The following is a 57,671-nucleotide window of genomic DNA, read 5'->3' as shown; positions in this document are numbered from 1 at the left end:
GGATGGAGCAACACTGCAAATGGGTATCGGCAGCATACCCAATGCGGTCCTTAACTCGCTTAACCACCATAAGGATCTTGGCATACATACTGAAATGTTCTCGGACGGTGTCATTCCGCTCGTTGAACAAGGCGTTGTAAATGGCCGCAAGAAACTGAAGCATCCCGGCAAGATAGTCGCAGGCTTTGTGATGGGAACAAGACGTCTATATGACTTTATCGACGACAATCCGCAGGTTCTTATGCTTGACATCGAATACGTGAATGACACGTCAGTCATACGCCGCAACCCAAAGGTCACGGCGATCAACAGCGCGATCGAGGTCGACCTGACGGGGCAGATCTGTGCGGATTCGATCGGAACATTTCAGTATTCAGGAGTGGGCGGACAAATGGACTTTATTCGCGGTGCATCGCTGTCGCCGGGCGGAAAACCGATCATCGCTCTTCAGTCTGCAACGTCGAGAGGCGAGAGCAAGATCGTTCCTCAGCTCCGTTCGGGTGCAGGGGTTGTAACGACACGGGCGAACGTTCATTACGTCGTTACAGAGTTTGGCGTTGCCAATCTGTACGGCAAGAATCTCCGACAGAGGGCACACGAGTTGATACGGATCGCACATCCCGACAATCGCGAGATGCTTGAACGCGAGGCTTTCGAAAGATTCAAAAGCCGTTGAATAGCGACCCGAAGTTCGCTGTGATATTCTGACCCTTTGGATATATTTCTTTTATATTGGAGATAACGATCAGACCATGAGTGATAACAGAAAGGCAGTAATTATAAGTGCCGTACGAACGCCAACCGGAAAGTTTCAGGGACTTTTGAAACCCTTTTCCGCTCCTGACCTTGCAGCTATTGCGATCAAAGAAGCAGTTTCCAGAGCCGGTATAAAAGCCGCCGAAGTCGACGAGGTGATTATGGGCTGCGTTGTGCAGGCAGGTATCGGCCAGGCGCCTGCAAGGCAAGCTGCGTTGAAGGCAGGCTTGCCGCCCGAGGTCTCGGCTTTGACGGTGAATATGGTTTGCGGCTCCGGTCTCAGATCGGTCGCCCTCGCATCTCAGGCGATCCAGTTGGGCGATTCTGAGGTCGTGGTTGCGGGCGGTATGGAATCAATGTCGAACATCCCGTATGCAATGCCCGGAGCTCGCGACGGCTATCGCATGGGGAATCAGACAGTTACCGACCTTATGATCCATGATGGGCTTTGGTGCCCGTTCGAGAACTGGCATATGGGAAACACCGGCGAGGTCGTTGCGGAGAAATGCGAGGTCACTCGGGAACAGCAAGACGACTTTGCATTCAACTCGCACCGAAAAGCGGCCGAGGCACAGGCAGCGGGCCGTTTCTCCGAAGAGATAGTTCCTATCGAGATACCGCAAAAGAAGGGTGACCCCATCGTGCTTGACTATGACGAACCGGTCCGCCCGGATACTACCGTCGAAGCTCTCGCGAAACTGAAGCCTGCATTCAAACGCGACGGTGGCACCGTAACTGCGGGTAATGCGCCGGGCGTCAATGATGGAGCTTCAGCAGTGGTCGTGACCTCTGCGGAAAAAGCCGCCGAACTCGGCGTCGAGCCGCTCGCCCGCATAGTTGCATCCGCAACTTCGGGGATCGAACCAAAAATGATCATGCTCGCTCCGGTCCAAGGCGTACTGAATGTTCTTAAAAAGGCCGGCTGGGAGATGGCCGATGTCGATCTGTTCGAACTTAACGAGGCGTTTTCAGTTCAGGCTCTCGGCGTGATGAAAGAGCTTGGGCTCGACATGGAAAAGGTCAACGTCAACGGCGGTGCCGTCGCAATGGGCCATGCCATTGGCAATTCGGGCTCGCGCATCCTTACGACACTTCTACACGAAATGAAACGTCGGGGAGCCAAGAAGGGAGTTGCTGCGCTTTGTCTCGGCGGCGGAAATTCGGTCGCACTGGCTGTCGAGCGTGACTAAGAAAATCAATCTAAACTTATGAGTGAGATCATCGGAGTAATAGGTGCCGGAACCATGGGAAACGGCATTGCACAAACAGCCGCAGCATCAGGTTTTGATGTCGTAATGTGTGACATCAAACCCGAACTTGTAGAACGCGGTGTCGCAAACATCAGCAAGAGTCTCGATCGTTTTGTAAAAAAAGAAACGATGACTGAAGATCAAAAAGCTGAGATCCTTGGGCGTATCAGGACAACGACGGAACTTGGCGATCTTAAGGATTGCACTCTCGTCGTAGAGGCCGCAACAGAGAGTTTTGACATCAAGAAGCAGATCTTTGAACAACTCGATCAGATCTGCGGCACTGATGCTATCCTTTCTTCGAATACCTCGTCAATATCGATCACCAAGATCGCCGCGGTCACCGGTCGTCCCGATAAGGTGATCGGAATGCACTTCTTCAATCCGGTTCCTCTGATGAAGCTGGTCGAAGTGATCCGCGGGATCGCGACCTCGGACGAAACCTACTCAAAGGTGAAATCTCTTTCCGAACAGTTCGGAAAGACGCCGGTCGAATGCAATGACTATCCCGGCTTTGTATCCAATCGCGTTCTGATGCCGATGATCAACGAAGCCGTCTTTGCATTGCATGAAGGCGTCGCAACCAAAGAATCGATCGACGAGATCATGAAGCTCGGCATGAATCATCCGATGGGTCCGCTAACGCTAGCCGACTTCATCGGCCTTGATGTATGCTTGGCGATCTTGAACGTGCTCCACGAAGGCCTGGGAGACCCCAAATACCGGCCATGTCCTCTGCTCAAGAAATATGTTGATGCCGGCTGGCTCGGCAGAAAGAGCGGCAAGGGCTTTTACGATTACGCATAAATGCACAAGGATCTGCGGTCTTTCATCGACCTCCTCCGACGCGAGAACGAGATCGTCGAGGTCTCGGCTGAGGTCGATCCGTATCTTGAGATAGCTGAGATACACCGACGCGTGATCGATGAACAAGGCAAGGCGTTGCTGTTCACGAACGTAAAAGGCTCGTCCTTTCCCGTGGTGACGAATCTGTTCGGCACCAAAAGACGGATCGATCTCGCTTTTGGGCCGAAGCCGCTGGAATTTGTAAAGCGTGCGGTTCACGCGGCTGAGGAGTTATTGCCGCCAAAGCTTGACAAGCTTTGGGGCTTTCGCGACCTCGCGTTCACTGCGGCGAAGCTTGGAACAAAGAAGATTCGCAGTGCTCCCGTACTAGAATCGCGACAGTCGACGGTCGATCTCGAAAAGCTGCCGCTCCTGCAGCTATGGCACGAGGACGGCGGGCATTTTGTTACGCTGCCGCTCGTTTACACGGAAAGCCCCGTTGACGGCAAACACAACCTCGGGATGTATCGCATCCAGCGGTACGACAAAACGACGACCGGCATTCATTGGCAGATCGGCAAAGGCGGCGGATTTCATTATTACGAGGCAGAACAGCAGAACAAGCCGCTAAACACCACGCTTTTCCTCGGTGGGCCGCCCGCGATGATCTTGTCGGCGATCGCTCCGCTGCCTGAGGGAATTCCCGAGCTTATGCTTGCTTCGCTTCTGGCAGGTTCAAAGATCGGAATGGCAGATAATCCGCTAGACGGCCATCATCGCTTGATCGCAGAGGCAGAATTCGCGATCTGCGGGCACGTCCCGCCGCACGATCGGCGGCCCGAAGGGCCGTTTGGTGATCATTACGGTTATTATTCGCTGGTTCATGATTATCCGGTGTTTCACGCGGACGCGGTCTTTCACCGCAAAGACGCGATCTATCCCGCGACCGTCGTCGGTAAACCGCGTCAAGAAGATTTCTTCATCGGTGATTATCTCCAAGAGCTTCTCTCGCCGCTTTTTCCGCTTGTAATGCCTGCGGTTCGTGACCTGTGGAGTTACGGCGAGACGGGATTTCATTCGCTGTCGGCGGCGGTCGTTCGCGAACGTTATGGACGCGAAGGGCTGTCGGCCGGATTTCGCATCCTCGGCGAGGGCCAGCTTGCGTTGACCAAGTTTTTGCTTTTGACCGATACGCCGCAGGACCTTCGTGATTTCAGATCGCTGTTCGAGCACATCCTCGCACGCGTGGATTGGTACCGCGATCTGCATATTTTCACGCAGACGGCGTTCGACACGCTCGATTATGCCAGCGGCAAGATCAATTACGGCAGCAAGGCGATCTTGATGGGCATGGGCGAGGCGAAAAGGGAACTCGCTCGTGAGTTTCGCGGCGAATTGCCTGGCGGGGTCCGTGCTGCGGAACCCTTTTGCGGCGGGTGTCTGGTAGTCGAAGCGGACAGTTACGAAACTGACAAAGATCTTGCGGAACGCATCGCTCGTTCGGGCAACTTCGACGAATGGCAAATGATCGTCGTACACGACAGCATCGAATATGCGCGTTCGACAGAGAAGTTTTTGTGGGCGACGTGGACACGTTTTGACCCGGCATCTGACATATACGCAAAAGATGTCCAAATGAAGAATAACCACATCGGCTACTCGGCTCCCGTCGTCATCGATGCACGAATGAAGCCGTGGTATCCCAAAGAGGTCGAGGCGCGCGATGATATCGTAAAATTGGTCGATAACCGTTGGAACGAGTACTTCGCTTGAGTCCGAAACTGAAAATTGCAGCCAAGAACGAAGAAGCTTTCTTTAATTGCTCTACTGCTGGCCATTGCAGCATTCGCCGGCCTATTGTACGCGTACCTCATCGAACCTCACCGGCTCGTCATTAACCCCGCTAACTTGCATATCAAACATCTAGATCCGGCATTTGACGATCTGAAGATCGTTGCAATAGGTGACGTTCATGGCGGCTCGAATGGCGTCGACGAGGACATGCTTGATCGCGTAGTTTCGGCTGCCAATGCACAGAGTGCAGATCTCATAGTTATGCTCGGCGATTATGTTTGCTATGGATATGTCTATTCGGTGCCCAAGCCGAGCCGTCCGCTTATGGACGTCAGTCTTATTGCGCGGAAACTTGGCGGACTGCGAGCGAAATACGGCGTATTTGCGGTTATGGGAAATCATGACGGTTGGCACGGCGACAAGCATATTGCAGGCGAGCTGACGGCCGCGGGGATCCGTGTTCTGCAGAACGAAGTTGCTGTAATTGAGCACAACGGAAAGCCGTTGCGGCTGTTTGGCACGCTCGATCATCTTCAGATGCAAAAATCGTGGAAGGAAACTTCAGCTGAACTGCGCTCTATTGCAGAAGCTTCAGGCGCCGGAGACCTTATTGTGCTCCAACACAGTCCGGACGTGTTTCCGGTCATCACCGGCGAGCTTTCTATCTCTGACGAACTGCGGCTAATGATCGCGGCACATACGCACGGTGGGCAGATCTGGCTGCCGATCCTCGGACGTCCGGGAATCCCGTCGTCGTACGGGCAAAAATACGCTTATGGACACGTTCGTGAGAATAATGTCGATCTTTTCGTCACATCCGGCATCGGCACGAGCGTGTTGCCGTTTCGGTTCATGGTCCCGCCGGAGATCGCGGTGTTGACGATTCGATCGGGGAATTAACCGCAGAGACGCTGAGACGCAGAGAAGAAATGATTTTTGGGCTAAGACGGATTGAGCCTTGGAAGCGCTTCAGGACACACATAGGATAATTACTGTGCCTTATCTCAGCGTCTCTGCGTCTCCGCGGTTCAAATTCCCTTACCTCAACATCGACTTTACTCGTCGCAGGTCGCCGTCGTTCGGGGCGGGTTTGATGCCTAAAATCTTGCACATCACGTTATAGACCTCGACGTTGGCGAACGGCTCGACGGTCTTGTTCTTTTTGAACGCGCGGCCATGGGCGATGAAAGTCGCCTGCATTTCCTGGTACTGATTGTCGAATCCGTGAGCTCCGCGGACGCGGGCATCGTTAGTCGTCGGCGGCCTTGCGGGCGGACGTTTGTTTGCGGACATCGACCAGCCTAGCTTCGCCGAACAGATGACAGGAGCAACGCGGGCACCTTGTTTGTAGTGAAAACGGTCGGGAATGTCTGCCTTTCGCCAACACGTTGTGTTCTCAAGCCGTGCGAGAGCCGTCATCATCTCGTCGGTTCGCTCTGGCTTGGGCCAAATTTGCCAGATCTCGCCGGTCGTGATCGGATCGCGTTCCAACCACTCCTCACGCAAAGCACGATATATATAAACGACGTTGCCCGCCGGCACCGCCGCCATGCCGTGATCGGAAGTGATGATAATGTTCGCCTTTCCGTCGATCTTGCGCTTCTTTAGCCCTTCGACAAGCCTCGCGATATCGCCATCGACCTTTTTGACCGCGTTCTTTACCGCTTCCGAATCGGGGCCGGCAGCGTGGCCGGCATCGTCCGTATCGCTGAAATAGAGCGTGATGATCGTAGGCCGCTTTTCACGCGGCAGATCGAGCCAACTTAACACGGTATCGACGCGCTCTTCGTTCGGCACTTTTCCGTCGTAGCGTTTCCAATACGTGGGCTGTCTATCCTTTACCTTTGCCTCGCTGCCGACCCAAAAGAACGACGCCGCGATCTGGCCTTGCGACTCTGCGGTCACCCAGATCGGCTCGCCGCCCCACCAACGCGGGTTCTCGACCTCTTCGCGTTTGGACATCGTAAAAACGGTGCCGAAATCGAAAACATTGTTCTCAACCAGCCCGTGATTTGCGGGATAAAGCCCCGTCACGACCGTGTAATGATTCGGGAACGTCTTCGTCGGGAACGACGGGATCATCCATTTCGCCCGCACGCCCTCAGTCGCGAGCCGCCTGATCGTCGGAGCCTCGTATTTATCGACGTAATCGTAGCGAAACCCGTCGAGCGAGATCAGAATGACCGTCGGCTTGAGGTCCTCGATCGGCTGCTGAGCAAACGCCGGCAAGGCAGCGAACGCGAAGACCATCACGATCGCGACGATGAGATCATTTCTAAGTTTGTGTGTCATTTTACCGCTATTATAGCAGTCAAAACGTTACGGCAATATCACAACCGTCTGCTCGTCGGAGTATTTTCCGACCGCCTGATCGGCCTTTACCATTCGAATGCGGACATGCAGGAGTTCAGGTTCGCCAAATTTTGTCGGTTTTACGCGGATCTGAGCCGGAGAACGTGTAAAAGTCGGCGTCGATTCCCATTCGTTCGTCATATTTCGGCGATATTCGACGCGAAAGCCGTCATAGCCGCGTTTGGCGGCCTTAACAGCGAACGAATATTTATCGCCCGAGGTCGACATCCTGAAGGAGGGAACGACCTGCGAGACATCGATGGCCCGAGAACGCGTGGGCACGATGCCCAATTGAACGCCGACATCTTCGTTGTAGCCGTTCGCGAGCCGAATTCGCCTGACGAGGCGTTCGAGACGCTCGAAAACGCCATTCTTTACCATCGGCGGCATCGCAAATTCCGGTGTTGCAGGGAACGAAAGCGTTGCTCCGGTCGATCTGCCGCTGAGAGCATTCCGTTCAAAGGCGATCACGGCTCGATCGAACGCTCTCACGCTCGCGATCGCGTTGGCTGAGGCTTTTACGATGGCGTTGTCAGCATTGACGGAGTCGATCTCGGCCTGAGAAAACCCAAGACCAATGCCGATATCTGTAAAAACGGTCGCAAAATTATGAAACCACGCCACACGTTCGGCTCTACTCGTCGGAAACCATCGCTGATCGGGCCGCATATATTCGTCCTGCCTTTAAAGTGAGGTGAAATGCAATGTATCATCTTTCAGATACAATGTATCATACATACGATACATTTTCTAACATTCGGACGCAATGGTTTTCTTGCAATACGCATTTTTATCACAACGCTAATACATTCTCAGATCGCAGTTTATTCGCTCGTGTTGCTCAGCTTATTTTGTATCATCACGCTGATACATTTTCAGTTGTTGAAACGACAACGCAATGTCTGCTGATCGCGATGTATCATAATATTGATACATTTTGTGAAAGCAGTTCTACGGCGACTTTGCATTAACTACAAATGTATCATCACCGCGATACATTTTATTTTGACGTAAACACTTCGACAGTTGAGCTAACCAAAACCGAAAAATGCCGCAAATAAACGCGATCTTGCTAAAATGTTTTATATGAAGCGCTTTCTTGACCGCTGCTGACGCGTCAATTAACGATTCCGAGATCAATAGTTATCGACAGAGGCGTTCTGCCGAGCTTGATCTACGGCCCGCCCTATCTTGCCTCAGGCACGGCCGCGAATCCGCCGTCAAAGAACCTACGCACGACCGACATCGACGGAGCGATCGCGGTTATGTGATTGAGCTCGGCGTCGCGAAAGGTAAATCGTTTTAAGGTGCTCGTACTGACGCCTCGACGACGCATTGCGTTGTAAGCGTTCTCAGTGTTCTGGTATGTGACGACGGTGTCGCCCTCGAGAGCGACGAGCAGCATCGGCCGCGTCGGTGCCCAGTCGTAAACGTCGTTCTCTTTGAGCATCCGCACGAACAGATTGCGGCTGTCATTGCGACGCATTGCGTTCAGGAACGCCGGCTGCATCGCATTTGAGAGCCGATTTTTCGAACGCATGAGCGTCGTTGTTATGCCGATGGTCTTGATCAGACCATCGTCGGTGTGATCGCCACGGTAATTGAGAGCGAGGGCGTTAGCGAGGGCAGGTTTGAAGAAATCCCGCCATTTCATGCCCTTTTCTTTGACCAGATAATTGACACCATACGACGTAAGATAAAGCCGCGTGACAAAGCCGACCTGCTCGCCGGTCTCAGCGAGGATCGCTTCGCGTGTCGCACCCGACAGATCGTACGGCCCGGCAGCAGGCGCGGACGCCGTGACGCTGTATTCCGGCCCGACCATCGCTTGCAGAGCCTGAGTCAATGCCATCGCGACGCCGCCGCCCTCGCTATAACCGGTGATGTAAAGCTGCGGACCGGCGTTGTAGTTGCGCTGACGAATAAGTTCGCGAGCCGCCGGAATGATATCGACGCCGGAACGTGCATTTACTTTACTAAGCGGATACGGATGAGCCGCCTGATGATCGCCGAGCCCAATGTAATCGGGCAAAACGACCGCATAACCGCCAGAAGCAAGCCCCGTGATCGCCTCGATCGTCTCCGGAGCCTCGCCTTTGCCTTTGAAACGCGACGGCGAACGATCACGATCGACAGTCGTGCCGTGGCAATAAACGACGAGCCCTTTTGGGGCACCGCCGACCGGCAAGGCGACGAGGCCTGTGAGATTCGCACGCCTGTTTTTGGCGTCGAGCGATGTGTAAGTGACCTTGATGAGCTCGACGCTGGTTTCGAACGGAGCCGGAGCGTAACTGCCGAACGCTTTCGCCATCCGCTCGTTCAATTCAGCAGCCGTCATCGTTGCGTTCGTTGACGATGAGACCAATTGCTGGCCAAACGCCGAAAACGCTAACGCCGCGACAAGAACTAAACTACTACCCAACCTGAACGACCGCTTCTTCATACTTTCTTCCTCTGCGTCCTTTGTCTATTTTGCCCCTTTGCGGGAAATTTTCACTTCTTTACGACGACCTCAGACCTGATCGAATTCGCGATATAACACTCCTCGTGTGCACGATGATGCAGGTCAACGATCTCGTCGGCGGTCGGCAGTTTGTCACCCGCCCATTCGATCTGCGGGTCAAGCGTGATCTTCGCTAGCCACTGTTTGCCGTTGTCGTTTGCTGCCATTTCGCCTGCCGCATTATCTGAATAAGCATCGATCCGAAAGCCGGCCCTCGCCGCCAGATAGAGAAATGTCAACATATGACACGCCGAGACTGACGCGACCAACGCTTCCTCAGGATCGATCGCCGCCTCGACCGAGTATCTGTTAACCACTTGCGGTGAACTCGACGCGGGAACCGTCACTCCGCCGTCAAACGACCACTTGTGGCCGCGTGAATAGCGGTTTTTGGTGAAAGTATCTGGGGTGTCAGAGACCCAGGATACCTTTGCTCTGTAAATTCCCATTAGGCTATTTCGATCTCATCCGACCGGAGCAACACAACCTTTCCATTCTGAGACACAGCAATCGCATTGCCCGCGAGCTTGTGTTTCTTTAGGGCTTCGCGAACCGCAAGTTTACACGCCGCGTCTATTTCGTCTGCGTACTCTACAAGCAGATCGACTGAATCTTCTTTTACTGTTTTATGATCTTCCATTTTTCTTGGTCAATAATACTTTCGCCTTCTTTCTCATTATAACGCGCGATCTCAACAGATCCGGCGAGATTCGTATCGCGCACACTCCAAGCGCTTACCGCGGGCATGTAAAAAGTAAACAAGTTACTCAAGCCTCGTTCGTAACGCCGCCGGATCACTTCGGTCGGAATGTAATGTCCGCCGGTTCTCACGCGTTCCGCAACACGTTCGATCGCAAGTTCCGGGCTTTTAAGCCATAGGAAGATTAAATTAACCCGATAGCCACTTTCTATAAGATCTCTAATCCTCTTGATATATGACCGCGTCGCAAGGGTTGTTTCGAAAGCAAAATCTTGTCCGGATGAGCCTAGATCATCCAAACGCTTTAACATCACTCGCCCCGCATCAAATGCCGCTCGCTCCGGTGCAAATGCCGAAAGGCCTTCGGCAATCGTATCGGCGTTAACAAATTCAGTAATGTTTAGCGTATCACGTAGCAAATGCGGTGCAAGCGTTGATTTTCCCGCTCCGTTCGGACCCGCGATGATAACGACGTTCGGCATGATTAGTGCGAATTCTAGCTAACAAATTCCTCCCATTTGGCGACGGCACGCAATGTAGTTGGCCCCTCGCGACTATTCACGTCGTCCGGGCCGACGACAAATCGTAAGAATTTTGCGATTGCCCTACACTGTGCTGTAGAAAAACCAAAATTGATCGCAATTCGTGCAGGTTCTGATTCTCGCAATGACACCTCACTTTCTTTCAATAGATGGAATGTGCAGGAATGTAGTATTTCTTCAAATATTGGTTGGTGGGAATTCAGACCACACAACATAAAAGCTGGCAGGTAATATCTAAAACCAGCGGGGTCAAAAAAAGACAGCGCGGATTCGCATTCGATGATTTCCTCACATGGAATATCTTGCCAACATTTTTCAATATCACGTCGTCGTTCGGCAAGCTGATGTTCGGGAGACTTCCTTTCATCGATCGCTTTGGCTTGATGAAGCGAGATGCCCTCGCCACGAGAAACATCAGCAAACGCCGAACGAATTTCGTCAATAAGTTCCGTTAGCCGTTCCGACATAAGTTCTTTAAAAAGACTCACTAATAACCTTACGGCCTCAACCTATACAACATCCTCGGGAATGGTATTGTTTCCCGCACGTGTTCGATGCCGGCCATCCAGGCGACGGTGCGTTCGATGCCCATGCCGAAGCCGGCGTGGGGGACGGAGCCGTAGCGGCGGAGGTCGAGATACCATTCGAATATCTCCTGCGGCAGGTTGTGATGTTTTAGCTGCGACTCGAGATACTCAAGCGAAGTCGCGCGTTCGCCGCCGCCGATGATCTCGCCGTAGCCTTCGGGGGCGAGCAGGTCGATGCCGAGGGCGCATTCGGGGCGATCTTTGTCGACCTCGAAATAAAAACCTTTGATCGCGGTCGGGAAGTGATGCACAAAAACCGGCAGCCCGAACTGCTTCGACAGATAGGTCTCGTCGGGCGAACCGAAATCACCACCCCATTCAAATCGCCGGACCGCAGGCAGCTTGCCTGCATCTTCCGCACCTTGGCCGGGCAGGCTGGCAGCCTGCGCCCCGGCCAGTTCACCTTTATCGTAGCCCTCCTGCAGCATCTTCACTGCATCGTCGTAATGCAGCCGCGGGAACGGGCCTTTTATCGCTTCGAGAACAGCGGTATCGCGTTCGAGCGTGGCGAGTTCATGTTTGCGGTCGTTGAGGACACGATCGACGATGAACAGGATCAGGCCTTCGCCGAGGTCCATCATGTCTTCGTAGCCGGCGTAGGCGACCTCGGGCTCGACCATCCAGAATTCGGTGAGATGCCGCCGCGTCTTCGATTTCTCGGCACGAAACGTCGGCCCGAACGCATAGCTCTTGCCAAATGCGGCGGCGGTCGCTTCGTTATAAAGCTGTCCAGACTGCGTCAAATAGGCCTTGTCGTCGCCAAAATAATCCACCTCGAACAGCGTCGTCGTGCCTTCGCAAGCGGCCGGCGTGAATATCGGCGTATCGGCGAGCGTGAAACCTTGCCCGTCAAAATAATCGCGCACTGCCTTGATCACCGTATGGCGGATCTTGAGAACGGCGTGCTGTTTTTTCGAACGTATCCACAGATGGCGGTTGTCCATCAGAAAATCGGTGCCGTGTTCTTTCGGCGTGATCGGATAATCGTGGACGTTCTGCAGCACCTCGATCGCGGTCACGTCGAGCTCGACGCCGATCGGCGAACGCGCGTCCTCTTTCACGGTTCCGTTGACGATGATCGAAGATTCCTGCCCCAACGAATCCGCCAGGTCGTACAACGCCTCGTCGTTCGGCTTGAATACCACACACTGCACGATGCCCGTCCCATCACGCAGCTGCAAAAACACGAGCTTTCCGCTCGAACGCTTGTTATAAAGCCAGCCCTTCAACGTGACCGCTTCGCCGATGTGATCTTTCAGTTGATCGATATATGTCTGCTGCATAAAAATTTGATTCTAAACGATTCGCGGCTCCCGCAAAAGAATGCCGCCGCGTTCGTTGACACTTCGGCGAACAAGACGCACACTGTTCGCAACTTTCCCGACATGGAGCGGATGATGATGAGACGTGCCGCACAGATACTGACATTAGCCGCTGTGATGCTGTTATCGGCCGCACCGGCCGCATTCGCACAGACAAAGACGGCCGCCGCCGTGACGGATGAATTCTATTCGCGGCTCTACCACATGGGCGTCAGCGGCATGCCGAAAAAGGAGCAGATGGACGAGCTTTCGCCGTATCTTTCGCCCGGTTCGCTGAAAATGTTCGAACGCGCCGCCCGGGAACAGGCGGAATTCATCCGAAAAAACCCCGACCAAAGGCCGCCATGGATCGAGGGCGATCTTTTCTCGAGCCTTTTCGAAGGCTTTACCGCGTTCAGCACCGTTGAGTTCTTAACAGGTAAAGCGGATTATATTCCCGGCAAAGTGGAAAATGCAAGCGGAAATTTGGAGCCAATGCGCGCCGTCGAATATTGGTATCATTCCTGACCGTATTCGGACCCCGGAATCCTGCGGTCGTACTCGCGAATCGTACCGCCGGTCCGCCGAACGGATACGCGACGCAACTGAACACTTCAGTGACGCCACTGAACACTTCAGCGATGCAACTGAACGCTTCAGCGACGCTGCTGAACGCTTCAGCGACGCAACTGAACACTTCAGCGACGCTACTGAACGCTTCAGCGACGCAACTGAACACTTCAGCGACGCTGCTGAACGCTTCAGCGACGCTGCTGAACGCTTCAGCGACGCTGCTGAACGCTTCAGCGACGCTGCTGAACACTTCAGCGACGCCACTGAACGCTTCAGCGACGCTGCTGAACACCGAAATTGCCTAAATTCAACCGATCTCCGCGACCGCAAACACCAAGCTGCAGAAGCCCGCGCGTGAGCAAGGGCGATATCCGGAGCATGGTCAGGCGGAAAGAACGCGGGCAGAAGATGCGTGCGGCTTCTTCGTTTGTGCCGGTCGTTCGCTATCGCCCTTGCTCACTTGCGGGCTTGTGCAGGGGCGATATCCGGAGCATGGTCAGGCGGAAAGAACGCGGGCAGAAGATGCGTGCGGCTTCTTCGTTTGTGCCGGTCGTTCGCTATCGCCCTTGCTCACGCGCGGGCTTGTGCAAATAGGATGCAGGCCGGCGGGCGTGCGGTGCGACACGGTGCGGGCTTGACTTGTAGGTTTTGCGGGCGAACACTGTAACGAATGGCGGATGATGCGGGCGGCGGCTCGGAAAAGGGCAAAAAGAAGATCAGCTACACGGGTGCGTGGGCCGAGGCGAGGAAGATCGTCTGGGACGCACGCTGGCGGCTGGCGTTGGGGAGCGTTCTGCTGCTTGTTTCGAGGCTCGCGGGAATGGTGCTGCCCGCTTCGACGAAATACATCGGCGACGAGATATTCACGAACCGCAATTTCGAGCTGCTGAAATGGATCGCTCTGGCGGTCGGGCTGGCGACGCTGATACAGGGAGCGACCGGATTTGCGCTGTCGCAGATACTCGGCGTGGCGGCACAGCGTGCGATAACCGAGATGCGAAAACGCGTGCAGACGCACGTCGAACGCCTGCCGATATCGTATTTTGATTCGACGCAGACCGGCCAGCTCATTTCGCGGATCATGAACGACGCGGAAGGCATCCGCAACCTCGTCGGCACGGGACTTGGGCAAATTCTGGGCAGCCTCGTCACCGCGACCATCTCCATCGGCGTGCTGTTTTATCTGAACTGGCTGCTGACTATCGCCACCATCGCCGTGCTGCTGGTATTCGGCGGGTTTCTGCTGTACGCATTTAAGGTGCTGCGGCCCGTTTTCCGCGAACGCGGCGAGATAACGGCTCAGGTGACGGGGCGTTTGGGCGAATCTCTCGGCGGAATTCGCATAGTTAAGGCCTACACCGCCGAAAAACGCGAGGAACTCTCGTTCGCACGCGGCGCACATCGGCTGTTTCGCAACGTCGCCAAAACGGTGACGGGCGTTTCCGCGATAAATTCCTTCGCCGCCATCGTGATCGGCGCCGTCGCCGTAGTGATGATGCTCGTCGGCGGCAACGCCCTGCGTGCCGAAACGATGACGCTCGGCGATTTTCTGATGTACATCTCGTTCACGTTCCTCCTCGCACTGCCGATCATCGAACTCGCCGCCATCGGCACGCAGGTCACCGAGGCACTCGCGGGGCTCGACCGCATCCGCGAGGTGATGTCGATGACCACCGAGACCGAGGAGGACGCGAAGCGGGAACCGATACCGTCCGCCGAAGGAAAGATCGAATTTGACAATGTGTGGTTCGAATACGAGCCGGGCGTGCCGGTGCTCAAAGGTATATCATTCACCGCCGACGCCGGCACGACGACCGCTCTCGTCGGTTCTTCGGGCTCCGGCAAATCGACGATCCTATCGCTGGTTCTGAATTTTATCCAGCCGACCAAGTCAGAGCCACCTGCGGTAGCGGGTGGTTTAACTCAACCGCCCGCTACCGCAGGCGGTTCTGACAAGTTGCAGGCTGGCAGCCTGCGGTCCGACGCGGGCAGCATTCTGATAGACGGCCGCGATCTGCAAAGCGTCAGGCTCCGCGATTACAGACGGCTGCTCGGCGTGGTGCTGCAAGACAATTTTCTTTTCGACGGCACGATCCTCGAAAATATCCGCTTCGCCGACCCGGAAGCCGGCATCGACGCGATAAAGGAGGTCTGCCGCATCGCGAACGCGGACGAGTTCATCGAAAAGTTCCCGAACGGCTACGATACTATCGTCGGCGAACGCGGAGTAAAGCTCTCCGGCGGCCAGCGTCAGCGTATCGCCATCGCGAGGGCTTTGCTCGCAGATCCGAAGATACTGATACTCGACGAAGCGACGTCATCGCTCGACAGCGAATCGGAAGCTCTCATTCAGGAAGGGCTGAACAATCTGCGAAAGGGACGCACGACCTTTGTTATCGCACACCGGCTTTCAACCATCCGCTCCGCCGATCAGATACTTGTGATCGAGGCCGGCGAAATTCTGGAACGCGGCACGCACGACGAACTCATCGCGACGAACGGACGGTACAAGCAGCTTTACGACAAGCAGTATCGTTTTGAGCAGAATCTTTTCGTGAATCCGGGCGAGGATTTCACCGGCACGGCCGAGGACCTCGCCGCGACGAAACTTTAGGAGAAATCAATGGCTGAACAACAGAACTATCAAAACCACACTCGCTGGTTTCCGCTGGTGCATTACGTCATTTCGCCGCTGCTGCTGATCAATCTGGTCTGGGCGATAGTTTGCGTGGTGCAGGAATTTGATTGGTATCGCGTGCAGTATCTGCTGATGTCATTCACCCTTGTGCTGATGAGCGTGGCCGCAAGATTGCAGGCTCTGAAGGCACAGGACCGCGTAATTCGCCTGGAAGAGCGGCTGCGTTACAGGGAACTGCTGCCGCCGGAGCTCGCCGCAAAGGCATCGAATTTTAGAGTATCGCAGATCATCGCGTTGCGGTTTGCGTCGGATGAAGAGCTCGCCGATCTGGCAACCCGCATCGCGAATGGCGAGTTGACCACGCCGAAAGAGATCAAGTTGGCAGTGAAGAATTGGCGTGGCGACTATCTACGCGTTTGAGCTTTCCAGCTCGCGCGTCAAAATTCTGCGGATGTGAGGGAAGCGGCCGAGGTTTTCCGCACCGCGTCGCGTAATGCCGAACATCGGTTTGATGAACGGCAGAAAATGCGTCTTGCCGCGGACGGCCGATTGGTACGAGAACGTGCCGGCGGCCTTCAGACAGCGTTGGATCGTCTGCAGGCGAAATTCGTAGGCAAAATCGTCTTCGTCGAGCTTCGGCAATCCGAACTTTGTCCGCATCTCAATAAAGAACTTTCTGCGAGCGGCCAGCCATTGCGGCGACGGAAGCTCCGTTATTCGGTCCAGCAGCAGGGAAACGAGGTCATATGCCGCGGAACCGATCCGCGCATCTTGATGATCGATGATCCGCATCCGTCCGCGGCCGTCCCGCATGAGATTCGCCGCGTGAAAGTCGCGATGGCAAAGCACCGAAGCACGCTCGTCAAGCTCCTCGACAAGCTCAATAAATTCGGTATTTAGCGCTTCGGCGTCCTCTGAAGACAATGGAGTGTTCCGAAGCGTCGTGAAGTAGTGCTCCTTGAAATAATTCAGTTCCCAAAGCAGCTTTTCCTTGTCAAAACGCAGTTTCGATGCGATCGAGCCTGAGCTGAACGCAAGCTCCGTCGCCGCCTGTATTCGTACGATCAGCGATATCGCCTCGTCGCGAAGCCTGGCCGCTGCATCTTCGTCCGCGGCGAGCATTACGTCGCGAAGTATCGTGTCGCCGAGGTCTTCCTGAATGATGACGCCCAGGTCTTCGCTGAAAGCAATGACCTCCGCGACCGGCAGATCCGCGGATCGGAAAAGTCTTGTTGTAGCGAGAAAGGTCTGCTCAGCGGCAACGAACGGCTCGGGATAGACGCACGCGATCGCCGTCATTTCATTCCAAGTCACACGAAAATATTCCCGCGTCGATGCGTCGCCTGCGAGTTCCGTGATGGTATCAGGCTGCCCGTTCGAGGTAAGGAATGTTGTAAGTCTTACTTTCGCGTTCATCAGCAAGATCAATTCAGCGGAACAATATAGTTCTCGCCCTGCACATATCCTCGCATTGCCTTATCCGGTATCTCAGAGCAATTCCGCACCATTTCGGCACGAACGATCGCCGCGTTCTCAAACTGCGAGCCCGACGGTATCGTGACGCCGTCCGCAATTATCGTTCTGTACAGAACGCTGTCTTCGCCAATGGTCACATCATCCCAGATAACTGAATCTTTCAGCCGCACGGCTCCCTGCATCACGCAGTTGCGCCCAAAATGCACGTTGCCGCCATTCATCATCGCCAGCGAAATATCAAGGTAACGCGGGATCGTCGACAGCTCATACCATTCGGCATCTGTGATGTGAGCAGCGATGATCTCGCCATTTCTTAATGCCGGTTCATAGAACGAAGGCACGATGTCCGAATAAACGCTCCGCGGGATGTAATCGAAAACACGGGGCTCGACGATATGAATTCCCGTGAACATGAGCGGTGTCTCGATGTCGTGTTCGGTGTCCTTGAGTTCAGCCTCTGATACGGGGCGAGCAAAGTCTCCAAAACCGGTAACACGGCCGTCGCTGGTCTCGACGATCGTGAATTTTTCACGCTTTACGTTCGGTTTCAGTATCATCGTCGCCAGAGCCCCTGTCCGTACGTGCGCTTCCAACGCCTGACCGATGTCGATATCCGTGATTATCTTTCCGTTGACAATAACGAATCGGTCGTCTTCGAGGATCTCGCGGGCGTTATCCAATGCTCCGGCAGTGCCTAGGATCTTTGGTTCTTCAACGGTATAGGTGATATTCACCCCGAAATCGCTGCCGTCACCTAATGCTCTTCGAACGGAGTCCGGCTGATGATGCAGATTCACGACGACGTCACTAATGCCGAACCGCGCCAGATACTCGGCAACATACCCGACCAGCGGCTTGCCCAAGAAGGGGATCGCCGGTTTTGTTCGGTCGATCGTGAGCGGGAATAGCCGGGTGCCAAATCCGGCAGCGAGTATCATTGCTTTCATAAGCGGCCCAATGCTTCGCGGGAAACAAAATTCGATGATAGATGAACGGGCGTTTAAAGAAAACCGCATTTACGGAAAAGTTAACGAACTTTGCCTTAGTTAGACAAAAACGTGCGATTTGACGTATCGTTAAGGTCAAATTCCGCATAGCTGCAAATGCAAAACTCCGAGATCACGAAAAACGACCGACGCGAGATCACCGGCTGGCTGGCCTACGATTGGGCAAACTCCGCGTTTTACACGACGGTCGTTTCGGTATTGGCCGGGCCGTATTTGACCGCTCTGGCTCAGGAAGATGTCGGTAAAGGCGGTGTGGTTATCTCGCTTGGCCCGATCGGGTCAGTGACCGCAGACAACCTGTTCACCTCGACGTTGGGCATCTCTGTCTTTCTGCAGGTCTTTATGCTGCCGATACTGGGCTCGATAGCGGATTTTACGCCTTGGAAAAAGCGTATGATGGCGCTTTTTTGCTACACCGGCGTGATAGCAGGTTCGCTGCTTTTCCTGGTTCAAGGAACGAATTATCTTTGGGGCTGTCTTTTCCTGCTTATCGGTAATATTTGTTTTGCCGCAACGAACGTTTTTTACAATTCGTTTCTCATCGATATCACCTCCGAGGATATGCGCGACCGCATCAGCAGCTACGGCTACGCGGCCGGCTATCTCGGTGGATTGGTGATGCTTTTCGCCAATCTGGCACTCATCAATTTCGGCGAGTCATTCGGCATCGACAAGGGCTTCGCTGTTAGGCTTTCTATGCTGATGGCCTCGCTTTGGTGGGGCTTGTTCGGAATCGTGGCTTTTTATCTGATCCGATCGCGAAAACCTGAACGGGAGCGCAACGGCAGAAATCTTGTCAAGATCGGTTTCGTGGAGGTTTGGCGGACATTAAAGGAGCTTGCCGGGCTGAAATATACGCTGATGTTTCTGATCGCGTATCTTTTCTACAACGACGGTATCCAGACGGTCATACTTAATTCGTCAGTATTCCTTTCTCAGGAGTTGTTCGTATCAAAGGGACTCGAAAGTGATCCAAGTTTTCTATTAGGCATATTTGTTGTCGCCCAGATCGCTGCCCTGATCGGAGCATTGGTCTTTGAGAGAATTTCGCGTTTCATTGGCACCAAGCCGACCATTATTGTCTGCTTAGCGATCTGGTCGGGAATTGTGGTCTTTGCATACGGTTTTCTGGAAACACATTTCCAGGCGTGGATAATGGCTACTTTTATTGGACTGGTGCTCGGCAGCACGCAGGCCCTGTCGCGGTCACTTTTCTCACAGATGATCCCCAAGAGCCGCGAGTCCGCATTCTTCGGGATCTATGAGATATCTGAAAAAGGAACCTCGTGGATCGGCAATCTGACCTTCGCCGTCGTCGTTGGCATCACCGGCTCATATCGAAGTGCCATTTTGGCGTTGATCATATTCTTCGTGGGCGGGATGATAATTTTGATCTTTACTAACACCAAGAAAGCGATTCACGAAGCAGGCAACTTGACGCCCGAGGAAGCCGCAAAACTGGAATGACCCCTCTTTTAACATTTAGGGGCTGAAAGTATAATAGGGAAAACGGTCGAAAGAGATGAGCGACGAGAACAATAACACTGAACGCATCGTAACGATCTTTGGCGGATCAAAATGTGCAGAGTCATCGGACGAATATCGCGAAGCACGAGATCTTGGGTCGAGGTTGGCTGAAGCCGGCTTTACGATCTGCACAGGCGGCTACTTGGGCGTAATGGAGGCCGCATCCCGAGGAGCGAGAGAGAGCGGAGGACGCGTTTACGGCATCGTAATGAATCAGTTCAAAGGCGAGCCGAACCGCTACCTCACAGACAAGGTCGCTACTAACCATTTTTACGAACGCCTTCAGAATTTGATCACACGATCGGTCGGTTTTGTCGCTCTTCGCGGCGGAATGGGCACGGTGACTGAGGTTTCACTGGTTTGGAATAAGCTGCAGACAGGAGTGATCGAGGACCGCCCTTTGGTCCTCGTAGGCGATGCATGGAGAAAGGTCGTCGGGGCATGGCGTGAGAATCTCGTGGTCAGCGACAGTGACGTTAGGTATCTGAAATTTGCAGCCGACGCTAAGGAAGCTGCAGATATATTTATCAATAAGTATTCGTAAGATAGATTATGAACTGCCCAAAATGTAATGCGTCTCTCATGGACGGTGCGAAATTCTGCGGCTCCTGCGGATTTACGATCGATTCTGCCCCGACTCAACAACCTCAGTCAACAGCATCGCACGGGCAACACGGAACAAGCGCCGGTGCTTTCCATCTTGACCTGGACGGCCGTGGTCAGGGCCGCGGCTATACTTGGTCCATCGAACATCAAGGTGCGTTCGCATTGGCTGTTTTACAACTGCAGGCTAACCAGTCGATCTCCGCAGAGGCCGGAGCAATGGTTTCAATGTCGTCAAACGTTGACCTGAGTTCAGAGATGAAAGGAGGCGTTTTTGGCGCCTTAAAGCGCGCCGTCGGCGGCGAATCTGCGTTCGTTTCTACCTTTACCGCAAAGGGCGGTCCGGGTGAAGTAACTCTAGCACCCGGCGCACCGGGCGATATCGCGGGCATCGAGATGCAGAACCAGGTGTTCAAGGTTCAATCCAGTTCATATCTTGCCGGCGACACATCACTCCAAGTAGATACTAAGTTTGGAGGTGCCAAATCCTTTTTTGGCGGCGAAGGCCTTTTTGTTCTTGAGGTTTCGGGAACGGGCCTTCTGCTGGTTGCTTCGTTTGGGGCCATCTACCGCAAGGTCCTCAAGCCGGGAGACCAGTATGTCATCGACACGGGTCATTTGGTCGCATGGGAAGGTCATATGCAGTACAACCTAAGAAAGGCCGCTAAGAGTGGATTTTTCCGAAGCATGATGAGCGGCGAAGGATTGGTTGCCGAATTCACCGGCCCCGGCGAGATACTGATCCAAACTCGAAACCTTGCTGCCTTTGCCGGACTGCTGAAGCCTTTCTTCCCGTCACAGGGCGGAAGCGGCGGCATCAGCTTTGGAAGCTAGTAGCTAAACACCGGGGAAATACATTTTGGCTGCCAACGTCATAAGATCACCGGAAACGGCTTCTAACACGAGAGTGTTTCCGGCGCTGACACTTTCACGCGGTATCGGTTCAGGAAAGATAAAATTCCTGCAAGATGCCGAGCCGACGGTTCTTCGGCGCCATTTGGATCCGGCAGAGATCGATATAGAAGCATCCCGTTTTGCCGCGGCCTTTGAGAAATGCAAGGCTGAATTGTCCTCGCTTGCGGGAAGCCCGTTTGACAGCAGCAGGCTCGAAGCATCGGCGATCTTCGATGCGCAGCTATTGATACTTGAAACATCCGGCATCAAAGAAAAGGTCCTCACAAAGATGGCCGAACACAGGATCAACGCCGAATGGGCTTTGGAGCGCGTGAACGAACTCTTTCACGATGATTTTGCAGAGATAGAAGACCCGTCATTTCGCGAAAAGGTTCAGGAACTCGATGACGTCATTGTCCGTTTGCGAAGATCATTGATCTCAGCCGATAAACGCGACCTATCAAGTGTGCGCGGCTGTGTCGTTGCCGCAAGAGAAGTGAAGACGTCTCAGTTCTATGAGCTCTGTGAAAATTCGCCCGCGGCGGTGATCGTCGAACATGGCGGTTGGACGTCGCACATCAGCATCATTGCTCGCGGTTTTGGCATCCCGATGGTTACCGGCATCGGAGATCCGAAGGGCGTCATATCCGAAGATGAGTTCGTTACGGTGGACGGTGATTCCGGAAAGGTGATCATATCCGATGCCGGTCCCATGGACAGGTCCGCTCTTAGCTCCGCTTCTGTCGAAACCGAATACGATTCTCCCTTTGCCCTGCACACCAATGACGGTGAACAGATATTTCTCTTTGGAAACGCCGACAGCTTAGACTCGGCACGACGGGCCATTGGTCGCGGAGCCTTTGGGATCGGGCTTTTCCGAACAGACGGCATGATCGGCGAAGACGGGCTCCCGCCGAATGAATCGGAACAGTATTCAATTTACGCGGACGTGCTGAGGGCGTCGGGTAAACTCCCCGTGACCATAAGAACGTTCGACTTTGGTGTTGAGTCGTTTCGTGAAAAGCGGGCGGGGCCTAATCCTGCTCTCGGCCTGCGTTCGCTGAGGATCTGCCTGACGCGTCCTGACTTTTTCCGGGCACAGCTCAGAGCACTCTTGCGGGCAGCGGGAAACAGCGAGCTTCGATTGATGCTTCCGATGGTATCGGGACTTTCAGATCTTCTCTCGGCGAGAGGTATGGTAGAAGATGTATTTCGGGAGATAGGAAGCTCAGACCCGACAGCTTCACTGCCTGCGATCGGGGTCATGGTGGAGCTTCCGTCCGCGGTCCTAACGATCGATTCTTTGGCGGATGCATCTGATTTCCTTTGCGTGGGCACCAATGACCTTGTTCAGTATCTCTTAGGGGCAGATCGAGACAATGAGACCGTCGCCGCTTGGTACCAAAGCCTTCATCCGGCGGTGATTCGATCGTTGGAATCGGTCGCAAGAGCTGCAGCTGACAGATCAAAAGAGGTCACGATCTGCGGGGAAATGGCCAGTGCTCCATTCTATTTGCCTTTATTGTTGGGACTTGGCTATCGGAATTTCAGCATGCATTCGGGGGCGTTCTCAGCTGCGCGATCCTTGATCGCAAATATTTCGATGGCCGATTGTAAAGTTATTGCCGCAACGTCAATGGATCTTAATACAGCGGGCGAGATAGAGAGCTATCTTCTCGATCTCTACACCCGAAATTGGGCGGACCTGTTCCCGAGAGGTATGCTTGATAGATTTTCCCGAAAACCGGAAATTTCTGAAACTTGATGCTTTTCGTCATTTTGTTTGGTGAACGCCGGTCGTCAATGCGACGTTTGGCCCAGCGAACAATGAGCGTCCCTATCAAGTATCTGAGTTCAAGCACCTTAGCTGTGCTGGTCAGCCTGTCAAGTATATGTGCACAGGACAGCTCTGCCACAGCCGGCAATAATCCGTTTACACCCAGCCCGAATACAAGTTTGTCTGCGATGGTAAAAGGGCCCGCATCACCTTCGGCAGGCATCTCACCCATTCGATCTCCACAAGTGGCCGCTATCTCCCCGTCGAAGGTATCGATGGATCCTCTTGCGAACAGTTATCGGATAGGAGTAAATGACGTACTCCGTATCGACAATGGTGATGACACGCAGGGGACAACGTACATCACGGTCACCGCAGAGGGCAACTCGATATTCGGCAGAACAGACGTCTCCGTCAGTCTCGCGGGCAAGACTCCTGAACAAGTTGAAGCGGAGTTAGGATCGATGTTTGGAAATACGGCGATCCAAGTGACCGTCAGGGAATATTCGAGCCGGTTTGTTGTGGTACGTAAAGAAGGCTTCGCTCCGATCAAGGTAGCAATGCGTCGCGACGCGGTTCCCCTTTTCATTATTTCCAGCGAAGTCGGGAATTTCCAAGACTATTCGTCCGCCAGATTGCTGAGGACCGGCCGCGAACCGTTGACGATCACATTTTCGGGAACAGATGTTTTTGACCTCTTGCTATTGCCGGGCGATGAGATCGAATTGTTTCGCGATAGGGACCGAAACTAGTTGTTGTAACGCCGAATTAACAATGGCTTTTGTATGTAAAACAAATTTGTTATACTCACAGAGCCTTGCTGTGAAGCGCGTTGGGCGGTCGCTCCATATTATTGGGGAGGAAAGTCCGAACACCAATGGGCAGCGAGCCGGATAACGTCCGGGTCCCGAATTTTCGGGAACGACAAGTGCAACAGAGAAGAGACCAGCCCTGATTCGTTGGGGTGATGGGTGAAACGGTGAGGTAAGAGCTCACCGGCGTCGTTGGTAACAATGACGGCCAGGCAAACTCCTCGTGGTGCAAGGCCAAATAGGGAAGCGAAATCTCAGCAGCCCAGCTGAAAACGCGTTTTTGGACGCCGCATCGCTTTCGGGTAGGCCGCTTGAGCGTGACGGTAACGTTACGCCCAGATGAATGATCGCCGTCCCGGCTTGTCCGGGATACAGGATTCGGCTTATAGACGCGCTTCACACAACAGGCATTTTTCATACGTTTTATCGGGAGTTATCTATTTTCTTATGGCAAATCGTAAAGGCGTATTCATTGGAGCTTATGTTCCCAATGAGTTAAAAGAATCTCTCCGACGTCGAGCGGCAGCGGAACACAGAACTTTGTCGCAGGAGATCACCAGGATCCTTGTCGAAGCTGTACACGGCCAGGGTCTTCCTCCCGGCAGTATTGACCGTCGGAACTCAACTGCGATCCCCCGACGAAGAGCTACGGATCCGCCGATCAGGCGTCGTGCGGAAGACCTTCCATATATCCCGCCGACAACGGATAAAAAGTAGGCATTTCCATAACATAGCCCATTTCGAAAGGCGCTTCGGTTTCGTCCGCGGCGCTTTTCTTGTGACAGCATCCTTTTGATAGGATTTAAAGCGATGGATAAAAATACGATCCTTTTGGTGATGATCGCCCTTCTCGCAGGTTTCATAGGCGGATTTATGGTCGCTAATTCCATGAACCGAAGTGCTGTAACCATGGGCGGGCCGATGCCTGCTAATTCCGCCGGAATTACCGGTAATTCGAACCGTGCGGACGACCTTTCCCCGGAAGAGATCAGAGCCAAGATCGCCGAGGCGGACCAGAACGCAGACAAGTTTTCCTTTCAGAAAGACCTTGGTGTAGCTCTTTATCGCTATGGGGCGATGAAGCAAGATGACGGCCTTATCGCGGAATCTGTCCGCATTCTTGAGCGTGCCGCCAAACTGGAACCGAAAGATTTTGATGTTCTCGTAGCACTGGGCAATGGGCACTTTGACATCGGTTTTTATCGCAAGGACAATGCCGAATTTGAGAAAGCCCGAACTATTTATCTACAGGCATTAGCCTTAAAGCCTTCCGATGCTGATGTGCAAACCGATCTGGGCCTAACCTACTATCTGCAGGAACCTCCGGTTTACACAAGGGCCATCGCCGAGTTGAACAAGGCCGGTCAGATGAGGCCTACTCATGAGCGATCGCTCCAATTCATAGTACAGGCCCATCTGCGTCAGCAAAATATTGAACAGGCCGAACAGGCGCTTGAAAAATTGAGGGCATTGAATCCGACAAGCCCCGCCGTAACTGAACTTACGACAATGGTCAACTCGGCAAAGACCGGAGCCCCTAAATGAGGGAGTTCCTTCTTGTATTTGCGGTAATTGCAGTACTTTTGGGATTGACCGCCATAAAATACCGCAGGCAGCTGATGGCGATGGTCGGTTTTGCCCGACTGCTTAAAGAGGCAGGATCCGCTTCCGGCGATCTGAGAAAAAAGACGGCGACAGCGTCAGAGCCAAACAATCTGGTGAGTTGTGTCGCCTGCGGTGTCTGGATACCGGAATCTAAGGTTATTCGAAAAGGCAGCCGGAATTATTGCTCGGAGGCCTGCGTGAAAGCCTAAGGTCACGCGAACATTCCCAAATACCAATTTATAACTCTTTCGCCAAAGACCATGGCAAAGATCGCCCCGATGCCTAGGAATATCCCGAACGGTATTTGAGCCTTTAGGTCTTTTTCCTTTTGTTTCATTACTACCGCAATTCCCGCCAAGGCACCTGTGAATGCTCCGACGAATATCGTCAGGATCGTGAGCCGCCAACCTAGAAATGCTCCGATTCCGAACAGCAGCTTTACGTCGCCGAGCCCCATTGCTTCCACACCTCTGAGCAGTTTCCATACGGCCCCGACAAGCCACAGCGATCCGCCGCCGATCAGTGCTCCAAACAAGGCACCCGCGAGACTTGCGGCCCAAGCCGGCCAATCAGAAAGATAAGTGATCGGAGCATACGTCGTGTCTGAGAAGTAGTTGCCCTCAAAGACCAAAGGGTAAGCAATTCTAACGATGACCGCGATGACGAACATCGGATAGGTGATCACGTTCGGCAGGATCATGTGATCGGCATCAATGAATATTAGTGCAATGATGGCGGCAGAAAATATCAAGGCTAAAGGTAAATAGGGAGTGATCCCAACCTGCCAATAGACAAGGCAAAAGACCAACGCCGTCAAAAGCTCGACAGCCGGATAACGTATCGAGATCGCTCCGCCGCAATTTGCACATTTGCCTCTCAGCAAAAGCCAGCCGAGGATCGGAATATTGTGATAAAAGCGGATCGGCTTTTCGCACGACGGGCATTTTGACGACGGCAGCAGAGAAAGCTCATTCGGAATGCGGTAAATGACCACATTAAGGAAGCTGCCGATACACGCGCCGAGAATAAATACGAATATCCATCCGGCTATCTCGGGTATCCCGAGAAGTGCCTCCAACGAAGCAAAAAGTATGATTTTCATTGCAGAATTTTCAGCGGCCGCGGAATTCGGCTGCTTCGCATTGAAATAATAGTCTTTTCCTGTCGAATTTGCTAGAAAAGATGTTAGACATCATTTAAGATAGCCTTGAGCTAACTCCGACAAAATAAGGTAGATAACGTTTTGAAACCGACCGACATTTCCGACCCCGAATATTTTCACAAGGTAGTTGATTGCCAATACGCGTGCCCGGCACATACGCCCGTGCCCGAATACATCCGATTGATCGCCGAGGGCAAGTACACCGAAGCGTATATGATCAATTGGGACTCGAACGTTTTTCCCGGCGTTTTGGGGCGAACTTGCGATCGGCCGTGCGAGCCGGCGTGCCGCCGCGGGCGGATCGACGAAGAGCCGGTCGCGATCTGCCGTCTGAAACGCGTTGCTGCCGACAATCGCGACAACGTCATCCCGTATATGCCGCAGGGCCCGTTCACGCCAAACGGAAAGAAGATCGCCCTGATCGGTGCAGGGCCTGCGTCGTTGACGGTCGCGCGCGACCTGGCACCACTCGGTTACGAGGTCCATCTCTTTGACGAACAGATCAAAGCAGGCGGATTTATGCGGTCGCAGATCCCGGCGTTTCGCTTACCTGAACAGGTTCTCGATGACGAGGTCGATTACATTCTGCGTTTGGGAATTCACACGCATTTCAAGCATTACGTCTCGTCGCTGAAAGAAGTGCTCGCTCAGGATTACGATGCCGTTTTCGTCGGGACCGGAGCACCGCGTGGGCGTGATCTGCCGGATCTGCCCGGGCGTCAGGAAGGCGATGCGAACATCCACATCGGCATCAATTGGCTCGCGTCGGTCGCATTTGAACACACCGACAAGATCGGCAAAACGGTCATCGTCCTCGGCGGCGGCAATACGGCTATGGACTGCTGCCGCACGGCACGAAGACTTGGCGGCGAAGATGTGAAGGTCATCGTCCGCTCGCCTTTTGCATCAATGAAGGCATCGCCATGGGAAAAAGAGGACGCGATGCACGAGGATATCCCGATCATCGATAACCACGTTCCAAAGAGTTTCGTCATTGAGGCGGGCAAACTCGTCGGCATGACCTTCGAAAAGGTCGAGGCGGTCTTTGACGAGAACGGCAAACGCCGTCTCGTGCCGACCGGCGAGCCGGACGCATTCTATCCCGCGGACGATGTTTTGATCGCGGTCGGACAGGAGAACGCTTTCCCTTGGATCGAACGCGACCTCGGCATCGAATTTGATAAATGGGAAGTTCCCGTCGTTGACCGCGTCACCTTTAGATCAACGCATCCAAAGGTTTTGTTTGGCGGCGATGCCGCGTTTGGACCGGAGAACGTCATCACAGCGGTCGCACACGGCCATCAGGCGGCCGTTTCCATTCATCTGATGTGCGAGCGTAAAGACCTCGTCGCGGACAGGCCGTCGCCTCACACAAATCTATACTCGACGAAGATGGGCATTCACGAATGGGCATACGACAGCACCATCGACGAGTACGATCGGCTTGCGGTCCCGCAGGCTCCGAAAGAGTTGACGCTAAAGGACCGTAAGAGGGAAGTCGAGCTTGGATTTGACCCGCTCGCGGGCTATGAGGAAGCGAAACGCTGCCTCAACTGCGACGTGCAGACCGTCTTCGAAGCCCCAAAGTGCATCGAGTGCGACGCGTGTGTCGACATCTGTCCGACGAGCTGCATCACCTTCACGCCTTTTGATATACAGAACGGCACCGAAGCCGAACTGCGGCAGAAAACAAAAGTCCCGGCACTCAATGCTACCCAAGATATCTACGTCGCCGACGGCCTAAAAACCGGCCGCGTCATGGTCAAAGACGAAGACGTCTGTCTCCACTGCGGACTCTGCGCCGAACGCTGCCCCACCGCCGCCTGGGAAATGGAAAAGTTCTGGTACAACGTCACCAAAGCCGGCGAGGTCAAATACGGCCCCACCGTCGTAGGCAACGTCGTCCAGATCACAAGGAATGGAAATGGTGCGGTCTAGTTCTACGTTGAATGAGGTGTGGTCGTCGTGACCTTATCAATGCATCTGAGTTGTTGGGATGACTAACAAACTATACAACACCCTGATTTTGTTGGCCTTAATCTGTTTTTTCGCACTCGCGTCAGCGGCTCAGTCATCGGAGATGTGTATCGTAGAGCAACCTTTGCCCAAACTCCCCGACAATTACGGAACTCTTGACGCGCAGGCTTCAATAGTATTCCGAGTAGAGTTTCGAGAGGATGCGACTCTTGGCAAAATCTCGCAGATCCTTAGCACCCGAATTAGTAATCTGGATGCGTTAGCACGCGAGGCAGTAGAAAAGATTACATTCACTCCAAAGATGGTCGATGGTGAACCAACGAGCGTGCATAAGATGGTTCAGTACAGGTATTCATGGGAGTTTGGCTGGCGAATCACTCGGCCAAAGAGTCAAAAGTACTGTCCGAAGGCGACTAAGTTGAGTACGAAGCCCAAACAGTCCGTCACGAAGGGCAAAAGGTTCGAGACGAAGCGTAGAAAGTGCCTCACGAAGGCCGAAAAGTTTGAGTTGAAGCCTGAAAAGTTCCGATCGAAGCCCGAAAAGCCTGAGTCGAAGGCTGAAAAGTTCGAGTCGAAGTGCGAAAGGGACGAGTTTATTGGAGAAAATTACCGTGGGACGGTACAAAAGCCTGAGTTTTAGGCCGCCGGTCGCGGAGCGACAATCGAATTTAGCCGTGGACGTTTGTCCACGGTAAGGACGAATAAACACATCCGTCGTCGCATAGCGACGATTGAATAAACCGCCCCGGCTGAATTCAATTGTCGCTGACGCGACAAGATCGTTTTTCGATTCTTTCTTTCTCCGTGGGCAAACGCCCACGCCTGAATTCGATCTGCCGCGATACGGCGAAGACAGGATGATTTGGTAGATTTGATGGCTAACACGTATTCAAACCTCTTCAACCACATCGTCTTCTCGACAAAGGGACGAAAAAACCTAATTGACCGCGAGATCGAAAGCCGCGTGTGGGCCTACATCGGCGGGATCGCCAGGAATCACGAGATCATCGCGGTTCAGGTCGGTGGCACCGAGAACCACATTCACGTCCTGATAATGGCAAAACCAAAATTCTCCCCGAGCCAGATAGTTCAATGGCTAAAGGGCGAATCGTCGAGATGGATCAGTGAAGAGTTCTCGCATCTTCGTAAGTTTGCATGGCAGGACGGCTACGGTGTGTTTTCGGTAAGCAAATCGAATGTGCCAAGCGTGATCGAATACATCAGAAATCAAAGGGAACATCACCGGAGGCATACGTTTGAGGATGAATATGTTTCGTTATTGAAATTGCATGGCATTGATTACGATGAACGTTATTTGTTCGATTGATTCATTCGTCGCTACGCGACGCGGATCATTAATTTCGGCTACCGTGGGTTGAAACCCACGGCTAAAATCATCTTACCGCTACGCGGCATAAGAAATTAGGAAGGTTTAATGCCAAACGATAGAGTATTCGCGATGAGCTTTGCGGGGGTTTATCCGCATTATGTGGCGAAGGTGGAGAAGAAAGGGCGTTCGGTGGAGGAGTTGCATGAGGTTATCGAGTGGTTGACGGGTTATACGGCCCAGGGGCTTGAGAAGGTGATCGCCGATAAAGTGAGCTTTCGCGAATTCTTTGAAGATGCCCCACGGCTCAACCCGAATGTCGCATTGATCACAGGCGTCGTCTGCGGCGTCCGCGTCGAAGACATCGAAGACCCGCTGATGCAAAAGATCCGCTGGCTCGATAAGCTCATCGACGAACTTGCGAAGGGAAAGAAGATGGAGAAGATTTTAAGAAAGCCGGTGGTATAATTTTGCTCTGAGGTATTGCTATGTCAGTAATTGCAGATGTTGAAGAACTCGCACTTGCTCTTCAGGCGGCGGATCGTGGAAAGCTTGCGGAAAAGTTGATTCGCTCGCTGCCGTCTCCTGGCTGGGATAATGATGATGACGGGGTCGCCGAAGCAACAAGAAGGAGTGATGAATTGAAAAAGAACCCAGAGATCGGTATTTCGATCGAGGAACTCGACCGGCGAATTCGCGAAAGGTTCGGATGGAAATCATAGTTCACCCTAAGGTCGATGATGATCTAGTTGGTCATATCGAGTATTATTCGCATCATGCTGGTTCAGAGATCGCGATCGACTTTTTTGCTGAGCTACTTAGGTGTTTCGACTCGATGGTAAACCGGGCTGGATCATTTCCGCTTTACACACCTAGATTCCGACGGGTCAACTTCGCCTGATTTCCTTACCACATCTTATTTGAAGTGATCGATGAAGAAACAGTTCTCGTTGTTGCGGTAAAGCATGACAGCCGCGATCCTGATTTTGGTTTGGACCGATGAGTTTAATGAAGATAAACGATTTTGTAGTTAGGTTTGCGAACGTAAATGGCACTGGTTCGGCTTCGGCTAATGCTTTGTTTACTAAGGCGGTGTTTCGGATGGGTGTGCCCGTGACGCCGAAGAACATTTTCCCTTCGAATATTCAGGGTTTGCCGACTTGGTACGAGGTACGTGTCTCGGAGAAAGGATATTTGGGGAGACGCGAGGGCGTCGATCTGATGGTCGCGGTCAATCCGCAGTCGATGAAAAAGGATTACGCTGACGTCAAAGCCGGCGGCTATTTCGTTTACGACGACACTAAACCGCTCCCGCCGGGCTACGATCGTACGGACATCACGCATCTCGGCATCCCGATGACCGAGATATGCAATGCAAATTATGCAGACGCACGGCAGCGGCAGCTTTTCAAAAATATCGTTTACATCGGAGCCCTTGCAACGCTATTCGACATCGAATTCTCCGTCCTAGAAGGCCTGATCGGTGAACAGTTCAAGGGCAAGGAAAAGCTTATCGAACCGAACATAAAGGCTCTGAATCTCGGCGTCAATTACGTCAAGGATCATTTCGAACATCCTTTCTCGTTGCGCGTCGAACGCCGTGATCTGCTCGGCGACAAGATCCTTTACGGCGGCAATTCTGCATGTGCTCTAGGGGCGATATATGCAGGTGCGACCGTTGCGGCTTGGTATCCGATCACGCCATCGACATCGGTCGTTGATGCTTTTTCCAAGTACGCCGCCAAATACCGCGTCGATCCCGAAACCGGCAAGAACAACTACGCCATCGTTCAGGCTGAAGACGAACTCGCCGCTATCGGGATGGTGATAGGTGCCTCTTGGAACGGCGCACGTGCGTTCACCGCCACTAGCGGCCCGGGCGTTTCGCTGATGAATGAGTTCCTTGGGCTTGGCTATTTTGCTGAGATACCGACGGTCCTGATAGACGTTCAGCGAACGGGTCCTTCGACCGGGATGCCAACGAGGACGCAGCAGTCAGATATCTTGCTCGCGGCGTATGCTTCCCACGGAGATACAAAGCATCCGCTGCTGTTTCCGGCGAGTCCGAAGGAATGTTTCGAGATGACAGCAGCCGCATTTGATTTGACCGAGCGACTTCAAACTCCGGTCATAGTGATGACCGACCTCGATCTCGGCATGAACGACCATGTTACTGAGGCTCTTGTTTGGGACGACAGCCGCGAATACGATCGAGGCAAGGTCTTGACCGGCGAAATGCTCGATCGCATCGCGGCTGCTACTAAGATCGGTGCAAGGGCTGCCAGCCTGCTTGATGCGGACCTCCCCGAGAACGGGAACGGCAATGTGGGCGCCCAGCACGCCGATCTTCCGGGCCACGACGGCAGTAATGAGACCGCGGGACAGCCGCTTGAGCAGTTCAAAGGTAAATTTGGCCGTTATCTCGACATCGACGACGACGGCATCCCGTATCGGACCATCGCCGGGACACACGCGACCCGCGGTGCATTTGTCACACGCGGCTCGTCCCGCGACGAATACGGAGTCTACACCGAAGACGGCGACGCCTACCGCCGCAACATGGACCGCCTCGCCAAAAAATGGGACACGGCGAAGGAACTGGTGCCGAGCCCTGTGATCCATGCGAGTGATAGGAGACAGGTTACAGGTGACAGGAAAAAGGGCTCTGGCTCTGACCTTGTTACCCGTCACCCGTCACCCGTCACCGCCAACGGTGTAATCTACTTTGGCACGTCGTCGTACGCCGCTGAAGAAGCTCTCGAACTTCTCGCGGAACAGGGAATCAACCTCGACGCAATGCGTGTGCGGGCGTTTCCATTTGGCGAAGCGTTTCGCGAATTTGTCGATTCGCATTCTCGGATCTTCGTCATCGAACAAAACCGCGACGCCCAATTCCGCAGCCTAATGATGATCGAACTCGGCACCGATGCGTCGAAACTCATCTCCGTCCTAAACTACGACGGCATGCCGATCACGGCGGATAATATTTTTAGGCAGATAAGATCGGGAATGTAGGTATGCGTTACGATTTTGAATGGGATCCTAAGAAAGCTCGCACCAATATTCGCAAACACGCGGTTAGTTTCGAGCGAGCGGCAACGGTTTTTCGCGACCCAAATCTGCTTTCGATCCCGGACGAAGAACATAGCGAAAAGGAAGAACGATGGATTACAATCGGATTAGACGGGATGGGAAGCGTCTTGGTCCTGTCTCATAAGTGTGAAAGCCTGAGTGCGGAGAGTATGCGGATCAGGATCATTTCGGTAAGAAAGGCAACCAAGCGGGAAACAGAACAGTATGAAAAAGGAATATGATTTTTCAAAAGGAGTAAGAGGTAAATTCCATAATCCGGACGGAGAGTTCAACCTACCGATCTATTTAGAGCCGGAAATTGCCGAATTCGTCCAGAAGCTGTCGGTCAAGAAGGACATTGACCGCAGCCAAGTAGTTAATCGGTTGTTAAAAAAGGATATGGAAATTGCTGAACTTTAGCGTGGCTACACTGACGCCCAGTTCCGCGGCCTCATGATGATCGAACTCGGCACCGATGCGTCAAAACTCATCTCCGTCCTAAACTACGACGGCATGCCGATCACAGCGGATAATATTTACCGGCAGATAAGATCTTTTTGCAGTAAGTGATCAGCGTTTTCGATTCTGGTTCGTATCTTGCGGAAAAAGAATGCAAGAATTATTCTTTGTGTGGAGGGGAAGTGAATCGCGTTCTTTTCCGTTCCGAGTGTAAAAACACTACATCTGAAAGGGGGAATCAATGAAACTTATAAAATTATCTACTTTGCTCGCAGCTGTCCTAATTGCGTTTTCAGCGGTTAGCGACTCTTTTGCTCAGCGCCAAATGGGTGGCGGTGTTGGGATCACGGTGTTCAAAGATCGTAACTTCAAAGGCCGTTCAGCCACATATAGGAACGACGTTTCTAATCTGGATGGAACAGACTTCAATGACGAGATCTCGAGTATTCGCGTCGCGAGGGGCGAGTACTGGGAGGTCTGCGAACACGCCGACTTTGGCGGACGTTGCGCGGTCGTCAGCGGCGAGGAGGCCGATCTTCGCAAAAACGATTGGAACGACAAGATCTCGTCGTTGCGAAGGGTTCGCGGCGGAATGCCCGGTTGGGGCGGCGGTGGGGGCGGAACGTCAAATGACTATATCGTTCTCTACACTCAGCCAAATTATAGAGGAACGCCGACCAACATTCCGGGCGGTGTTGCGTGGCTGGACAAAACCGCTCGCAGCGTCACCATCGGCCGAGGAACATGGCAGCTTTGCGATGGCGGTAACTTTACCGGTCGCTGCGAGACGGTGTCGCAGAGCATTCCGGACCTCAGGTCGATAGGAATGAACGGCCGCCTCGCTTCGGTGCGTCCGGTCGGTTGGTCAATGCCGGATCCGACACCGAATTGGTCTGACTGGTACATCGTTCTGTATTCGCAGAACAATTACCGCGGTACGGTCATCAATTACAATTCGGAGCAGTCCAACATCAACCGGCGCGTTGGCAGCATTACGATCGGAAAGGGCGTTTGGGAAGTATGTTCCGGCGCTAACTTCACAGGAAGATGTCAGACTCTGAATCAGAGCGTCCCGAGCTATGGGATCTTTGGATTCGGTCAGAATATTCGCTCTTTGCGGCCTGTGATCCCACAGCCAAGATAGGCTTGTATCGCCAATCTTAATTGATCGGCGGTGCCGCAACGGCACCGCCATTTTTCTTCCTCTTTTCCAAGATGACAAACTTGGAGAATTTGCTGATAATTCTGTTTAGCTACACTAGCTTCGGGCTCTACATAGAACCGCTCATTTATGACCTACGTTAGATCAACATTTCGACATCCGGCATTGCCGAAAAACGACCTTGGGTACACGGTCGATTATTACGAGGGCTCGCTGTCCACTCTTTGTGCAGGTTGCGGACATGATTCGATCAATGCCGCGATCGTTGAGGCGTGCTGGCAGATGAACATCGAACCGCACAAGGTGGCAAAACTTTCAGGCATCGGCTGTTCGTCGAAATCGCCGGCTTACTTTTTGTCGAATTCGCACGGATTTAATTCGGTTCATGGAAGAATGCCTTCGGTGGCGACGGGTGCGAATCTCGCGAACCGCGACCTAATATATTTTGGCGTTTCGGGCGACGGTGACACTGCCTCGATCGGGATGGGGCAGTTTGTGCACGTCATTCGGCGAAACCTGAACATGGTTTACCTCGTGATGAACAATGGCTGCTACGGCCTAACAAAAGGCCAGGATTCCGCGACCGCCGACGCTGGCTCAAAGAGTAAAGCGGGCAGCGTTAATTTGTTTGAGGCGATCGACCTGGCGAGCCTCGCAATGGAACTTGGAGCGACCTTCGTCGGTCAAAGTTTTTCGGGTGATAAAGAACAACTCATCCCGTTGATGAAAGCGGCGATGAGACACAACGGCTTTGCATTCCTTAATGTCATCTCGCCTTGTGTGACATTCAACAATAATCCCGGTTCGACGAAATCCTACGATTACGTTCGCGAACACATCGAGGTCACCGGAACAATGGACTTTGTCCCCATGATGCGTGAGATAACGACCAATTATGAGGCCGGCGACATCTCGGATATCACGCTGCACGACGGATCCGAAATTCGCCTCCATAAACTGCAGAAAGATTGGGACCCGCTCGACCGCTTTTCTGCGATCAATGCCATGCAGCGTGCAAAAGACAAAGGCGAGATACTAACCGGTCTGCTCTACATCAACGAAGATGCACCCGATCTGCAGAACCTGTTGAACACGACAGAAAAGCCGCTCAATTCGCTCGGCAGGGAAGTCCTCTGTCCGGGTTCTGCGGCTCTCGAAAAGCTTAACAGTTTTTTACGATAGGAATTGGAGGCGGCGATCGGAATCGAACCGATGAATAAAGGTTTTGCAGACCTCTGCCTTACCACTTGGCTACGCCGCCGATCACAAAGGAGAAAGGAGAAAGGATAAAGGATAAATGGAAAGCCGGAAACTTTCTCCTTTCTCCTTTATCCTTTCTCCTTTTCAAACTGGAGCGGGAGACGAGGGTCGAACTCGCGACTTCAACCTTGGCAAGGTTGCGCTCTACCACTGAGCTACTCCCGCGTGGCAAATAATTATTCTACCTTTTGGCCTTTCTTTGTCAAGCCGAACACTCCGGCCGCAACCTACTGCGACACAGTAATATCCTTCAAAAACGTCCAGTCGCCGCTAGGGCCGATCTTCGCGTTGCCGATACGCTTATTCGCAATGACCATATTCGACGGATACCACAGCGGATAAAGCGGCAGATCCCGGCTTATGATCTCCCACGCCTTAACATACAGTTCTTTTGCCTTTACCCTGTCGGTTTCATTCACGGCGTCATCGATGAGCTTATCTACCTCCGGATTGCTGTAACGAGCTCTATTGCAGCAGGCTACTTCCGCCGAAGGTATCTTTGCAGTTGTAAAGAGATCTTTAAGAAAAAGCGGATCCTGATTTCCGCCGACCCACACGGCCGTATTCATCTGAAACTGGCCTTTGGCCAAATTTTCCCGGATAGTGTTCGGGTCTAGTGTTTCTATTTGAATGTTAAAGCCGGACGCGACCAACATACTTTGGATCGCTTGGGCATAGCTGCTATATGCAGCATTGCCGGACGAGAATTTGAAAGTTATCGGCTCGTTGTTATAACCGGCCTCTGCGAGGAGCTGCTTCGCTTTAGTTGGGTCATAAGCGTACACAGTTCCCGGTGAATATGCCCATGACGCCTCGGGCAGAATAGAGTTTGCGATCTTTGCCTGACCCGATAAAAGTTCGCGAATGATCTTTTCGCGGTCAACGGCGTAACCTATCGCTTGCCTTATTTTAGGATTATCAAGCGGCGGTGACGTTGTATTGAATCCAAGGTACTGGATGTTCGAACCGTCGTATTGCTCCACGTTCAAAGTTCCAAGGCTCTTGAGTGCGTTCAGGGTATCAGGCGGTAGGTTGGACGGCATAGGTGCGATATCGACGCCGCCCGTTTGAAGCTCTGCCTGAAGGGCACTCGCATCCGGGACCGTCTTTATCCGAAGCTTTCCAACCTTTGGAGCCCCTTCCCAATGATCTGCAAATGCTTCCATTTCAACGATGTTCTGGCTTGCATCAAAGGATACGAATTTGAAAGGACCGGTCCCGGAGGGCTGCTGCTTCTGCTGCCCCGCAGTACCCTCAGCGATGATCGGGGTCGCGACGAGATTAGACAATAGCTGATTCTTTAGGGCCGGCTTTTGTATGTTAAAAACGATCGTGAGCGGGTCAGGAGTATCGATGGAAGTGATGTGCGGTATGGACTGCTTGTTTACAACATCAAAATAAGAAAACGACTTGTAACCCTTGGTTCGAAACAGTTCGTCAAACGTGTATTTGACGTCGGCTGAACTCAGGACCTTGCCATCATGGAATTTCACACCTTCGCGTAGAACAAAGGTTATCGACTTTCCGTCGTCCGATGCCTTGATCTCTTTCGCCAATTCGCCGACATAGTCAAATGATTCGTTCTTCCGAACAAGCGAGTTGAAAAAGAGATTTCTGATCCTCTCAGCAGCCGCATCAGATTTTTCGGTTGTTAAAGTATCGAAGGTCGAAAACGCGTCCGACAGGGCCACAGTTACAAATTCCGAGTTATTTCTCCTGCATCCAGCAGCAAATGCGGTCGCAGCAATAACAAACAAGATCAACAGTCTTTTCACCGGCATTCCTCCAAACATCTACTCAACGCCTCTGGCAAAGTCTTCAATTTCTCTTGCGATCTCATTCAGCCTACTTTCGTCGAACTGCCGAGGTTCAGCAATATTTTGTCCAAACCGCTCGATCCGGGCCGAAGAGGCTGTGAGCACGTCGCCAGATATGTCGCCGCTATCAGCAGCGGCTTGTACCGCGCGGAAACCGGCGAGTATTGATTGCGGCTTTGCACAGATCGCCAGCATATCGTTCCCGGCATTCATTGCTTTCACACAAGCGTCCCCAATACCGTATGTATTGACGATCGCACCCATCTCAAGGTCGTCTGTGATCACGAGGCCATCAAATCCAAGGTCACGCCTCAGAAGGCCATTGACGATGCCGTCGTCAAGGGACGAAGGTAAAAGTCTGCCATCCGGGCGAATTGCCTGCAAGTTCGTGTTCGGGTAGACGGCATGACCGATCATCACCGCACAGCGGTCACGATCGAGGAGCCGCCGATAGGGAAATAGGTCTATCTCATCAAGTTCTTCCCGGTCGATATCGACCACCGGCAATTCTTCGTGCGAATCTACACGTGCGGCCGAAAGCCCCGGGAAATGTTTCAGACAGCCCAAAATTCCAAACTTGGCTAGGCCGGTTATGAAAGCTTCTGCAAATTCTGACGCCTGCTCCTTCGAATCGCCGAAAATGCGTGAATAAAGTCCATTTGAGCGATCTGACCGGGAGCCATCCATCACATCAACGACAGGAGCCAGATCGAGGTTAAATCCAAGTATCGACAAAGGCTCGCCTGCCAGCCGGCCAAGACGCCGGGCATCGTCGGCCGAGAGCATCTTCGCCGCGGCTGGTAAGGGAGAAAGAACTCTCCTCAGCCTGTCCACGAGTCCGCCTTCCTGATCAACCGCGATCAGCGGACGATAGCCAAGCTTACCAACGATCTCGTCAAGCAGCAGGCGGGTCTGTTCACAGCTTTTGATATTCCTCGCGAACAGGATCACGCCGCCCGGGCGGACCTCATCTAGCAGATCAGTCGCCGCCGGGTCCAGTTCAGCCCCGGGCAATCCGACCAGGAAATGCTTTCCGACGTTAAGATTGTTACTGTTGGCAGTTTCCACAACGAAGAGAAAATTATGCGAGCAGACGTAAGTTTACCAAGTCGCCGAGGGAAATGAAAATTTACTCAACTGTGCGTCAGTGATGATCCAAATCATGTTCTTCCTGCTGTTACATTATCTTGGACTTGACGCTGGCCAAGACCTTCTTGGACTCCTCAGAACTCAACGTCTCAATGTCGATAGCCCTTAGTTCATCGATCGCAGCTTCATTTACCATGGCAAAGAGTGAACTTTGTACGGCAGCCTTTCCCGCGGCCGCTTTGGAGAAACCAGAGGGCGATTCGCCCTCAAAGACCGCCAACTCGTACTTCTCCAGCTTCTCTAACACCTCATCTGCGCGCTGTATGACCTTTTGGGGCAGTCCCGCCAGCTTCGCAACAGCAATTCCATATGACTTTGACGCTTTGCCGGGCTGAAGCTTATGGAGGAACACGACCTCGTTCTCACGCTCGGTTGCGGCCATCTGATAATTTTTCGCACCGGGTAGCATATCGGCGAGTTCCGTCAGTTCGTGATAATGTGTCGCAAACATTGTCTTGGCGGAATGATCAGGCGAATTGTGCAGATACTCCGCTACCGCCCAAGCTATCGCCATACCGTCGAACGTGGACGTCCCTCTGCCGATCTCGTCCAAGATCACCAAGCTTCTGGGCGTTGCGTTTCGCAGTATGGACGCAGTTTCGGTCATCTCTACCATGAACGTTGAGCGGCCCGACGCAAGGTCGTCCGAGGCCCCTACACGTGTCCAAACGCGATCGACAATAGGCAGCCTTGCAAAAGATGCCGGAACGAACGATCCGATCTGCGCGAGGATCTGGATAAGAGCGGTTTGACGGAGAACAGTCGATTTTCCGCCCATATTCGCCCCGGTGATGATCAGCAGACGGTCCGTCGAGTTGTTCAGCAAAATGTCATTCGAAACAAAGCTATCGCCCAACGCGGATTCAACAATAGGATGACGACCCTTGCGTATCTCGATAGCATCTCCGTCGTGTATCTCCGGACAGACGTAGTTTCGCTTGACTGCCGTCTCCGCAAGTGAGCACAGTGAGTCGATGGTGGCGAAAACCCTCGCCGTTGTCTGCAGCTCTCTCGTGTCGCGACGGATCGCTTCTTTAACTTGCTGGAAAAGTTCGACTTCCAACTGAAGCATCCGATCCTCTGCATTGAGAACCTTGTCTTCCCACTCTTTCAGCTGAGGTGTTGTGTATCGTTCCGCGTTGGCAAGCGTCTGGCGTCGATGATAGTCGTCCGGCACCTTTTCGAGGTTGGCTTTCGAAACTTCGATGTAGTAGTTAAAAACGTTGTTATAGCGGATCTTAAGATTTGGAATGCCGGTCCTGACACGCTCCCTGCCTTCGAATTCGGCAATGGATGATTTTACGGACCCCGCGATCCTTCGCAATTCATCAAGCTCCGCATTGAATCCGTCTCGGATAACGCCCATATCGTTTACCGAGGCAGGGGGCTCATCGTTGATCGAACGCTCAAGAAGGTCAACCAAGGCCGAATGATCCTTTACGTTCTCACCGAGCACTTGGAGCAGCATTGATCCGGCATCCGAGATCAGATCGCGGATCTGGGGTGCATTCCTCAACGAAGATCTGAGCGAGACGACATCTCTGGGAGTCGCTGTTCCAAGATTAATTCTGCCGACAAGGCGATCTATGTCTGCAACCTTCTTCAGGTTGTTTCGCAAACTATCACGGAGAAGCGAATCACCAAGTTCTGCGACTGCCGATGATCGTGCTTGGATCTCACTTCGCTTAAGGGAAGGCCGCTGCAGCCAAGTTTTCAGCAATCTTGCCCCCATTCCCGTTACAGTTTCATCAATGGTCGCAAACAGCGAGCCCTTTGATGTGTCACCGCGGGAACTGAAGATCTCCAGATTTCTGAGGGTCAATGAGTCGAGGACCATAGAATCAAGGGCCTCGATATAGGAGATCTCAAAGATGTGCTCTGCAGCTGCCTTCTGTGTCTCCTGAACATATCGCAGGCATGCCCCGGCGGCCGCCACTGCGGCCGGACGCCCCGAAAGTGAGTAAGACTCAAGTGAAGCGACAGCAAACTGTTTCAAAAGCAAACGTTCCGCTTCGTTCACGTCAAAATATCGTTGTTCCAACGACAAGCCGGTTACATTACGAACTTCGGCCGATATGGGATCTACTTGAGTTTCTCCGAACATGGAGGGCGTTTCAACCAAAATGATCCCGGACAACCGCGGCCCCATATCCGCCGGAAACAGGAGTTCCTTCGGGCCAAAGCCGTCCAATTGGTCGCAAACGCGATTCCAAGCTCCGGTTCCGGAGAATTCAGCGGCAAAAAAATTTCCTGACGACATTTCCAAAACTGCGAGTCCGAAACTATCGCTGATCTCGCAGACCGAAGCAAGGTAAACCGTCTCCTTAGATTCGATAAGCTGTGGGTCGATAGCGGTTCCGGGCGTAATTACCCTGACAACCTCGCGATTAACCAGCTTTTTGCCTTTTGCCGGCGCCTCGGTCTGTTCACATATGGCAACCCGATAGCCTTTCCTGACAAGGCGAGCGATGTAGCCTGATGCTGAATGATAGGGAACACCGCACATTGGTATTGGATTTGGGGAGTCCTTATGCCTCGCTGTAAGCGTGATCTCCAATTCGCGAGAGCCAACTATCGCGTCTTCGTTGAACATCTCATAGAAGTCGCCGAGACGAAAGAAAAGAATGGTGCCCGGATATTGCTTCTTTATTTCAAGATACTGCCGAAGCATCGGCGTTACGGATTCTGATGGAGGCATTGCTGGCTTTGTTTCGAGTTTATCGAAATAGGCTTTTCTTTCAAAACTCTTGTTTCAAAAGCATACCGCATTTGATAACATTGCTGTTTGTTTTCGGAAATTGTTTTTCCGTATTGGGTCGCGGGCCATATATTTACCGTAGTTTTCGTATGTTCGATTTTAGAGCTTTATTGGGCCTTTTGACGTTGCCGCTCATGGCGGTCGCCTCTTTCGCTCAAATGCCGGGTTCGGCAGCGAACACCTCAGACCGATATCGGATCGGATTTCAGGATGTTCTCGATATTCAGGTATTCCGGCATCCGGAATTGAACCAGCGTGTTTCCGTGAGCCCTGCAGGAACGATCACGCTGTTCAGGCTTGAAAACCCCGTCGTCGCCGTGTGCAAGACGGATCGTGAATTGGCCGTCGCGATCGCTGAAGCTTATCGGGAAAAATATCTTCGCGACCCTCAGGTGAATGTCGTGGTCGCCGAACAGCGGTCGCAACCTGTCGGCGTGATCGGTGCTGTTGAAAAGCCGGGAAGCTTTTTTCTTAGCCGCAAGGTACATCTGCTTGAATTGCTCGCAATGGCCGGCGGCCCAAATAAAGAGGCCGGCACGCGGATTATCGTTGCGAGACCCGGAAACACATTCGGATGTCAGCTGGAAAATGACGGTGATGACGATCTGGCGGTCGTTGATTTCAAAATAAGGGATATTCAGGAAGGGAAGCGTACATTTTGGCTTCAGCCCGGCGACATTGTCTCCGTTCTCGACGCGGACATCATCTATGTTTACGGAAACGTAAATAAACAAGGATCGATCCGTGTTCGCGAGCCTATTACATTGACGCAGGCCCTTGCCTCGTCCGAAGGTTTAAAACCAACGGCGAAAAAAGACCGCGTCCGTATTCTTCGGCAAACTCAGGGCTCACTTGAGCGGCAAGAGATCATTCTGGACCTCAACCAGATAGACAAAGGCAAGATCAATGATCCGTTCCTTGAACCGAACGACATAGTTGCCGTTAGTGAGGACAGGGTCAAATCCATACTTCAGGGAGTCGCAAACTCGCTAAGGTCGTCGATCCCGAGCGCGATCTATCGAATACCGTAATTAACTACCGGCATGCAAGAATCGCGAGACATTACAAAAAATCTACCGGCTGACAATCTTGAGCTTGAGCGGCCCTTCGATTACAGGCCTGCCGTTCCCGGACAGTATCCGTCATATCGCGGCGAATCTGCAGCGGCGGATTTTCGCCTTCTTGATTATTGGAGAGCGATCAGAAAGCGTTTGTGGCTGGTGATAGGCCTTGCCGCGTTGATCACCACTTTGACCGCGATCTACATGGCTCGCAAGCCGAACGTTTATGCCTCGCGCTCCGTTGTTCAGGTCGATCTGGAGCAGGTAAACCCCGAATTGGTGACCTCCGATAGGGCCAGGCCGATCTCGAACCCGGATCCGGCATACTTTAATACTCAGCTTCAGCTATTACGCAGCGACGGCCTTTTGCGCAGGGTCATTAAGGAGAACAACCTCGAAAACAACAAAGATTTCCTATCCGCGAAAGAAGAATCGACCGGCTCTGCCTTGAACTCGATCTTGCGAACGTTGGGTTTAGCAACAAGTGCGGACGGCAAAACATCTTCATCAACCCAACTGCCTTCTTTAGACGGCCTTGCAACCACAGAGGAGATTGAGGAAGCGATAAAACTCGCACCATTTGTAGATTTCATCAAGAGGAATCTGGATGTGGAGCCTGTAAGAGAAACTCGTTCATCCGTGCGGGACACCCGTTTGATCGATATTACGTTCAGGCACACGAGTGCTGAGGTAGCAGCGTTCGTTTCGAATGCTATTGCAGGAACGTTCACAACACTGAATCAAGAGAAGCGTTCGGGCACCAGCCGCAAGACGAATGACTTCCTTCAGGAACGCATTGCAAACCTTCAGGCCGACGTTCAAAGGGACGAGGAAAAGCTCGTTGACCTGACGCAGAACGCGGGCATCCTGAAAACCGAAGGCGAGCAGACCATTGTCATCGACCGATTGTCGGGGCTGAATAAACAGCTGCTGGAGGCAGAAAATCAGCGAAAAAATGCCGAGGCGAATTACCTCGCCGTGGCTAATTCTCCGGACAAGGTAAACGCGCTTGCTGAGGAGCAGTCTGCGCGGTTCATCACGGAACAGGAGAACAATATCCGCGTTTTCAGAGCAGATATCCTGAAGAAGATGGCCGACCTGCGTCAGCTCAGAGCTTCGAAACTGCAGGAGTTTCAGGAAGGCGCCCCCGAGATCCGGGAAATTGACGCCCAGCTCAAGAGTTACGAGGACTCAATAGACCGAGCCGCCGCCAAATTCAATGCAGACCTTGCGGAGTATAGAAAACGCACTTCGAAGGGCATGCTCGAAAACCTGCGGACCAAATATCTTCAGGCAAAGAGCCAAGAAGATAAGATCAGGGCAGATTTTGAGAAGCAATATAACGAGGCGCAGGCTCAGAATCAGAGTGCTGTCAATATCAAGCTGTTGCAGCAGAATATAGACACGAACAAGGGTTTTCTTGACAACCTAAGAAAGCAGGTAAGCGGCAACGACGTTGCGGCCCAAGGCTCAGACAACAACATTAGCGTCATTGAAATTGCCATTCCGTCGGAAACCGCTGTTTCGCCGCGGCGATTAATGACTGTGTCGCTGGCACTTCTGCTTTCAACGGTTTTCGGTATGGGGCTGGCACTTTTCCTCGAATACCTAGACGACACAATTCGTTCTGTGGAAGAGATCGAGAGCTATCTGCAGCTTCCGGCTCTGGCTGCTATACCGACCGTGGACTCGCTACCAAAACGGAAGCTATTGCTTGTCGGAAGCGGGGAAGGCGAGGAAGCACCGCCGGGTTCGCCTCTCCTTATTAGCGCAGACCCTCGTTCCGCGTTGGCAGAAGCTTATCGCCATCTAAGAACTTCGATCCTGTTATCGTCCGCGGGCCACGCGCCAAAAATGCTTCTCATTACCTCGAGCCTGCCGGCTGAAGGTAAGACCACGACAGCAACGAACACAGCGATAAGTCTGGCCCAAACAGGAGCCAAAGTACTGATCATCGATGCTGATATGCGTCGTCCTCGGCTGCACTCTGTATTCAATATGGAGAACAAAGCGGGACTCAGTAACCTGCTGGCGAACGAACTCAGCGACGCAGAAGTTGACGCAGCCATTTTGGTTGATAAAACGACTCGCGTCCATGTGATGCCTTCGGGGCCGATCCCGCCGAATCCTGCCGAACTGATCGGTTCTGAGCAGATGGCCCTACTGTTGGATATGCTGCGGACCAAGTTCACGCACGTTGTTCTCGATTCGCCTCCGATAGCGTCATTCACTGACGGAGTTCTTATCGCGTCTATGGTGGACGGCGTGATCTTGGTCGTAAACGCCGGCGTCAGTTCAAGGCAAGTGGTGAAGAAATCACGTATGCTTCTGAACGAGATCGGGGCAAAGGTATTCGGTGTCGTATTGAATAACGTCAACCTCAACACGAAGGACAATTACTACTACTACCAGAGCTACTATCACAAGGGCGGTTACGGCCAGAGCGACGAAGCCTGATCTGCGTTCTGCGTTTTTAAATGGATCTTGAGGATAAAAAGGTCTTGATCCTTGGCGGTTCCGGGTTGGTTGGGAGCGCTGTTTGCGAACGCCTCAGATCCGAAAGGGTAGGCGGCATGATCGCTCCCACTTCAGGCGTATTGGATCTTGTCGACCAAAAGCAGACAAATGACTTTTTCACGGCGAATGCTGTCGATGTAGTTATCGTAGCGGCCGCTCGCGTAGGCGGAATTCTCGCGAACGATACCTACCGAGCCGAGTTTCTATATCAGAATCTGATGATTGCGGCCAATGTTATAAACGCCGCCCATGAAGCTCGCGTCAAAAAGTTGATCTTCCTGGGAAGTTCCTGCATTTATCCGAAGGCCGCATCACAGCCAATGAGAGAAGAGGATCTGTTAACGGGCGAGTTGGAGGCGACAAATGAACCATATGCTATAGCCAAGATCGCCGGCTTGAAGCTTTGCGAGAATTATTATCGTCAGTACGGAGATAATTTCTTTTCGCTGATGCCTACCAATCTATACGGCCCAAATGATAATTTTGATGCCGAGACATCGCACGTTATACCTGGATTGATCAACAAGATCCATGCGGCAAAGGTAAAAGGTGAATCTAAGGTCACTATTTGGGGCACAGGCCGTCCGCTCCGCGAATTCATGCATGTCAGTGACCTCGCGAACGCTATCGTTTTTGCGATAGAGCGTATTGAAGCGGGGGATATTTATGATTCAGGGATATCCCATTTGAACGTAGGAACCGGCAAAGAGGTTTCCATCAGTGAGCTCAGTATCATGATCTCGGATATCGCGGGATTTAATGGAGAGATCGTTTACGACACCTCGAAACCTGACGGTACTCACAGAAAGCTGATGGACAGCAGCCGTATTAATTCTCTAGGCTGGAAACCTGACGTCGAACTAAGGGCCGGGCTTGAAGAGGTATATAAACTTTATACATTGAAAGACAATACGATCTTGCGAACATCGAGTCGAAAATACTGAAGATGAAGAAGGCATTAGTGACAGGCATTACAGGGCAGGACGGAAGCTATCTCGCAGAGCTTCTTCTTGAAAAGGGCTATGAGGTGCATGGGATCATTCGACGTTCCAGCTCTTTTAATACAGGCCGTATTGATCATCTTTACAAAGACCCGGAGATACTCGACAAGCGCCTTTTTCTTCACTTCGGCGACCTGATCGACCCAAGCAGTCTGAACCGACTGCTTGATAAGACCGAGCCTGACGAGATCTATAATCTGGCGGCTCAGAGTCATGTAAAGGTGTCGTTTGAGATCCCCGATTACACTGCTCAAGTGGATGCTTTGGGAACGCTCCGGTTCCTGGATGCGATCCGCGAGACCGGCCTAAGACACGTGAAATTCTATCAGGCTTCTACGTCGGAGTTGTACGGTTTGGTACAGGAGGTCCCGCAATCTGAAACAACACCGTTCTATCCGCGTTCGCCTTATGGGGTTTCAAAACTCTTCGCATACTGGACCATAGTGAATTATCGTGAGGCCTACGGAATATTTGCCGTAAACGGGATCTTGTTCAATCATGAATCTCCGAGGCGGGGCAACACTTTCGTCACGAAGAAGATCACACGTGGCGTTGCCCAATTAGTTTTGGGGCGGGGAAGCACCATCAGCCTCGGCAACCTGAATGCTCGCCGCGATTGGGGTTATGCTCCTGAATTTTGCGACGGTATGTGGAGAATGCTGCAGCACGGATCCGCTGAGGATTTTGTCCTTGCGACAGGCGAAGAACATTCCGTGCGTGAGTTTGTTGAAGCTGTATTTCTTAGGCTGGGTATCGCGATCGATTGGCGGGGATCGGGTGTTGATGAACAAGGGCTGGTTCATTCCGTGGATGCATCTGTACTCGAGAACGAATTCGGTATTTCGACCACGCTAAAGGCGGGTGACCTAGTCGTAGACATCAATGAAAAGTACTTTAGGCCGACCGAGGTTGACCGCCTGATCGGCGATGCGTCAAAGGCAAAACGGCTTCTAGGTTGGGAGGCAACGACCCGCTTCTCAGATCTTGCGTCCTTGATGATAGAGGCCGACCTCCTTGCCGAAAGCAATAATAGCCGGTAAGAACTCATGCATACGAAACTGGCAATCGTGACGCCTGTTCACAACCGCCGAGCCGAGACACTACAATTTCTGAGCAGCATTTTCCGGTCCGACCTAAAGGGAATTGACGTCAGTGTTTATATTGTTGACGATGGCTCAACTGACGGAACCGCTGAAGCCGTTAGGAAGAACTTTCCGGATGTGAACATCATCGCCGGCGGCGGCGATCTGTGGTTTACAGAAGGTACTAACCGCGGCATAACGGCGGCATTGGCCGACGATCCGGACCTTATTCTTACGTGCAACAATGATTCCATCTTTGATAGAAGCGCTATTGCCCGCCTCGTTGAGTGCTGCCAAAGACACGAGCGCAGCATCGTAGGCGGACTGCTTTTGGATTGGAGCACTCCTCATAAAGTATTTCAGGTCGCGCCTAAATGGGATCTTTGGAAAGGAGGGAACCGGCACTGGTTTCATCAGACCGTGTGGACGGTCCCCAAAAGTCCATGGTACGTAGAAATGATAGTTGGCAACTGCGTGCTTTTTCCTGCAAGCGCAATTCGTGAGGCCGGATTGATGGATTCGAAGCGTTTCCCTCAGTATGGAGATGCAGAATACACACCGCGACTCAGAAAGCTCGGGTGGAAGCTGCTGGTCGAACCGCGGGCACGTGTGTTTTGCAAACCGAACGACCCGCCGTCCGGATTCCGGAATCTGCCCTTGACCGAAAAGTTCCGTCGCCTTTTTTCCGACCCGTTCGGCCCTTACTCCTTGCGTCGACGATTTAATGCTACGATGGCGGTTGCTCCGAACAAGGTCGAGGGCCTTGCTGCGGTCGTGATCTTCGGCATCAGGGTTATCCTTGGGATCAGTCAAGAATCACGCTGGGCAGCAAGCCAGCCGGAACCGCCGCTATCAGAGATCTATGCGTCAAGTGTCGCACAAGAAGACAGCTGAAAGTCGACCGCAAGTATTCTATGTATGGAATTACGTAGAATGGGGCGGAGCACAGATCCATCTCATCTCCATAATGAAATATGCTCGCGAGCTATGGGATATTACGGTTCTATTGCCGCGGGGATCATCGTCAGACATCATCGGATTTTTGACATCGGCAGGTGTCAAGATCGACTTCTTGGAACATAAGTTGGACCTTGCGCAGGCAACTTCTGTCATCGAGAAGATCCGTCGGCAGCTTACAAGGGTCCGTTCAGAATTTGAGATCCTTAATTATTTTCGGAAAGTTGGTTCAAAGCTGTTCGTTGTGCATATCGAAACGGCACCTTGGCAGTCGTGGCAGTTGCTGTCTTTGCTGCGTGCATTGGGCGGAAAGGTCTTTGTAACTTCCCATAACACACTGGTTGACGGCGCTTTTTGGCGCCGATGGCTTTGGAAAGGCAGGCTTCGGTTTCTATTGGCGACCGGATCGCTCCGACTGTTCGCTGCAAATCGCGACACATTGGAGCGTCTGGCGCAATGGGTGCCTAAAAAATACTTGGAATTCATCCCCGTTACCTACACGTCTATCGACCCTGCCGAGATAGCGGACGCCAAAATGCTCACCGACGAACGACAGGGAATTCGCGAGAAATTTGGGTTTTCAGAAACTGAAACCGTGGTGCTTTGCGTGGGACAGTTCATTGACCGCAAAGGCCGATGGATATTTTTGGAAGCAGCACAACAGATCGTCCTGACAGAAGAAAAGATGCGATTCGTGTGGCTCACGCCGGAGTTGCCGTCCGACGCAATACAGAAAAGGGTCGCGGATCATGACCTTGGTGATTCGTTTCGATTCGTAAAATCATCAATGGCAGGGGGCGATAGGATCGATGTACTGAAGTTCTATCACATCGCTGATATATTTGCACTTCCGAGCTATTTGGAGGGACTTCCGATCTCTCTGCTCGAAGCAATGGCTTTGGGTCTGCCGTGTATCTCAACGAATATTAACTCTATCCCTGAGGCAGTCATTCACATGAAAACCGGCGTTCTCATCGAACCGGGCGATGCGGGTGCACTTGCCGACGCGATCATTCGGCTTGCGAATGACCCAAAACTCCGTTCGGAGCTCTCAAAGAATGCAAAAGAACTCGTCTTAGAGAAGTTCGACGAACGGATCGCAGCGGATACCGTTTTATCTGCTTACGCTGACGCTCTTGACCCTGATGCCTGAAACAAACAGCAGATCAGCGCTCGTAGCAAAGAATGCTATTTTTAGCGTTCTCTCATGGATGCTGCCGCTTGGCCTTAGCCTTATAGTGACCCCGATCATCGTCAGCGGCTTGGGCACGGCATCCTTCGGCATCTATGCACTTGCTCTCGGCTTCATCGGTTATTCATTCACTTTCGGCATCGGAAAGGCGGCAGGCAAATACGTAGCCCAGTTCAAGGCAGCGGGCGACACCAAAGCCATTTCGGAGGCAGTAACGGCGGTGCTTGCCGCAAGCGCGATCCTGGGAGTTGTCGCCGCCATCGTTTTCTGGCTTTTCTCCCGCACTTTGGTCGTAGAGCTGCTCGCACTGCCTGACGACCAGGTCGAGGCCGCAACCCGATCTCTGCAGCTTGCGGGCATGGTGATCTTGTTCACGATGATAAGCCTTGTTTACCAAAACGTTTTACAGGGCATTCAGCGGTTTGATCGGTTGCTTCTGATCTCGAACATTAGTGCGGTCAGTATGAATGCAGGTGCCGCGGTCATTGCTTTCAATGGAGGTACGGTCGAGGCATTGCTCCTTTGGAATCTGATAACTGTCGCAAGCATAGCGATCGTCTTTTTTTTGACGGCAAAAGCCCTGCTGCCGGAGCTTCGCTTCGATCTGTCGATACGGAATCAGATCCGAAGAAAGGTCTTTTTCTACTCCGGAAGCATAATCCTCTATCAAGTGGCGGGAAACCTTTTGTTCATCTTTGAGAGGTCGCTGATCGTAAGGGAATTCGGCACTTCTGTTCTCACCTTTTACGCCATCCCGCTTTCACTTGCAGTCCATTTTCTCGGTTTTGCTGCAGGCATTTCGCTTGCGGTATTCCCGGCCGCAAATTCGCTGCTCGGCGACAAGGATAAGTCGCTGGTTCTGTACAAAGTTTCCACCAAGCTATTGGTCGGTGCGTCATCATTTTTCTGTTTGGGGCGGTCCTGTTTGGCCAGGAATTTCTAGCTCTGTGGCTCGGCACCGATTTCGCCGAACGCTCGTACACTATCCTTGTCTTTCATTCCGCAACATTTGCGATAATGGGCGCAACGATAATTGCTTGGCAGTTCACCGAAAGCAATGAAAAATATGGGCTGAATGCCGCATTTACCGCGGCAAGTTCACTGACAGCAGCTATCTTGATGATCTTTTTGTTCAGGACCTACGGATCGGAAGGCATCGCTTTCAGCAGATTTGCAGGTTCCTCAGTACTGATCTTTCTGATCGTGGTCTTTGAGAAGCGCATTTTCGGAACGGTTTTGCTGCCGCTCTGGCTTCTGCTGCCGGTAAAGATTCTTATCGCCGCATTGGCGGCGGGGACCGCGTCCTTTGTGTTGTCAGGTCTTTTGCCCGGCGGATGGATCTCCTTGATCGCGGAGGCGGCCATTTCATTTCTGATCTTCTGCGGTATTTTGCTAATTATGAGATTTTTCGCTCAAGACGAGATCGAGATTTTCAAGAGTGTTCTGAGGCGGTTATTCTTGAGAGGTCAGAAAGTATGATCCCGGAAGATCTCTCATTAGTTCAGCGCGTCGAGTTCATACGCGAGGTTTGCCGAGGGCAGCGTGTCCTTCATCTCGGATGCACAAATGCGCCCTACACAGAAGAGTCGATCCGGAACGGAACACTTCTCCACGCGGTGATCGCTGATGTTGCTGAATCACTTACCGGCCTTGATTCCGATGACGCCGGCCTGCTGGCTCTTGAATGTGCAGGTTTTAGCGATCTTATAAAGGGAGATCTGACCGACCTCGATAACGTCGGCCTTGAGCCCCAATTCGATGTAATAATTGCCGGCGAGATAATTGAACATCTGAACGATCCGGGCCGTTTTCTGAGTGGAATTCGGCGGCTGATGAACCCTTCAACCGACCTTGTCATCACCACTGTCAATGCATACTGTGCAATGCGTTTCTTTCAGTATGGGCTTCGTGGCAAAGGCGGCGTCAATGAACCGGTTCACCCCGACCACGTTGCGTATTACTCCTATTCGACCTTGAAACTTCTTTTGAAGCGCCACAACTTTGAGCTTCGGTCATTCTATTTTTATGATCTGGGAGTCGAACACCGGCCCACGAACCGAGCAGTAGTAAATTTAATAAATGACATTTGCGTCAAGTTTTCACGCCAGTGGGCGGACGGACTTGTAGCCATCTGCAGAAAAGTCGACAATTGAGAATCGATTTCTTGATGCGAGAAATAAGGGCACAAAACTATTCTCCCTCATTGGCCGGCGACCGCATGCTGCCGGGCATTGCATTGATGCTCGGAGCGGCGGTATGCGCGGCTCTTGCTTTGATGTACGCACAAGGCGTCCTGGAGGCCTTTCCGCATCACTATCTCATCCCGTGGGTGATCGGCCTTGGGGCGGTGTTCATTCTCCCGTCATTGCTGCTTTGGCATAAAGGCAGATTTTCTTTCGCGGACCCGTTGATATTTGCGACATGGTCGTATTTTTTCCCGGCCTTTTGTTTAGGCGGTTTCTTTCTCGCGGTCGGCTGGTCAGATCCGATCTACATAAATCTTGTTCGCGACCCTCAAAGCGACCTCCCATTCACGATCTTCATTCTTGGCCTTGGGTTCGTCGGTCTCGCACTCGGTTATTTTTTGTCCATCGGGCGCCGCGTCGGCCGGTATCTCGGTTCAAAGCTTCCTGAAGCAAGAACGAGCGACCCCTCATACATAATCCCTTCGCTTATTTTGCTATCTATCGGAGCGATCATTACTGTTTCAGAGTTCACTCTTGGCAAATTTGGTTTCCAGCGTGCCGAGGAAATATCTTCGTACGACGGCATCCTATTTCTGACGCAGCAATTCTGGTTTCAGGGGAGTTTTATCCTCTGGTTGATATTATTCAGGGCTGAAAAGCTCAAATTCTATTTTCTGCCGGTAATTGCAATTCTTGTCGGCTCAAGCGTTACCAAGTCGATTTTCGCAGGCAACCGCGGAATGATGATCCAGATATTTGCTCTGATCGTACTTGCGTACATCCTTTCCGGACGTCAATTCAGAGCTAAGCAAATGGCGATCGGCGGCGGAATACTGATCGTTATCCTAATATCGGGGATGATCTTTGGCACGACCCTGAGAATGGTAAAGGGCGACGAGTCTCAATTGCAGGCGGGCGAATACATTGAAAAGATTGGTCAAACTTTCGAGGAGGTCGGCGGAGCCAGCTCGGTTGAGAGTCTGGAATTTGGGGCGACCTCGCTGGTTGGACGAATGGATATCGTCAGCACGGTGGGCGTGGTTGTTTCAAACTACGAATTGCTGAAGCCTTATGAGGACGCCTACGGACTCGACAACAACATTATTAACGAGCTTTCGACGTTCTTCATACCTCGCGTGTTGTGGCCCGAAAAGCCGACAGCCTCTGACCCAAGGCGTTATAGTGATCTCTATTTCAACACGGGCGAAACGTCATTTGCGATCACTCCCATCGGCGACCTTCTCCGCAATTTCGGACCGGTGGGCGTTCCGATCGGCATGTTGGTCATCGGCATTTTTATACGGCTTTTCTATTCCGCATTGGTAGAGCAGCAACTTCCATCGATCTGGAAGTATTCCATCTACATAATGCTGCTTACGTGTATTTCATACGAAGGTTTTTACGGTACCATCATTCCCACGCTGTTCAGATTCCTGATCACGGCGTCGGTCGGAGTACTTTTCGTGATGGTTATAGCCAAGCGTATAGATAAGGCAGGCTTTTTCAGGCCCCCAAAAGCCCTTTTGTAAACCCATGATCGTATTCACAAATGGATGTTTCGACATTATCCATCCAGGTCATATTGACCTCCTGGAGCGTGCCAAGGCGCTCGGGGACCGACTAATTGTAGGCCTTAACAGCGACAGGTCGGTCCGCTCCATCAAAGGGCCGGACCGCCCTATCCAGAATCAAGTGGATCGGGCGGCAGTGCTGAGCGGCCTAAGGTCGGTCGACGAGGTCATCATCTTTGACGAAGCAACACCCGAGGAGCTGATACGTAAGATCAAGCCGGATGTGCTGGTCAAAGGCGGCGACTGGCCGGTAACCGAGATAGTCGGTGCAGACCTCGTCCAAAGCTGGGGCGGCAAGGTCGTCTCTCTTCCTTTGCTGCCCGGATATTCTTCATCCGCCATCATCGATAGAATGACGGAAGATCGGCCTGCCCGCAATGGCAGAGGCTCAGACGAAGGCTCTGATTCACTCAAAGAACATATTTCAGTGATGGATCAGCTGGACGCTGAATGCAGAGATTCCATAGCGAAATGTTTCGGAATCCTCTCCGACACCTTGATGAAAGGGCAAAAGGTACTTGTCTGCGGCAATGGCGGAAGCGCTGCCGATGCTCAGCATATCGCGGCTGAATTAGTTGGCCGATTCGAAAGGGAAAGGCGCGCGTATCCTGCGATCGCCCTAACGACCGATACATCGGCTCTTACCGCACTTGCTAACGATTACGATTTTGAGAGGGTTTTCGCCCGTCAGGTAGAAGCGCTCGCCGCGGCTGGCGATTGCCTGATCGCGATCAGCACGAGCGGAAACTCACCGAACGTAATAGCGGCGGTAATGGAAGCACGCAGGAAAGGTGCTCGCGTGATCGGCATGACCGGATCCGGAGGCAAAAAGCTCGCGTCCTTGTGTGACGCCTGCTTAATGGTCCCATCGTTAAGGACCGCCCGTATTCAAGAAGCTCATATCACCGTCGCTCACTTTTGGTGCGAAATGCTCGATTCCGCAGATGCGTCCGTTGCCGCATAACTATGAACATCGATCTGTTGAATAGTTTTTCAGAAGCCTCGGTCCTAGTGATCGGCGATGTGATGCTTGATCGTTATTGGTGGGGCGACGCGGTCAAGATCTCACCTGAAGCTCCTGTCCCCGTGGTAAGACTTACCAGGTCTTCGATCGCTGTAGGAGGGGCAGCGAACGTAGCGGCGAATCTGAGAGGGTTGGGCGTACAAACTACACTGATCGGATCGATCGGTAACGATCAGGAAGGAAGTCTGCTTCGGGACGAGTTGGAACAGCTCGGGGTCGGGATCGGACTATTGATCCGCAGCGACGATCGGCCCACTACGGTCAAGACCCGCGTCATTGCTCACAATCAGCAGGTGACGAGGATCGACCAGGAATCAAATGAACCGATCAATGCGGCTGCAGAGGACGAAGTGATCGCCATGTTTTCTGGTCAGCTCGAGAAATGTGACGCTGTTGTCGTCTCCGACTATGCAAAAGGACTCCTTACAACGAAAGTTCTGTCTGCATTGATAGATAAAGCTAATACGCTTCGAAAGCCTGTACTCATTGACCCAAAAGGCAAGGACTACAGTAAATATCGAGGAGCCACGATCCTGACGCCAAACCGCCACGAGGCCGCCGATGCGTGCGGTATTTCAGAGGCCGAACCAGATTTTGTTTCAAGGGCAGGATCGAAGCTGCTCTCCGAACTTGACTGCAAGGCGATCCTTGTCACTCGCGGTGAGGACGGCATGTCGCTTTTCGAGCACGATTCGGTCCTTCATTTGCCAACGACTGCGCGCCGCGTCTTTGACGTGACAGGTGCCGGTGACACCGTTATCGCCACATTGGCCGCCGGTATCGCGGCCGGTGCGGATCTGGCTACTGCGAGCCGGCTCGCTAATGTCGCGGCGGGAATTGTCGTTGAGTCCGTCGGCACTACACACATTCGTTTGGACGACCTCAGAGGTGCCGAGTTCGATGCATGAGCGTGTGTCTCGTTCAAAGCGAATTTTAATATTCCGCACCGGGCACCTAGGCGACGCCGTTGCCGCGGTGCCGGCATTGTGGGCCATTAGGAAGCACTTTCCGGAAGCGTCCATTACATTAATGACGAATGGGTCTGATCGAAATGGTTTCCTTTCTGCACAGCACGTCTTGCCGCCCGTCGGACTGATCGACAAATTTATACATTACCCGAACAAGGCGGGCGGAGGATTTGCCGCTTCGGCGGCGCTTCTTTTGGCGAAACTTAGGATCAAGCGTTTTGACAGCGTCTTCTATTTGATGCCGAGGGTTCGAACGGTGACGCAAATGTATCGCGACGAGCGTTTTTTTCGCCTGGCCGGAATAAAAGAGTGCCTCGGTTTTGAGTATGCACGGTCAAAGTGGCTGTCAACCAAATGCGGCCATCCTTCACCTGTCCTCGAACGCGATGCGGAATATCTTCTAGACGTAGTTCGTTCATCAGGCATCAATGTCCCGACAAATGCGATCGAGGATACGGATCTGCTGCTCTCTGAAGCCGAACAGGGTGCAGCGGAGACTTTCATAGAGGAACAGGTGTTGTCCGGTCTGGATGGCCGGCGGCTTATCGGCATCTCGCCGGGAAGCAAGTGGCCTTCAAAAGTGTGGCCGATAGACCGCTACATCGCTGTGCTTCAAAGGTTAGTTGCCGATGAGAATGTCTTTCCCGTCATTACAGGCGGTCCCGATGACCGACATGCGGGCGAGTTGATCGTTGACAGGTGCGGGATCGGCGCGGTTGCCGCGGGCAGTCTCAGCGTCAGGGAAACGGCCGCATTGCTTGGCCGTTGCGAAATGTTTCTGGGAAATGACAGCGGGCCGATGCATCTTGCCGCCGCGATGGGAACGCCTTGTGTTGCGATATTTGCCGCGATCGATTGGGCAGGCGCCTGGTATCCATTCGGCAATTCGAATACGGTATTTCGCCGCAATGTAGAATGTGAGGGCTGCCGCGTGCCGCATTGCCACAACGATGCATTGTGCCTGAAACTAATAGAGCCGGAGGAAGTCGTATCAGCGTGCAAAGATACGTTACGAAGAAATTGTGACAAATAGGATCGCGATAATTGGGGCGAACGGCATGCTCGGGCATAAGCTCGTGCAGGTCTTGAGACAGGACAACGACGTTTGGGCCTTCGTGCGTGCTAGTCGCGCAACTAACTTGCCGCGCAGCATTTTTCCGCAAGATCGAATCGAAGTCGTGGACAATATCCTCTTCGGCGATGATCTTGCAGAGGCTCTTCAAAAGATCAAGCCTAATTTGATAATTAACGCCGCCGGCATCATCAAACAAGTACCTGAGGCGAATGACGTGGCCGGTCTGATCGAGGTCAACGCCGCTTTTCCGCATAGGTTGGCGGCGATCGGCAAGAATGTTGACGCTCGGGTCATTACGATCGGAACTGACTGTGTATTCAGTGGGCGAAAAGGAAATTACAAGGAATCTGACAAACCCGACGCGGAAGATCTCTACGGACGCAGCAAATTGCTGGGCGAGCTGACGGATCAACATTGTCTCACTCTGCGAACGTCTATCATCGGCCGTGAACTGAACACAAGGCATAGTTTGGTCGAATGGTTCCTTCGAAATCGCGGAGGTTCGGTTCAGGGCTATACCAAAGCTATCTATTCCGGAATGCCGACAATTGTGTTTGCCAACGTCGTCCGGCAATTGATCACTTCCCATAACAACATCTCAGGCGTCTATCATGTCGCGAGTTCGCCGATCTCGAAATTTGACCTTTTGAATAAGCTGAATGCCGCCTACGGTGCAGGTGCCTCTTTAGAACCCACAGACGAACCGGTGATCGACCGCAGCCTGGATGCGACTCTGTTTACAAATGCCACGGGTATCGCCATTCCGGATTGGGATGAGATGATCCGGGCTATGGCAGCTGATCCGACTGAATACGATACGGCACATCGGTGAAGCGGGAACGTTTCTCTGCAGCCATGACGAGTGTTAGAATCCTAATTTTCCACATACAAGTGACAACAGATGGCAATGTTTGAGGGCAAAAGAATTTTGGTGACCGGCGGAACTGGATCGCTTGGGAAAACCCTAGTAAGGCGTATACTGAGCGGCCGCGACGGAAAGCCTGAGAGAGTGACCGTCTTTTCGCGTGATGAAGCCAAGCAGCACTACATGCGGCTTGACTTTATGCATCGCAAACATGCAACCGATGAAGTGATCTATGAAAACGCGGCCGACGTGCTGAATTTTCGCATCGGTGATGTTCGGGACGCTGATGCCGTAAAACGAGCGGTCGATGGCATAGACATTGTATTTAACGCTGCTGCATTGAAGCAGGTACCTTCGTGCGAGTATTTCCCGTTTGAGGCTGTGCAGACCAACATCAACGGAGCTCACAATCTTGTCAACGCCGTCGCTCAGAGGGGCTCCTCCGTCAAGAAGGTGATCGGCATTTCCACCGACAAAGCCTGTAAACCCATCAACGTCATGGGAATGACGAAGGCCATTCAGGAACGCATTTTTATCGAGGCCAAT

The 57,671-nt window shown here is 52.6% G+C and carries 54 protein-coding genes, 2 tRNA genes, 1 other RNA gene and 1 pseudogene (2 of these 58 running past the window's edge); 42 read left to right on the top strand and 16 right to left on the bottom strand.

The genetic code is table 11. The features are described from left to right. The 5 genes from IPM50_00820 to IPM50_00800 all read left to right on the top strand — a co-directional run. Positions 1 to 676: the 3' portion of an acetyl-CoA hydrolase/transferase family protein gene (locus IPM50_00820; protein ID QQS33155.1), read on the top strand. The gene continues 599 nt to the left of window position 1, outside the view; the window shows 676 of its 1,275 coding nt (coding positions 600–1,275); the start codon falls outside the window, past its left edge; the stop codon is at positions 674 to 676. Between the two features lie 76 nt (positions 677 to 752). Further along, on the top strand, positions 753 to 1,946 hold the full coding sequence (locus tag IPM50_00815; GenBank protein QQS33154.1) for an acetyl-CoA C-acetyltransferase: 1,194 nt from the start codon (positions 753 to 755) through the stop codon (positions 1,944 to 1,946). A gap of 18 nt (positions 1,947 to 1,964) precedes the next feature. Next, positions 1,965 to 2,813: a 3-hydroxybutyryl-CoA dehydrogenase gene (locus IPM50_00810; GenBank protein QQS33153.1), complete on the top strand. Its 849-nt coding sequence runs from the start codon at positions 1,965 to 1,967 to the stop codon at positions 2,811 to 2,813. Then, positions 2,814 to 4,565, top strand: a complete 1,752-nt coding sequence (locus IPM50_00805; protein QQS33152.1) for a UbiD family decarboxylase — start codon at positions 2,814 to 2,816, stop codon at positions 4,563 to 4,565. Between the two features lie 84 nt (positions 4,566 to 4,649). Continuing rightward, positions 4,650 to 5,486: a metallophosphoesterase gene (locus tag IPM50_00800; protein QQS33151.1), complete on the top strand. Its 837-nt coding sequence runs from the start codon at positions 4,650 to 4,652 to the stop codon at positions 5,484 to 5,486. A gap of 138 nt (positions 5,487 to 5,624) precedes the next feature. On the opposite strand, the gene IPM50_00795 is transcribed toward IPM50_00800, so the two are convergent. The 8 genes from IPM50_00795 to asnS all read right to left on the bottom strand — a co-directional run bounded on the left by IPM50_00795 (position 5,625) and on the right by asnS (position 12,553). After that, the gene (locus IPM50_00795; GenBank protein ID QQS33150.1) at positions 5,625 to 6,878 is read right to left on the bottom strand and encodes an alkaline phosphatase family protein; all 1,254 of its coding nucleotides are present in this window, start codon (positions 6,876 to 6,878) and stop codon (positions 5,625 to 5,627) included. Positions 6,879 to 6,905: 27 nt separating this feature from the next. After that, entirely contained in the window at positions 6,906 to 7,607 is a 702-nt protein-coding gene (locus IPM50_00790) for a hypothetical protein (protein ID QQS33149.1), read from the bottom strand. Between the two features lie 517 nt (positions 7,608 to 8,124). Further along, positions 8,125 to 9,381 (bottom strand): hypothetical protein, encoded by a 1,257-nt coding sequence (locus IPM50_00785; GenBank protein QQS33148.1) that lies wholly within the window; start codon positions 9,379 to 9,381, stop codon positions 8,125 to 8,127. Positions 9,382 to 9,431: 50 nt separating this feature from the next. Next, positions 9,432 to 9,890: an OsmC family protein gene (locus IPM50_00780; protein QQS33147.1), complete on the bottom strand. Its 459-nt coding sequence runs from the start codon at positions 9,888 to 9,890 to the stop codon at positions 9,432 to 9,434. Continuing rightward, positions 9,890 to 10,081, bottom strand: coding sequence for a hypothetical protein (locus IPM50_00775; GenBank protein QQS34548.1), 192 nt, complete (start codon positions 10,079 to 10,081; stop codon positions 9,890 to 9,892). The genes IPM50_00780 and IPM50_00775 overlap by 1 nt, the downstream gene beginning before the upstream one ends. After that, positions 10,060 to 10,623: a zeta toxin family protein gene (locus tag IPM50_00770; GenBank protein ID QQS33146.1), complete on the bottom strand. Its 564-nt coding sequence runs from the start codon at positions 10,621 to 10,623 to the stop codon at positions 10,060 to 10,062. Before IPM50_00770 ends, IPM50_00775 begins: the two co-directional genes overlap by 22 nt. Positions 10,624 to 10,637: 14 nt before the next feature. After that, positions 10,638 to 11,171 (bottom strand): hypothetical protein, encoded by a 534-nt coding sequence (locus IPM50_00765; protein QQS33145.1) that lies wholly within the window; start codon positions 11,169 to 11,171, stop codon positions 10,638 to 10,640. An 8-nt stretch (positions 11,172 to 11,179) separates the two neighbouring features. Then, on the bottom strand, positions 11,180 to 12,553 hold the full coding sequence (gene asnS, locus IPM50_00760; GenBank protein ID QQS33144.1) for an asparagine--tRNA ligase: 1,374 nt from the start codon (positions 12,551 to 12,553) through the stop codon (positions 11,180 to 11,182). Between the two features lie 6 nt (positions 12,554 to 12,559). Here asnS and IPM50_00755 point away from each other — a divergent pair, with 6 nt between their 5' ends. The 4 genes from IPM50_00755 to IPM50_00740 all read left to right on the top strand — a co-directional run bounded on the left by IPM50_00755 (position 12,560) and on the right by IPM50_00740 (position 16,202). After that, on the top strand, positions 12,560 to 13,099 hold the full coding sequence (locus IPM50_00755; protein ID QQS33143.1) for a hypothetical protein: 540 nt from the start codon (positions 12,560 to 12,562) through the stop codon (positions 13,097 to 13,099). Next, positions 13,044 to 13,502 carry a hypothetical protein gene (locus tag IPM50_00750; GenBank protein QQS33142.1) on the top strand — a complete coding sequence of 153 codons (459 nt, stop codon included), beginning with the start codon at positions 13,044 to 13,046 and terminating at the stop codon, positions 13,500 to 13,502. Before IPM50_00755 ends, IPM50_00750 begins: the two co-directional genes overlap by 56 nt. A 312-nt stretch (positions 13,503 to 13,814) precedes the next feature. Next, positions 13,815 to 15,758, top strand: a complete 1,944-nt coding sequence (locus IPM50_00745) for an ABC transporter ATP-binding protein (protein QQS33141.1) — start codon at positions 13,815 to 13,817, stop codon at positions 15,756 to 15,758. Positions 15,759 to 15,767: 9 nt separating this feature from the next. Continuing rightward, positions 15,768 to 16,202 carry a hypothetical protein gene (locus tag IPM50_00740; protein QQS33140.1) on the top strand — a complete coding sequence of 145 codons (435 nt, stop codon included), beginning with the start codon at positions 15,768 to 15,770 and terminating at the stop codon, positions 16,200 to 16,202. Here IPM50_00740 and IPM50_00735 read toward each other — a convergent pair. Both IPM50_00735 and IPM50_00730 read right to left on the bottom strand, forming a co-directional pair. Then, on the bottom strand, positions 16,191 to 17,198 hold the full coding sequence (locus tag IPM50_00735) for a phosphotransferase (GenBank protein QQS33139.1): 1,008 nt from the start codon (positions 17,196 to 17,198) through the stop codon (positions 16,191 to 16,193). The genes IPM50_00740 and IPM50_00735 overlap by 12 nt on opposite strands. 8 nt (positions 17,199 to 17,206) lie before the next feature. Beyond that, the gene (locus tag IPM50_00730) at positions 17,207 to 18,205 is read right to left on the bottom strand and encodes an NDP-sugar synthase (protein ID QQS33138.1); all 999 of its coding nucleotides are present in this window, start codon (positions 18,203 to 18,205) and stop codon (positions 17,207 to 17,209) included. A gap of 156 nt (positions 18,206 to 18,361) precedes the next feature. Between IPM50_00730 and IPM50_00725 the strand changes: the two genes are divergently transcribed. The 9 genes from IPM50_00725 to IPM50_00685 all read left to right on the top strand — a co-directional run bounded on the left by IPM50_00725 (position 18,362) and on the right by IPM50_00685 (position 25,692). Continuing rightward, positions 18,362 to 19,732, top strand: a complete 1,371-nt coding sequence (locus IPM50_00725; GenBank protein QQS33137.1) for an MFS transporter — start codon at positions 18,362 to 18,364, stop codon at positions 19,730 to 19,732. A gap of 55 nt (positions 19,733 to 19,787) precedes the next feature. Beyond that, on the top strand, positions 19,788 to 20,336 hold the full coding sequence (locus tag IPM50_00720) for an LOG family protein (protein QQS33136.1): 549 nt from the start codon (positions 19,788 to 19,790) through the stop codon (positions 20,334 to 20,336). 38 nt (positions 20,337 to 20,374) lie between these two features. After that, the gene (locus IPM50_00715) at positions 20,375 to 21,229 is read left to right on the top strand and encodes a TIGR00266 family protein (protein ID QQS34430.1); all 855 of its coding nucleotides are present in this window, start codon (positions 20,375 to 20,377) and stop codon (positions 21,227 to 21,229) included. Between the two features lie 25 nt (positions 21,230 to 21,254). Further along, on the top strand, positions 21,255 to 23,054 hold the full coding sequence (gene ptsP / locus IPM50_00710; GenBank protein QQS33135.1) for a phosphoenolpyruvate--protein phosphotransferase: 1,800 nt from the start codon (positions 21,255 to 21,257) through the stop codon (positions 23,052 to 23,054). Between the two features lie 200 nt (positions 23,055 to 23,254). Next, positions 23,255 to 23,818 carry a polysaccharide biosynthesis/export family protein gene (locus IPM50_00705; GenBank protein QQS33134.1) on the top strand — a complete coding sequence of 188 codons (564 nt, stop codon included), beginning with the start codon at positions 23,255 to 23,257 and terminating at the stop codon, positions 23,816 to 23,818. Between the two features lie 72 nt (positions 23,819 to 23,890). Continuing rightward, positions 23,891 to 24,280: RNase P RNA component class A (gene rnpB, locus IPM50_00700), an RNA gene on the top strand. A gap of 45 nt (positions 24,281 to 24,325) precedes the next feature. Next, entirely contained in the window at positions 24,326 to 24,595 is a 270-nt protein-coding gene (locus IPM50_00695) for a hypothetical protein (protein QQS33133.1), read from the top strand. 93 nt (positions 24,596 to 24,688) lie between these two features. Then, on the top strand, positions 24,689 to 25,423 hold the full coding sequence (locus tag IPM50_00690) for a tetratricopeptide repeat protein (protein ID QQS33132.1): 735 nt from the start codon (positions 24,689 to 24,691) through the stop codon (positions 25,421 to 25,423). Then, positions 25,420 to 25,692: a hypothetical protein gene (locus IPM50_00685; protein ID QQS33131.1), complete on the top strand. Its 273-nt coding sequence runs from the start codon at positions 25,420 to 25,422 to the stop codon at positions 25,690 to 25,692. Before IPM50_00690 ends, IPM50_00685 begins: the two co-directional genes overlap by 4 nt. 2 nt (positions 25,693 to 25,694) lie before the next feature. On the opposite strand, the gene IPM50_00680 is transcribed toward IPM50_00685, so the two are convergent. Continuing rightward, positions 25,695 to 26,585 (bottom strand): prepilin peptidase, encoded by an 891-nt coding sequence (locus IPM50_00680; GenBank protein QQS33130.1) that lies wholly within the window; start codon positions 26,583 to 26,585, stop codon positions 25,695 to 25,697. A gap of 141 nt (positions 26,586 to 26,726) precedes the next feature. Here IPM50_00680 and IPM50_00675 point away from each other — a divergent pair, with 141 nt between their 5' ends. From IPM50_00675 to IPM50_00635, 9 genes and pseudogenes are all read left to right on the top strand, one after another. Continuing rightward, the gene (locus IPM50_00675) at positions 26,727 to 28,583 is read left to right on the top strand and encodes an FAD-dependent oxidoreductase (GenBank protein ID QQS33129.1); all 1,857 of its coding nucleotides are present in this window, start codon (positions 26,727 to 26,729) and stop codon (positions 28,581 to 28,583) included. Between the two features lie 913 nt (positions 28,584 to 29,496). Continuing rightward, positions 29,497 to 29,949: an IS200/IS605 family transposase gene (tnpA, locus tag IPM50_00670; protein ID QQS33128.1), complete on the top strand. Its 453-nt coding sequence runs from the start codon at positions 29,497 to 29,499 to the stop codon at positions 29,947 to 29,949. A 108-nt stretch (positions 29,950 to 30,057) separates the two neighbouring features. Then, complete coding sequence (locus tag IPM50_00665) at positions 30,058 to 30,417, top strand: DUF2200 domain-containing protein (protein QQS33127.1); 360 nt, start codon at positions 30,058 to 30,060, stop codon at positions 30,415 to 30,417. A gap of 20 nt (positions 30,418 to 30,437) precedes the next feature. After that, positions 30,438 to 30,671, top strand: a complete 234-nt coding sequence (locus IPM50_00660; protein ID QQS33126.1) for an addiction module protein — start codon at positions 30,438 to 30,440, stop codon at positions 30,669 to 30,671. A gap of 286 nt (positions 30,672 to 30,957) precedes the next feature. Then, a pseudogene (locus IPM50_00655) lies at positions 30,958 to 32,199 on the top strand (2-oxoacid:acceptor oxidoreductase family protein). Between the two features lie 767 nt (positions 32,200 to 32,966). Next, positions 32,967 to 33,263, top strand: a complete 297-nt coding sequence (locus IPM50_00650; protein QQS33125.1) for a BrnT family toxin — start codon at positions 32,967 to 32,969, stop codon at positions 33,261 to 33,263. Then, positions 33,247 to 33,441, top strand: coding sequence for a hypothetical protein (locus IPM50_00645; protein ID QQS33124.1), 195 nt, complete (start codon positions 33,247 to 33,249; stop codon positions 33,439 to 33,441). Before IPM50_00650 ends, IPM50_00645 begins: the two co-directional genes overlap by 17 nt. 280 nt (positions 33,442 to 33,721) lie before the next feature. Next, positions 33,722 to 34,624 carry a peptidase inhibitor family I36 protein gene (locus IPM50_00640; GenBank protein ID QQS33123.1) on the top strand — a complete coding sequence of 301 codons (903 nt, stop codon included), beginning with the start codon at positions 33,722 to 33,724 and terminating at the stop codon, positions 34,622 to 34,624. 147 nt (positions 34,625 to 34,771) lie between these two features. After that, the gene (locus tag IPM50_00635) at positions 34,772 to 35,824 is read left to right on the top strand and encodes a 2-oxoacid:ferredoxin oxidoreductase subunit beta (GenBank protein ID QQS33122.1); all 1,053 of its coding nucleotides are present in this window, start codon (positions 34,772 to 34,774) and stop codon (positions 35,822 to 35,824) included. Positions 35,825 to 35,828: 4 nt separating this feature from the next. Here IPM50_00635 and IPM50_00630 read toward each other — a convergent pair. The 5 genes from IPM50_00630 to mutS form a co-directional block, all read right to left on the bottom strand. Continuing rightward, positions 35,829 to 35,903 (bottom strand) — tRNA-Cys (locus tag IPM50_00630). An 89-nt stretch (positions 35,904 to 35,992) separates the two neighbouring features. Next, positions 35,993 to 36,067, bottom strand: a tRNA-Gly gene (locus tag IPM50_00625). 62 nt (positions 36,068 to 36,129) lie between these two features. Then, the gene (locus IPM50_00620) at positions 36,130 to 37,677 is read right to left on the bottom strand and encodes an ABC transporter substrate-binding protein (protein ID QQS33121.1); all 1,548 of its coding nucleotides are present in this window, start codon (positions 37,675 to 37,677) and stop codon (positions 36,130 to 36,132) included. An 18-nt stretch (positions 37,678 to 37,695) separates the two neighbouring features. Further along, the gene (locus IPM50_00615; GenBank protein QQS33120.1) at positions 37,696 to 38,787 is read right to left on the bottom strand and encodes a glycoside hydrolase family 3 protein; all 1,092 of its coding nucleotides are present in this window, start codon (positions 38,785 to 38,787) and stop codon (positions 37,696 to 37,698) included. Positions 38,788 to 38,896: 109 nt separating this feature from the next. Next, positions 38,897 to 41,566: a DNA mismatch repair protein MutS gene (mutS, locus tag IPM50_00610; protein ID QQS33119.1), complete on the bottom strand. Its 2,670-nt coding sequence runs from the start codon at positions 41,564 to 41,566 to the stop codon at positions 38,897 to 38,899. Between the two features lie 149 nt (positions 41,567 to 41,715). On the opposite strand from mutS, the gene IPM50_00605 reads away from it, so the two are divergent. The 15 genes from IPM50_00605 to IPM50_00535 form a co-directional block, all read left to right on the top strand. Beyond that, positions 41,716 to 42,657: an SLBB domain-containing protein gene (locus tag IPM50_00605; protein QQS33118.1), complete on the top strand. Its 942-nt coding sequence runs from the start codon at positions 41,716 to 41,718 to the stop codon at positions 42,655 to 42,657. A 12-nt stretch (positions 42,658 to 42,669) separates the two neighbouring features. After that, positions 42,670 to 45,144, top strand: coding sequence for a polysaccharide biosynthesis tyrosine autokinase (locus tag IPM50_00600; GenBank protein ID QQS33117.1), 2,475 nt, complete (start codon positions 42,670 to 42,672; stop codon positions 45,142 to 45,144). A gap of 20 nt (positions 45,145 to 45,164) precedes the next feature. Continuing rightward, entirely contained in the window at positions 45,165 to 46,148 is a 984-nt protein-coding gene (locus IPM50_00595) for a GDP-L-fucose synthase (protein QQS33116.1), read from the top strand. Positions 46,149 to 46,150: 2 nt separating this feature from the next. Beyond that, positions 46,151 to 47,245 (top strand): GDP-mannose 4,6-dehydratase, encoded by a 1,095-nt coding sequence (gene gmd / locus IPM50_00590; GenBank protein ID QQS33115.1) that lies wholly within the window; start codon positions 46,151 to 46,153, stop codon positions 47,243 to 47,245. Between the two features lie 6 nt (positions 47,246 to 47,251). Next, entirely contained in the window at positions 47,252 to 48,181 is a 930-nt protein-coding gene (locus IPM50_00585; GenBank protein QQS33114.1) for a glycosyltransferase family 2 protein, read from the top strand. Beyond that, the gene (locus IPM50_00580; protein QQS33113.1) at positions 48,159 to 49,397 is read left to right on the top strand and encodes a glycosyltransferase family 4 protein; all 1,239 of its coding nucleotides are present in this window, start codon (positions 48,159 to 48,161) and stop codon (positions 49,395 to 49,397) included. The genes IPM50_00585 and IPM50_00580 overlap by 23 nt, the downstream gene beginning before the upstream one ends. Further along, positions 49,390 to 50,379, top strand: coding sequence for an oligosaccharide flippase family protein (locus tag IPM50_00575; GenBank protein QQS33112.1), 990 nt, complete (start codon positions 49,390 to 49,392; stop codon positions 50,377 to 50,379). The genes IPM50_00580 and IPM50_00575 overlap by 8 nt, the downstream gene beginning before the upstream one ends. A 74-nt stretch (positions 50,380 to 50,453) precedes the next feature. Next, complete coding sequence (locus IPM50_00570) at positions 50,454 to 50,915, top strand: hypothetical protein (protein QQS33111.1); 462 nt, start codon at positions 50,454 to 50,456, stop codon at positions 50,913 to 50,915. Further along, positions 50,912 to 51,589, top strand: a complete 678-nt coding sequence (locus IPM50_00565) for a methyltransferase domain-containing protein (protein QQS33110.1) — start codon at positions 50,912 to 50,914, stop codon at positions 51,587 to 51,589. The genes IPM50_00570 and IPM50_00565 overlap by 4 nt, the downstream gene beginning before the upstream one ends. 14 nt (positions 51,590 to 51,603) lie before the next feature. Next, positions 51,604 to 53,151, top strand: coding sequence for an oligosaccharide repeat unit polymerase (locus IPM50_00560; GenBank protein ID QQS33109.1), 1,548 nt, complete (start codon positions 51,604 to 51,606; stop codon positions 53,149 to 53,151). Positions 53,152 to 53,155: 4 nt separating this feature from the next. After that, positions 53,156 to 54,157, top strand: a complete 1,002-nt coding sequence (rfaE2, locus tag IPM50_00555; protein QQS33108.1) for a D-glycero-beta-D-manno-heptose 1-phosphate adenylyltransferase — start codon at positions 53,156 to 53,158, stop codon at positions 54,155 to 54,157. A 2-nt stretch (positions 54,158 to 54,159) separates the two neighbouring features. After that, positions 54,160 to 55,125, top strand: a complete 966-nt coding sequence (gene rfaE1 / locus IPM50_00550) for a D-glycero-beta-D-manno-heptose-7-phosphate kinase (protein ID QQS33107.1) — start codon at positions 54,160 to 54,162, stop codon at positions 55,123 to 55,125. Positions 55,126 to 55,246: 121 nt separating this feature from the next. Next, positions 55,247 to 56,218, top strand: a complete 972-nt coding sequence (locus IPM50_00545; GenBank protein ID QQS33106.1) for a glycosyltransferase family 9 protein — start codon at positions 55,247 to 55,249, stop codon at positions 56,216 to 56,218. Further along, positions 56,208 to 57,092, top strand: a complete 885-nt coding sequence (locus IPM50_00540) for an SDR family oxidoreductase (GenBank protein QQS33105.1) — start codon at positions 56,208 to 56,210, stop codon at positions 57,090 to 57,092. Before IPM50_00545 ends, IPM50_00540 begins: the two co-directional genes overlap by 11 nt. A gap of 75 nt (positions 57,093 to 57,167) precedes the next feature. After that, positions 57,168 to 57,671, top strand: partial view of a polysaccharide biosynthesis protein gene (locus IPM50_00535; GenBank protein QQS34429.1) — the 5' end (the start) only. 540 nt of this gene lie beyond the right edge of the window; the window shows 504 of its 1,044 coding nt (coding positions 1–504); it begins with the start codon at positions 57,168 to 57,170; its stop codon lies off the right edge, out of view.

The organism is Acidobacteriota bacterium (assembly GCA_016700075.1).
In the GTDB taxonomy this organism is placed as follows: domain Bacteria; phylum Acidobacteriota; class Blastocatellia; order Pyrinomonadales; family Pyrinomonadaceae; genus OLB17.
This window is presented reverse-complemented; position numbering and strand designations above follow the sequence as displayed.

Coding starts and splice junctions, on each gene's coding strand:
- IPM50_00815 (QQS33154.1), top strand. CDS start 753: ATGAGTGATAACAGAAAGGCAGTAATTATAAGTGCCGTACGAACGCCA.
- IPM50_00810 (QQS33153.1), top strand. CDS start 1,965: ATGAGTGAGATCATCGGAGTAATAGGTGCCGGAACCATGGGAAACGGC.
- IPM50_00805 (QQS33152.1), top strand. CDS start 2,814: ATGCACAAGGATCTGCGGTCTTTCATCGACCTCCTCCGACGCGAGAAC.
- IPM50_00795 (QQS33150.1), bottom strand. CDS start 6,878: ATGACACACAAACTTAGAAATGATCTCATCGTCGCGATCGTGATGGTC.
- IPM50_00790 (QQS33149.1), bottom strand. CDS start 7,607: ATGCGGCCCGATCAGCGATGGTTTCCGACGAGTAGAGCCGAACGTGTG.
- IPM50_00785 (QQS33148.1), bottom strand. CDS start 9,381: ATGAAGAAGCGGTCGTTCAGGTTGGGTAGTAGTTTAGTTCTTGTCGCG.
- IPM50_00780 (QQS33147.1), bottom strand. CDS start 9,890: ATGGGAATTTACAGAGCAAAGGTATCCTGGGTCTCTGACACCCCAGAT.
- IPM50_00775 (QQS34548.1), bottom strand. CDS start 10,081: ATGGAAGATCATAAAACAGTAAAAGAAGATTCAGTCGATCTGCTTGTA.
- IPM50_00770 (QQS33146.1), bottom strand. CDS start 10,623: ATGCCGAACGTCGTTATCATCGCGGGTCCGAACGGAGCGGGAAAATCA.
- asnS (QQS33144.1), bottom strand. CDS start 12,553: ATGCAGCAGACATATATCGATCAACTGAAAGATCACATCGGCGAAGCG.
- IPM50_00750 (QQS33142.1), top strand. CDS start 13,044: ATGCAAGCGGAAATTTGGAGCCAATGCGCGCCGTCGAATATTGGTATC.
- IPM50_00745 (QQS33141.1), top strand. CDS start 13,815: ATGGCGGATGATGCGGGCGGCGGCTCGGAAAAGGGCAAAAAGAAGATC.
- IPM50_00740 (QQS33140.1), top strand. CDS start 15,768: ATGGCTGAACAACAGAACTATCAAAACCACACTCGCTGGTTTCCGCTG.
- IPM50_00735 (QQS33139.1), bottom strand. CDS start 17,198: ATGAACGCGAAAGTAAGACTTACAACATTCCTTACCTCGAACGGGCAG.
- IPM50_00730 (QQS33138.1), bottom strand. CDS start 18,205: ATGAAAGCAATGATACTCGCTGCCGGATTTGGCACCCGGCTATTCCCG.
- IPM50_00725 (QQS33137.1), top strand. CDS start 18,362: ATGCAAAACTCCGAGATCACGAAAAACGACCGACGCGAGATCACCGGC.
- IPM50_00720 (QQS33136.1), top strand. CDS start 19,788: ATGAGCGACGAGAACAATAACACTGAACGCATCGTAACGATCTTTGGC.
- IPM50_00715 (QQS34430.1), top strand. CDS start 20,375: ATGGACGGTGCGAAATTCTGCGGCTCCTGCGGATTTACGATCGATTCT.
- IPM50_00705 (QQS33134.1), top strand. CDS start 23,255: ATGGTAAAAGGGCCCGCATCACCTTCGGCAGGCATCTCACCCATTCGA.
- IPM50_00695 (QQS33133.1), top strand. CDS start 24,326: ATGGCAAATCGTAAAGGCGTATTCATTGGAGCTTATGTTCCCAATGAG.
- IPM50_00690 (QQS33132.1), top strand. CDS start 24,689: ATGGATAAAAATACGATCCTTTTGGTGATGATCGCCCTTCTCGCAGGT.
- IPM50_00685 (QQS33131.1), top strand. CDS start 25,420: ATGAGGGAGTTCCTTCTTGTATTTGCGGTAATTGCAGTACTTTTGGGA.
- IPM50_00680 (QQS33130.1), bottom strand. CDS start 26,585: ATGAAAATCATACTTTTTGCTTCGTTGGAGGCACTTCTCGGGATACCC.
- tnpA (QQS33128.1), top strand. CDS start 29,497: ATGGCTAACACGTATTCAAACCTCTTCAACCACATCGTCTTCTCGACA.
- IPM50_00665 (QQS33127.1), top strand. CDS start 30,058: ATGCCAAACGATAGAGTATTCGCGATGAGCTTTGCGGGGGTTTATCCG.
- IPM50_00660 (QQS33126.1), top strand. CDS start 30,438: ATGTCAGTAATTGCAGATGTTGAAGAACTCGCACTTGCTCTTCAGGCG.
- IPM50_00650 (QQS33125.1), top strand. CDS start 32,967: ATGCGTTACGATTTTGAATGGGATCCTAAGAAAGCTCGCACCAATATT.
- IPM50_00645 (QQS33124.1), top strand. CDS start 33,247: ATGAAAAAGGAATATGATTTTTCAAAAGGAGTAAGAGGTAAATTCCAT.
- IPM50_00640 (QQS33123.1), top strand. CDS start 33,722: ATGAAACTTATAAAATTATCTACTTTGCTCGCAGCTGTCCTAATTGCG.
- IPM50_00635 (QQS33122.1), top strand. CDS start 34,772: ATGACCTACGTTAGATCAACATTTCGACATCCGGCATTGCCGAAAAAC.
- mutS (QQS33119.1), bottom strand. CDS start 41,566: ATGCCTCCATCAGAATCCGTAACGCCGATGCTTCGGCAGTATCTTGAA.
- IPM50_00605 (QQS33118.1), top strand. CDS start 41,716: ATGTTCGATTTTAGAGCTTTATTGGGCCTTTTGACGTTGCCGCTCATG.
- IPM50_00600 (QQS33117.1), top strand. CDS start 42,670: ATGCAAGAATCGCGAGACATTACAAAAAATCTACCGGCTGACAATCTT.
- IPM50_00595 (QQS33116.1), top strand. CDS start 45,165: ATGGATCTTGAGGATAAAAAGGTCTTGATCCTTGGCGGTTCCGGGTTG.
- gmd (QQS33115.1), top strand. CDS start 46,151: ATGAAGAAGGCATTAGTGACAGGCATTACAGGGCAGGACGGAAGCTAT.
- IPM50_00585 (QQS33114.1), top strand. CDS start 47,252: ATGCATACGAAACTGGCAATCGTGACGCCTGTTCACAACCGCCGAGCC.
- IPM50_00575 (QQS33112.1), top strand. CDS start 49,390: ATGCCTGAAACAAACAGCAGATCAGCGCTCGTAGCAAAGAATGCTATT.
- IPM50_00570 (QQS33111.1), top strand. CDS start 50,454: ATGGGCGCAACGATAATTGCTTGGCAGTTCACCGAAAGCAATGAAAAA.
- IPM50_00565 (QQS33110.1), top strand. CDS start 50,912: ATGATCCCGGAAGATCTCTCATTAGTTCAGCGCGTCGAGTTCATACGC.
- IPM50_00560 (QQS33109.1), top strand. CDS start 51,604: ATGCGAGAAATAAGGGCACAAAACTATTCTCCCTCATTGGCCGGCGAC.
- rfaE2 (QQS33108.1), top strand. CDS start 53,156: ATGATCGTATTCACAAATGGATGTTTCGACATTATCCATCCAGGTCAT.
- rfaE1 (QQS33107.1), top strand. CDS start 54,160: ATGAACATCGATCTGTTGAATAGTTTTTCAGAAGCCTCGGTCCTAGTG.
- IPM50_00545 (QQS33106.1), top strand. CDS start 55,247: ATGACGAATGGGTCTGATCGAAATGGTTTCCTTTCTGCACAGCACGTC.